General features: G+C 73.7%; 59 protein-coding genes and 1 riboswitch (1 of these 60 only partly in view). Of the genes, 39 read left to right on the top strand and 20 right to left on the bottom strand.

Going from position 1 to position 55608, the window contains the following annotated elements; genetic code table 11:
* From LQ51_RS30105 to LQ51_RS30095, 3 genes are all read left to right on the top strand, one after another.
* Positions 1-2192: the 3' portion of a ComEC/Rec2 family competence protein gene (locus tag LQ51_RS30105; RefSeq protein ID WP_369799914.1), read on the top strand. It extends 256 nt beyond the left edge of the window; 2192 of the gene's 2448 nt are visible here — the last part of the coding sequence; the start codon falls outside the window, past its left edge; it ends in the stop codon at positions 2190-2192.
* Between the two features lie 310 nt (positions 2193-2502).
* Positions 2503-3483, top strand: coding sequence for a DNA polymerase III subunit delta (gene holA, locus LQ51_RS30100; protein ID WP_046571585.1), 981 nt, complete (start codon positions 2503-2505; stop codon positions 3481-3483).
* Positions 3480-3941 (top strand): hypothetical protein, encoded by a 462-nt coding sequence (locus tag LQ51_RS30095; RefSeq protein WP_046571583.1) that lies wholly within the window; start codon positions 3480-3482, stop codon positions 3939-3941. The genes holA and LQ51_RS30095 overlap by 4 nt, the downstream gene beginning before the upstream one ends.
* Before the next feature lie 258 nt (positions 3942-4199).
* On the opposite strand, the gene rpsT is transcribed toward LQ51_RS30095, so the two are convergent.
* Positions 4200-4466: a 30S ribosomal protein S20 gene (gene rpsT / locus LQ51_RS30090; RefSeq protein ID WP_046571580.1), complete on the bottom strand. Its 267-nt coding sequence runs from the start codon at positions 4464-4466 to the stop codon at positions 4200-4202.
* A gap of 368 nt (positions 4467-4834) precedes the next feature.
* Positions 4835-5926 carry a phosphotransferase gene (locus LQ51_RS30085; protein ID WP_082159725.1) on the bottom strand — a complete coding sequence of 364 codons (1092 nt, stop codon included), beginning with the start codon at positions 5924-5926 and terminating at the stop codon, positions 4835-4837.
* Here LQ51_RS30085 and LQ51_RS30080 point away from each other — a divergent pair.
* From LQ51_RS30080 to LQ51_RS30045, 8 genes are all read left to right on the top strand, one after another.
* Positions 5925-6461 (top strand): DUF4240 domain-containing protein, encoded by a 537-nt coding sequence (locus tag LQ51_RS30080; protein ID WP_046571579.1) that lies wholly within the window; start codon positions 5925-5927, stop codon positions 6459-6461. The genes LQ51_RS30085 and LQ51_RS30080 overlap by 2 nt on opposite strands.
* Before the next feature lie 93 nt (positions 6462-6554).
* Positions 6555-8432, top strand: a complete 1878-nt coding sequence (gene lepA, locus LQ51_RS30075; RefSeq protein ID WP_046571578.1) for a translation elongation factor 4 — start codon at positions 6555-6557, stop codon at positions 8430-8432.
* A gap of 532 nt (positions 8433-8964) precedes the next feature.
* Positions 8965-9252 (top strand): GlsB/YeaQ/YmgE family stress response membrane protein, encoded by a 288-nt coding sequence (locus LQ51_RS30070; protein WP_046571576.1) that lies wholly within the window; start codon positions 8965-8967, stop codon positions 9250-9252.
* A 546-nt stretch (positions 9253-9798) separates the two neighbouring features.
* Complete coding sequence (locus LQ51_RS30065; protein WP_046571574.1) at positions 9799-10083, top strand: GlsB/YeaQ/YmgE family stress response membrane protein; 285 nt, start codon at positions 9799-9801, stop codon at positions 10081-10083.
* Positions 10084-10317: 234 nt separating this feature from the next.
* On the top strand, positions 10318-11610 hold the full coding sequence (locus tag LQ51_RS30060; RefSeq protein WP_046571573.1) for a sugar ABC transporter substrate-binding protein: 1293 nt from the start codon (positions 10318-10320) through the stop codon (positions 11608-11610).
* Entirely contained in the window at positions 11607-12593 is a 987-nt protein-coding gene (locus tag LQ51_RS30055) for a carbohydrate ABC transporter permease (RefSeq protein ID WP_046571572.1), read from the top strand. The genes LQ51_RS30060 and LQ51_RS30055 overlap by 4 nt, the downstream gene beginning before the upstream one ends.
* Positions 12590-13420, top strand: a complete 831-nt coding sequence (locus tag LQ51_RS30050) for a carbohydrate ABC transporter permease (protein WP_046571570.1) — start codon at positions 12590-12592, stop codon at positions 13418-13420. The genes LQ51_RS30055 and LQ51_RS30050 overlap by 4 nt, the downstream gene beginning before the upstream one ends.
* A 44-nt stretch (positions 13421-13464) precedes the next feature.
* A complete protein-coding gene (locus tag LQ51_RS30045; RefSeq protein ID WP_046571568.1) occupies positions 13465-14109 on the top strand; it encodes an MOSC domain-containing protein in 645 nt (214 codons plus the stop codon).
* 160 nt (positions 14110-14269) lie between these two features.
* Here the strand turns inward: LQ51_RS30045 and LQ51_RS30040 are convergent, their stop codons facing one another.
* Both LQ51_RS30040 and LQ51_RS30035 read right to left on the bottom strand, forming a co-directional pair.
* Positions 14270-15130, bottom strand: a complete 861-nt coding sequence (locus LQ51_RS30040; RefSeq protein ID WP_046571680.1) for a hypothetical protein — start codon at positions 15128-15130, stop codon at positions 14270-14272.
* A gap of 119 nt (positions 15131-15249) precedes the next feature.
* A complete protein-coding gene (locus tag LQ51_RS30035; RefSeq protein ID WP_046571678.1) occupies positions 15250-16035 on the bottom strand; it encodes an enoyl-CoA hydratase-related protein in 786 nt (261 codons plus the stop codon).
* 19 nt (positions 16036-16054) lie between these two features.
* Between LQ51_RS30035 and hemW the strand changes: the two genes are divergently transcribed.
* Positions 16055-17278 carry a radical SAM family heme chaperone HemW gene (hemW, locus tag LQ51_RS30030; protein ID WP_197087953.1) on the top strand — a complete coding sequence of 408 codons (1224 nt, stop codon included), beginning with the start codon at positions 16055-16057 and terminating at the stop codon, positions 17276-17278.
* 51 nt (positions 17279-17329) lie between these two features.
* On the opposite strand, the gene LQ51_RS34430 is transcribed toward hemW, so the two are convergent.
* Positions 17330-17974: a DUF4870 domain-containing protein gene (locus tag LQ51_RS34430; protein ID WP_082159724.1), complete on the bottom strand. Its 645-nt coding sequence runs from the start codon at positions 17972-17974 to the stop codon at positions 17330-17332.
* A 224-nt stretch (positions 17975-18198) separates the two neighbouring features.
* On the opposite strand from LQ51_RS34430, the gene hrcA reads away from it, so the two are divergent.
* The 3 genes from hrcA (at position 18199) to LQ51_RS30010 (ending at position 21173) form a co-directional block, all read left to right on the top strand.
* Positions 18199-19221, top strand: coding sequence for a heat-inducible transcriptional repressor HrcA (gene hrcA / locus LQ51_RS30020; RefSeq protein WP_046571674.1), 1023 nt, complete (start codon positions 18199-18201; stop codon positions 19219-19221).
* A gap of 73 nt (positions 19222-19294) precedes the next feature.
* On the top strand, positions 19295-20437 hold the full coding sequence (gene dnaJ / locus LQ51_RS30015; protein ID WP_046571565.1) for a molecular chaperone DnaJ: 1143 nt from the start codon (positions 19295-19297) through the stop codon (positions 20435-20437).
* Between the two features lies 1 nt (position 20438).
* Positions 20439-21173, top strand: coding sequence for a 16S rRNA (uracil(1498)-N(3))-methyltransferase (locus LQ51_RS30010; RefSeq protein WP_046571563.1), 735 nt, complete (start codon positions 20439-20441; stop codon positions 21171-21173).
* Between the two features lie 183 nt (positions 21174-21356).
* On the opposite strand, the gene LQ51_RS30005 is transcribed toward LQ51_RS30010, so the two are convergent.
* A complete protein-coding gene (locus LQ51_RS30005; protein WP_046571672.1) occupies positions 21357-22118 on the bottom strand; it encodes an SDR family NAD(P)-dependent oxidoreductase in 762 nt (253 codons plus the stop codon).
* Positions 22119-22210: 92 nt separating this feature from the next.
* On the opposite strand from LQ51_RS30005, the gene LQ51_RS30000 reads away from it, so the two are divergent.
* From LQ51_RS30000 to LQ51_RS29965, 8 genes are all read left to right on the top strand, one after another.
* Positions 22211-22561: a histidine triad nucleotide-binding protein gene (locus LQ51_RS30000; protein WP_046571561.1), complete on the top strand. Its 351-nt coding sequence runs from the start codon at positions 22211-22213 to the stop codon at positions 22559-22561.
* A gap of 21 nt (positions 22562-22582) precedes the next feature.
* On the top strand, positions 22583-23959 hold the full coding sequence (locus LQ51_RS29995) for a serine hydrolase domain-containing protein (protein WP_046571560.1): 1377 nt from the start codon (positions 22583-22585) through the stop codon (positions 23957-23959).
* Positions 23960-24090: 131 nt separating this feature from the next.
* Complete coding sequence (locus LQ51_RS29990; protein WP_046571557.1) at positions 24091-25149, top strand: PhoH family protein; 1059 nt, start codon at positions 24091-24093, stop codon at positions 25147-25149.
* 17 nt (positions 25150-25166) lie between these two features.
* A complete protein-coding gene (gene ybeY / locus LQ51_RS29985) occupies positions 25167-25640 on the top strand; it encodes an rRNA maturation RNase YbeY (protein WP_046571555.1) in 474 nt (157 codons plus the stop codon).
* The gene (locus tag LQ51_RS29980) at positions 25616-27028 is read left to right on the top strand and encodes a hemolysin family protein (RefSeq protein ID WP_197087957.1); all 1413 of its coding nucleotides are present in this window, start codon (positions 25616-25618) and stop codon (positions 27026-27028) included. Before ybeY ends, LQ51_RS29980 begins: the two co-directional genes overlap by 25 nt.
* Positions 27021-27407 carry a hypothetical protein gene (locus tag LQ51_RS29975; RefSeq protein WP_046571551.1) on the top strand — a complete coding sequence of 129 codons (387 nt, stop codon included), beginning with the start codon at positions 27021-27023 and terminating at the stop codon, positions 27405-27407. Before LQ51_RS29980 ends, LQ51_RS29975 begins: the two co-directional genes overlap by 8 nt.
* A 70-nt stretch (positions 27408-27477) precedes the next feature.
* On the top strand, positions 27478-28377 hold the full coding sequence (gene era, locus LQ51_RS29970) for a GTPase Era (protein WP_046571670.1): 900 nt from the start codon (positions 27478-27480) through the stop codon (positions 28375-28377).
* Between the two features lie 180 nt (positions 28378-28557).
* Positions 28558-29769, top strand: a complete 1212-nt coding sequence (locus tag LQ51_RS29965) for an acyltransferase family protein (RefSeq protein WP_046571548.1) — start codon at positions 28558-28560, stop codon at positions 29767-29769.
* Here the strand turns inward: LQ51_RS29965 and LQ51_RS29960 are convergent.
* On the bottom strand, positions 29756-30541 hold the full coding sequence (locus LQ51_RS29960; protein ID WP_046571545.1) for a DUF4097 family beta strand repeat-containing protein: 786 nt from the start codon (positions 30539-30541) through the stop codon (positions 29756-29758). The genes LQ51_RS29965 and LQ51_RS29960 overlap by 14 nt on opposite strands.
* A 102-nt stretch (positions 30542-30643) precedes the next feature.
* Between LQ51_RS29960 and recO the strand changes: the two genes are divergently transcribed.
* From recO to LQ51_RS29935, 5 genes are all read left to right on the top strand, one after another.
* The gene (recO, locus tag LQ51_RS29955) at positions 30644-31531 is read left to right on the top strand and encodes a DNA repair protein RecO (protein ID WP_046571543.1); all 888 of its coding nucleotides are present in this window, start codon (positions 30644-30646) and stop codon (positions 31529-31531) included.
* Between the two features lie 8 nt (positions 31532-31539).
* Positions 31540-32340, top strand: a complete 801-nt coding sequence (locus LQ51_RS29950) for an isoprenyl transferase (RefSeq protein ID WP_156313285.1) — start codon at positions 31540-31542, stop codon at positions 32338-32340.
* Positions 32341-32410: 70 nt separating this feature from the next.
* Complete coding sequence (locus LQ51_RS29945) at positions 32411-32596, top strand: hypothetical protein (protein ID WP_046571541.1); 186 nt, start codon at positions 32411-32413, stop codon at positions 32594-32596.
* Between the two features lie 140 nt (positions 32597-32736).
* Entirely contained in the window at positions 32737-32958 is a 222-nt protein-coding gene (locus tag LQ51_RS29940) for a hypothetical protein (protein WP_046571540.1), read from the top strand.
* Positions 32955-33722 carry a pirin family protein gene (locus LQ51_RS29935; protein ID WP_046571538.1) on the top strand — a complete coding sequence of 256 codons (768 nt, stop codon included), beginning with the start codon at positions 32955-32957 and terminating at the stop codon, positions 33720-33722. The genes LQ51_RS29940 and LQ51_RS29935 overlap by 4 nt, the downstream gene beginning before the upstream one ends.
* Positions 33723-33746: 24 nt before the next feature.
* Here LQ51_RS29935 and gndA read toward each other — a convergent pair whose 3' ends face one another.
* Entirely contained in the window at positions 33747-35189 is a 1443-nt protein-coding gene (gene gndA / locus LQ51_RS29930; RefSeq protein ID WP_046571536.1) for an NADP-dependent phosphogluconate dehydrogenase, read from the bottom strand.
* 411 nt (positions 35190-35600) lie between these two features.
* Between gndA and LQ51_RS29925 the strand changes: the two genes are divergently transcribed.
* Positions 35601-35843, top strand: coding sequence for a hypothetical protein (locus LQ51_RS29925; protein WP_046571534.1), 243 nt, complete (start codon positions 35601-35603; stop codon positions 35841-35843).
* 272 nt (positions 35844-36115) lie between these two features.
* On the opposite strand, the gene LQ51_RS29920 is transcribed toward LQ51_RS29925, so the two are convergent.
* From LQ51_RS29920 to LQ51_RS29910, 3 genes are all read right to left on the bottom strand, one after another.
* Positions 36116-36916 (bottom strand): energy-coupling factor transporter transmembrane component T family protein, encoded by an 801-nt coding sequence (locus LQ51_RS29920; protein ID WP_046571669.1) that lies wholly within the window; start codon positions 36914-36916, stop codon positions 36116-36118.
* An 8-nt stretch (positions 36917-36924) separates the two neighbouring features.
* Positions 36925-38340, bottom strand: a complete 1416-nt coding sequence (locus LQ51_RS29915; RefSeq protein WP_046571532.1) for an ABC transporter ATP-binding protein — start codon at positions 38338-38340, stop codon at positions 36925-36927.
* Between the two features lie 174 nt (positions 38341-38514).
* Positions 38515-39093, bottom strand: a complete 579-nt coding sequence (locus LQ51_RS29910) for an ECF transporter S component (RefSeq protein ID WP_046571531.1) — start codon at positions 39091-39093, stop codon at positions 38515-38517.
* A gap of 72 nt (positions 39094-39165) precedes the next feature.
* Positions 39166-39272, bottom strand: a riboswitch (TPP riboswitch).
* 89 nt (positions 39273-39361) lie between these two features.
* Between LQ51_RS29910 and LQ51_RS29905 the strand changes: the two genes are divergently transcribed.
* The 5 genes from LQ51_RS29905 (at position 39362) to LQ51_RS29885 (ending at position 44688) form a co-directional block, all read left to right on the top strand.
* Entirely contained in the window at positions 39362-40186 is an 825-nt protein-coding gene (locus LQ51_RS29905; protein WP_046571667.1) for an alpha/beta fold hydrolase, read from the top strand.
* The gene (locus LQ51_RS29900; protein WP_046571530.1) at positions 40183-40995 is read left to right on the top strand and encodes an AAC(3) family N-acetyltransferase; all 813 of its coding nucleotides are present in this window, start codon (positions 40183-40185) and stop codon (positions 40993-40995) included. Before LQ51_RS29905 ends, LQ51_RS29900 begins: the two co-directional genes overlap by 4 nt.
* Complete coding sequence (locus tag LQ51_RS29895; protein WP_046571528.1) at positions 40992-41741, top strand: sugar isomerase domain-containing protein; 750 nt, start codon at positions 40992-40994, stop codon at positions 41739-41741. Before LQ51_RS29900 ends, LQ51_RS29895 begins: the two co-directional genes overlap by 4 nt.
* 117 nt (positions 41742-41858) lie before the next feature.
* On the top strand, positions 41859-42362 hold the full coding sequence (locus tag LQ51_RS29890) for a DUF6328 family protein (RefSeq protein ID WP_046571527.1): 504 nt from the start codon (positions 41859-41861) through the stop codon (positions 42360-42362).
* Between the two features lie 268 nt (positions 42363-42630).
* Positions 42631-44688, top strand: coding sequence for an acyl-CoA dehydrogenase family protein (locus LQ51_RS29885; RefSeq protein ID WP_369799912.1), 2058 nt, complete (start codon positions 42631-42633; stop codon positions 44686-44688).
* 727 nt (positions 44689-45415) lie between these two features.
* On the opposite strand, the gene LQ51_RS33575 is transcribed toward LQ51_RS29885, so the two are convergent.
* From LQ51_RS33575 to LQ51_RS29850, 8 genes are all read right to left on the bottom strand, one after another.
* Positions 45416-45583: a hypothetical protein gene (locus tag LQ51_RS33575; protein ID WP_197087952.1), complete on the bottom strand. Its 168-nt coding sequence runs from the start codon at positions 45581-45583 to the stop codon at positions 45416-45418.
* A 9-nt stretch (positions 45584-45592) separates the two neighbouring features.
* Positions 45593-46198, bottom strand: coding sequence for a hypothetical protein (locus LQ51_RS29880; protein ID WP_046571663.1), 606 nt, complete (start codon positions 46196-46198; stop codon positions 45593-45595).
* 45 nt (positions 46199-46243) lie between these two features.
* Entirely contained in the window at positions 46244-46636 is a 393-nt protein-coding gene (locus tag LQ51_RS29875; RefSeq protein WP_046571525.1) for a Fur family transcriptional regulator, read from the bottom strand.
* Positions 46637-46676: 40 nt separating this feature from the next.
* On the bottom strand, positions 46677-46979 hold the full coding sequence (locus LQ51_RS29870; protein ID WP_046571524.1) for an ArsR/SmtB family transcription factor: 303 nt from the start codon (positions 46977-46979) through the stop codon (positions 46677-46679).
* Positions 46980-47022: 43 nt separating this feature from the next.
* Positions 47023-47907: a metal ABC transporter permease gene (locus LQ51_RS29865; RefSeq protein ID WP_046571661.1), complete on the bottom strand. Its 885-nt coding sequence runs from the start codon at positions 47905-47907 to the stop codon at positions 47023-47025.
* The gene (locus LQ51_RS29860; RefSeq protein WP_046571522.1) at positions 47907-48668 is read right to left on the bottom strand and encodes a metal ABC transporter ATP-binding protein; all 762 of its coding nucleotides are present in this window, start codon (positions 48666-48668) and stop codon (positions 47907-47909) included. Before LQ51_RS29860 ends, LQ51_RS29865 begins: the two co-directional genes overlap by 1 nt.
* Entirely contained in the window at positions 48665-49594 is a 930-nt protein-coding gene (locus tag LQ51_RS29855; protein WP_046571520.1) for a metal ABC transporter substrate-binding protein, read from the bottom strand. Before LQ51_RS29855 ends, LQ51_RS29860 begins: the two co-directional genes overlap by 4 nt.
* Before the next feature lie 72 nt (positions 49595-49666).
* Positions 49667-49924: a DUF6703 family protein gene (locus tag LQ51_RS29850; protein ID WP_046571519.1), complete on the bottom strand. Its 258-nt coding sequence runs from the start codon at positions 49922-49924 to the stop codon at positions 49667-49669.
* 27 nt (positions 49925-49951) lie between these two features.
* Here LQ51_RS29850 and LQ51_RS29845 point away from each other — a divergent pair, with 27 nt between their 5' ends.
* The 5 genes from LQ51_RS29845 to dusB all read left to right on the top strand — a co-directional run bounded on the left by LQ51_RS29845 (position 49952) and on the right by dusB (position 55156).
* A complete protein-coding gene (locus tag LQ51_RS29845; protein WP_046571517.1) occupies positions 49952-50293 on the top strand; it encodes an antibiotic biosynthesis monooxygenase family protein in 342 nt (113 codons plus the stop codon).
* 25 nt (positions 50294-50318) lie between these two features.
* Positions 50319-50879, top strand: a complete 561-nt coding sequence (locus LQ51_RS29840; RefSeq protein WP_231605937.1) for an Rv0361 family membrane protein — start codon at positions 50319-50321, stop codon at positions 50877-50879.
* A gap of 113 nt (positions 50880-50992) precedes the next feature.
* A complete protein-coding gene (locus tag LQ51_RS29835) occupies positions 50993-52372 on the top strand; it encodes a glycine--tRNA ligase (protein ID WP_046571516.1) in 1380 nt (459 codons plus the stop codon).
* A 155-nt stretch (positions 52373-52527) separates the two neighbouring features.
* Entirely contained in the window at positions 52528-53952 is a 1425-nt protein-coding gene (locus tag LQ51_RS29830; RefSeq protein ID WP_052745101.1) for an MFS transporter, read from the top strand.
* Between the two features lie 37 nt (positions 53953-53989).
* Positions 53990-55156, top strand: coding sequence for a tRNA dihydrouridine synthase DusB (dusB, locus tag LQ51_RS29825; RefSeq protein ID WP_046571515.1), 1167 nt, complete (start codon positions 53990-53992; stop codon positions 55154-55156).
* 58 nt (positions 55157-55214) lie between these two features.
* Here the strand turns inward: dusB and LQ51_RS29820 are convergent.
* The coding region (locus LQ51_RS29820) for a C39 family peptidase (protein WP_046571658.1) at positions 55215-55608 on the bottom strand (394 nt) is incomplete at its 5' end.

Raw genomic sequence — 55608 nt, 5'->3', positions numbered from 1 at the left:
CGCCCGGCCGACCAGCCACCCTGCTGGTCCGGGCCGACCTGCTCGTCCTCACCGAACCTGCAACCGGAACCGGAACCGGAAGCGGAGGCGGAACCGGAACCGGAAGCGGAGGCGGAAGCGGAACCGGAAGCGGAAGCGGAGGCGGAACCGGGAGCGGAGGCGGAACCGGACGCGGACGCGGAAGCGGAACCGCAACCGGAACCGGAACCGGAACCGGGGTCGGGACCGGGACGGGCAGCGCGGTCAGTGGCCGGCGGATCACCGGGTCGGTGCGCGGCCTGGTGCTGGCGACCGATCCAGCCTGGCGGAACCTGCTCCCCGGTCAGCGGGTGACCGCTCGGGGGCGGCTGGCCGCGCCGCGCGGCGGTGACCTGACCGCCGCGGTGCTCACCGCGACCGGTCCGCCCACCGTGCGCGGTCGGCCCCCGTGGGTGCAGCGGGCCGCCGGCGCGTTCCGGTCCGGCCTGCACCGCGCCTGCGACCCGCTGCCCGACGAGCCGGGTGGGTTGCTGCCCGGCCTCGTCGTCGGGGACACCAGCCGACTGCCCCCGGCCGTGGTGGAGGACTTCCGTACCACCGGCATGACCCATCTGAACGCCGTCTCCGGCTCGAACGTGGCCATCGTGGTGGGGGCGGTGCTGCTGCTGGCCCGGTGGGCCCGGGCCGGTCCCCGGACGGCCGCGGTGCTCTGCGTACTGGCCCTGGTCGGATTCGTCATCCTGGTCCGGCCATCCCCGAGCGTGGTACGCGCCGCGGCGATGGGCGCGATCGGGTTGGCCGCGCTCGCCGCCGGCCGGCCCCGGGCCGCGTTACCCGCGCTCGCCGCCGCGGTCACCGTGCTGCTGCTGGTCGATCCGGACCTGGCCGGCGATCCGGGCTTCACGCTCTCCGTCTGCGCCACCGGCGGGTTGCTGCTCTTCGCACCGGGATGGCGGGACGCCCTGCGCCGCCGGGGCGTACCGCCGGGGTTGGCCGAGGCCCTTGCGGTGCCGGCCGCCGCGCAACTCGCCTGCGGTCCGGTGATCGCCGGTCTCTCCGGGACGGTGAGCCTGGTCGCCGTGCCGGCGAACCTGCTGGCGGTGCCGGCCGTCGCGCCCGCCACGGTGCTGGGGGTGCTGGCCGCCGTGGTGTCACCGGTCTGGCCGGCGGGTGCCGAGTTCGCCGCCTGGCTGGCGAGCTGGCCGGCCCGGTGGCTACTGCTCATCGCCGAACAGGGCGCGCAGTTGCCCGCCGGGACGCTGCCCTGGCCGGGCGGGGCCGCCGGAGCCCTGCTGCTCGCCGGGCTCACCGTGGCCCTGCTGCTCGCCAGCCGGCGACCACTGCTCCGGCGGCTGGTGGCGGTCGGCACGGTCGCCGTGGTGCTCGGCGCGCTGCCGGTCCGGCTGCTCGCGCCCGGCTGGCCGCCGCCCGGGTGGGTGGTCGTGGCCTGCGCGGTCGGGCAGGGGGACGCGATCGTGTTGCCGGTCACCCCGGGCCGGGCGGTGGTGGTCGACGCCGGCCCGGACCCCTCAGGGGTGGACGGCTGCCTGCGCCGGCTCGGCGTACGCGAGGTGCCGCTCCTCGTGATCAGCCACTTCCACGCCGACCACGTGGGCGGGATCGCCGGGGTGTTCCGGGGCCGACGGGTACGGGAGGTGGTGACCCCGGAGTGGGCCGAGCCGCCCTACGGTGCCGCCCAGGTGCGCGCGGTGGCCCGAGCCGGTGCCGCCGGGCTGCGGGCCGTCCCGGTGGGCTGGAGCTGGCGGGCTCCGGGCGTGGCGCTGACCGCCCTCGGGCCGCCCTACCCGTTGCGCGGCAGCCGGTCGGACCCGAACAACAACTCGCTGGTGCTCGTGGCGACGGTGTCCGGGGTGCGGATCCTGCTGGCCGGGGACGCCGAGACGGAGGAGCAGCGGGCGTTGCTGGAACGTGGCCCCCCGGAGGCCGTCCGGGCCGACGTGCTCAAGGTCGCCCACCACGGCTCCGCGTACCAGGATCCGGAGTTCCTGGCCGCCGTCCGACCGGCCGTGGCGCTGGTGTCGGTTGGTGTCGGCAACGACTACGGGCACCCGAACGCGGGCCTGCTGGATCGGTTGCGCCGCGACGGCGCCCGCGTCCTGCGCACCGACACCGGGGGAGACCTGGCCGCGGTCCGCCATGGGAGCGGGCTGGCGGTGGTCGCCCGAGGGGTCGGTCCCGGCCGGCGCTCCTGAACCGCCGGCGCGGCGTACCGGCAGCGGGAACGCGGGGCGAGCCACCGCAGCAGCCTCCGTTCAGGGCTACCCGCCACAGCAGGCTCCGCGCAGGGGCTACCCGCCACAGGTGCCACCGCAGCAGGTCGGCCCGGGTTATCCCCCGCAGCAGTGGAAGGTGATCAAGACCGGCGGCACCCGGCACGGGCGGGCCGGGGGATTTCCGGGCAACCACGTGGATTGAATCAAATGTCTGGATTCGCGCGAAGTGCGGGTCCGGCCGTCACCGTCCCCAATGACCAGGCACGATCCGGCTCGGGGGCGTGCGAGTATGGGCGACGTGACCCCCGCCAGCCTGCCGCCTATTCTGCTCGTTCTCGGCGACGAGGAGCTGCTCGCCACGCGAGCCGTCACCGAAGCTGTCGCCCGGGCACGCAGCGTCGACCCCGAGGTGGACGTCCGGGAGTACCAGGCCAGCTCGTTGATGGTCGGCGAGATCGCCGAGATGCTCAGCCCTTCGCTCTTCGGTGGGCGCCGGGTGCTGGTGCTCCGCTCCGCCCAGGACGCGCGCAAGGACCTGGTCACCGCGCTGCTGGCGTACGCGAAGAATCCGGACCCCGAGGTGCAGCTCGTGGTGCTGCACCTCGGTGGGGCGAAGGGGAAGGCGTTCGCCGACGGGCTCCGCGCCGCGGGCGCCACCGTGGTGCCGGCGGCGAAGCTCAAGGGGCACCGCGAGCGGGTCGCCTTCGTCCGCGACGAGATCCGCCGCGCCGGCGGCACCTGCACCGAGGACGCGGCCGAGGCGCTGATCGCCGCCGTCGGCACCGACCTGCGGGAGCTGGCCGCGGCCTGCTCGCAGCTCGTCGCGGACACCGACGGGCGGATCGGGGCGGACACGGTGGCCCGGTACTACCGGGGGCGGGTCGAGGTGACCGGCTTCACGGTGGCCGACGCCACCATGGTCGGTGACGTGCCGGCCGCGCTGGAGGCGCTGCGCTGGGCGCTGCACGTCGGCGTCGACCCGGTGCCGATCGCCGACGCCATCGCCGACGGGGTACGGACCGTGGCCCGGGTCGCCTCCGCCGGCCGTGGCAGCCCTTATCAGCTCGCCAGCAGCCTGGGCATGCCGGCCTGGAAGATCGAGCGGGCCCAGCGGCAGGGGCGGGGCTGGACGCCGGAGGGCCTGGTCGAGGCGATGCGGGTGGCCGCCGAGTGCAATGCGGCCGTCAAGGGCGGTGCCGACGACCGGGCGTACGCGCTGGAGCGGGCGGTGTTCTCGGTCGCCGCTGCCCGGCAGGGCGGCGCCCGGTGACCCGAGCCCGGCGTTGGGCCACGGTCCCGACGGACGAGGAGCGGTACCGGCCGCTCTACGCCCGGGTGCTCGGACTGCGCTTCGTCAACCCGGGCGGCGTGCTCTGCTTCCTCTTCTTCGAGGGATCCGTGGCGCTGGCCGCGCTGCTCGCCCTCGCCGAGCTGGTCACCTGGTGGGCGGTGCTGGTGCTGCCGGCCGTGGTGGCGGCCATGGTGAAGCTCAACGACCTGGTCGCCGAGCAGGTCATCCACAGCGCCGCGCAGGTTCCGGAGCAGGAGCGGGAACGGTTCCGTCGGCAGATCGAGCCGGTCGTCGGGCGGGCCCGGGTGCCGTCCACGGCCTGGGCGCCGCGCGCCGGGCAACCGTCGACGGTCCCGGCGTTGCCGGCCGGGGACCCGGCGCCCGGGGTGGCCCGAGCGGGCGAAACTGTGTTCCGTCACGACGAGGGGCAGCGCTGAGCGGATCGGCGCCGACCGGTTCCGCCGACCGGACACCGACCGGTTCCGCTGACCGGACGCCGAGCGTTGACGGCCGGCGTCAGGGGCGTAGGCCCCGGGCAGCAGGGTGAGCACCGCACCCGACCGCGAGGCACTCGGCACGGGGCCGAGGCCGGTACCGACCGGCGAACCAGGTCCCCGATCAGGTTGGCCCGTAATGCAGACAGCCGGAAGCCCCGGGGCGTACACCCCGGGGCTTCCGGTCAGGTCTGAGGCGCGTCAGGCCGAGAACGTGGCGACGCGCTTGGCGATCGCCGACTTCCGGTTGGCCGCCTGGTTGGCGTGGATGACGCCCTTGCTGGCCGCCTTGTCCAGCTTGCGGGCGGCCTCGCGCATGAGAACGGTGGCCTTCTCGGTGTCGCCGGCCTCCGCAGCCTCGTTGAACTTCCGGATGGCGGTCTTCAGCGACGACTTGACCGACTTGTTACGCAGCCGGCGCTTCTCGTTCTGCCGGTTGCGCTTGATCTGGGACTTGATGTTCGCCACGCGACAGCCTCGTCTTGATAGCTCGGGTTGGTCAGCTTCCGCGCGCGACGAGCATGCGTCATCGCCGCGCGAAAAGCCAGGTTACCAGGTCCGGTCGCGACGAGCCAAAACGCCCCGGCGACCCCGGCCCGACCTGCCCGACGAACCCGCGCCCGTCCGCACGGACCGGGCCGACCGGGCCGGCCGGGCCGGGGCCGGTCGGGATGTGATCCACTCCGGTTGCGGCATGTCGTGGCATCCGTGCGGCTGGATGCGCCGGTTTGCGGCAGGTGGAGTGGATCGAGGTCAGGGCCAGCCTTGCGGCAGGTGGGGTGGATCGAGGTCGGGGTCAGCGCCAGCCCGGCAGGTGGAGTGGATCGAGGTCGGGGTCAGCGCCAGCCCTGCCGGTCGGCGAGCCAGCCGAGTGCCTGCTCGCCGCTCCACCGCTGGTGCGACCGGAGGTGCGGGGACGCCGTCGACGGGCCGGCGGCGGCGCCGGTGAGGAAGTAGCCCGCCAGGGCGGCGAGGGTCACGTCGAGCGCGTCGGGCGGGGCGCCGGCGGCGGCCGGGTGGCTGGCGAAGGCGGTGTCCACGTCGAGGCCGCTGGCGTACCCGGTGATCAGCAGGCCGACCAGGTCGAACCAGGCCGGCCCATGGCAGAGCCAGGTCCAGTCGCAGACCCAGACCCGGCCCGCCGGGTCGAGCAGCAGGTTGTCCACCCGCAGGTCACCGTGGGCCAGCCCGGCACCGGCGGCGGCGTACCCGGGCAGCCGGGACTCCAGCGCGACCAGCTCCGGCAGCGGGGCCCAGGCGGGCACCTCGGGCGGCGGCTCGCGGCCGGCGGCCACCTCGCCCCACCAGAGGATGTCGTCGCGGGCCAGGTCGGCGAGGCGGGGCAGCCCGAGCGCGACGAGGTCCGCCGGCGGGTCGGCCAGGGCGGCGGCCACCTCGGCGTACGCGGCGAGGGCGGCGTCCAGCTCGGCCGGGTCCCAGGGCAGCCGGGGGGTGCGGCCGTCGACGGCGGTCAGCCCGATCGCGTACCAGCCGGCCTCGGTCAGCGCCCAGCGCGGTCGGGGCACCGGCAGGCCGCCGGGAAGCCGGGCCAGCACGGCGGCCTCGTGCGCGTACCAGTCGACGAGGTGGCGCTGCCCGGCCAGCTCCGCCGCCTTCACGAAGACCCGGTCCCCGCCGGGGCCGGTGAGCAGCGCGGCGAAGCCGCGGGTGAAGCCCGCCCCGGCCACCCGTACCGCGGTGGGCGGCCCGCCGAGCCGGGCGGCGAGCGCGTCCCGCAGCCCGGCCGGCAGCGCGGCCCAGTCGGGGCGGACGGCGGTCGCCTCGTACGGCACCGGGGGCGGGCGGTTGTCGGGCACGGGACCATGCTGCCGGATCGGGGATGTCGTACGGCGCTGGCAGCATCCGGGGCGTGGCGACGAATGCGTGCGGGCCGTCGGTCGAGGGCGTCTGGGAGACTGCGGGGCCATGAGGACCGAGGAGTTCTGGCAGCTGATCGAGTCCGCCCGGGCCGGCGCCGGGGGAGCGCCCGACGCGGTGGCCGCGCGGGCGGTCGCCCTGCTCGCCGAGCGGGACCCGGCGGACATCGTCGGATACGCCGAGCACCAGCGTCGGGTGCTCGTCGCCTCCCACAAGGTCGACCTGTGGGGCGCGGCCTACCTGATCAACGGGGGCGCCTCGGACGACGGCTTCGAATACTTCCGTGGCTGGCTGATGACCCAGGGCCGGTCGGTGTTCGCCAGGGCGGTGGCCGACCCCGACTCCCTCGCCGAGCTGCCGCAGGTCCGGGCCGCCGCGCTCAGCGGCGAGGAGTTCGAGTGCGAGGACATGCTCGCGGTCGCCTGGGAGGCGTACGAGAAGGCCACCGCGGCCGAGCTGCCGGCGGTCCGTGAGCCGGCGGCGGTGCCCGACCTCAACGACTTCTGGGATTTCGACGACCCGGACGAGGCGCGGCGGCGGCTGCCCCGGCTCGCCGCCCTCTTCGTGGAGCCGCCCGAGGAGTGACGGGGGAGGACCGGCGTCCCGGACGACGTGGGAGCATAGAGGGGGCCGGCGTCGCGCCGGCCCGCTCACGTCAGCCGACCAGAACGGACCGCTGTGCCACCGACGCTCGATCCCGGCGCGAACGCTCCTGGTGCCACCGACCCGGGGCGCATCAGGAACTTCTGCATCATCGCCCACATCGACCACGGGAAGTCGACCCTGGCCGACCGGATGTTGCAGCTCACCGGTGTGGTCGACCCTCGGCAGATGCGCGCCCAGTACCTCGACCGGATGGACATCGAGCGCGAGCGTGGCATCACCATCAAGAGCCAGGCCGTCCGGATGCCGTGGACGATCCGGGAGGGTGACCGGGCCGGCGAGACGGCCGTGCTCAACATGATCGACACCCCGGGCCACGTCGACTTCACCTATGAGGTGTCCCGGTCGCTGGCGGCCTGCGAGGGCGCGATCCTGCTGGTCGACGCCGCGCAGGGGATCGAGGCGCAGACCCTGGCCAACCTCTACCTGGCCCTCGAGAACGACCTGCACATCATCCCGGTGCTCAACAAGATCGACCTGCCGGCCGCCCAGCCGGAGAAGTACGCCGAGGAGCTTGCCCACCTGATCGGCGGCGACCCGGCGGACTGCATCAGGGTCTCCGGCAAGACCGGCGAGGGGGTGGCGCACCTGCTCGACGAGATCGTCCGGCAGTTCGTGCCCCCGGTCGGCGACGCGGACGCCCCGGCCCGCGCGATGATCTTCGACTCGGTGTACGACGTCTACCGGGGCGTGGTCACCTACGTCCGGGTGATCGACGGGAAGATCAGCGCCCGGGACCGGATCAAGATGATGTCCACCGGCGCGGTGCACGAGCTGCTGGAGATCGGGGTCATCTCCCCGGAGATGGTCAAGGCCGACGCGCTCGGGGTCGGCGAGGTGGGCTACCTGATCACCGGGGTCAAGGACGTCCGGCAGTCCCGGGTCGGTGACACCGTCACCATCAACGGGAACCCGGCCAAGGAGGCGCTCGGCGGCTACAAGGACCCGAAGCCGATGGTCTACTCCGGCCTCTACCCGATCGACGGCTCCGACTACCCCAACCTGCGCGAGGCGCTCGACAAGCTCAAGCTCAACGACGCCGCCCTGGTGTACGAGCCGGAGACCTCCGGGGCGCTCGGCTTCGGCTTCCGCTGCGGCTTCCTCGGCCTGCTGCACCTGGAGATCATCCGCGAGCGGCTGGAGCGGGAGTTCAACCTCGACCTCATCTCCACCGCGCCGAACGTGGTCTACCGGGCGATCACCGAGGACGGTCAGGAGATCGTGGTGACGAACCCGAGCGAGTACCCGACCGGCAAGATCGCCGAGGTGTACGAGCCGGTGGTGCGGGCCACCGTGCTCACCCCGAACGACTACGTCGGCGCCGTGATGGAGCTGTGTCAGGGCCGCCGGGGCAGCCTGCTCGGCATGGACTACCTCTCGGCCGACCGGGTGGAGCTGCGCTACACGCTGCCGCTCGCCGAGATCATTTTCGACTTCTTCGACCAGCTCAAGAGCCGCACCAAGGGGTACGCCTCGCTGGACTACGAGCCCTCCGGCGAGCAGGCGTCCGACCTGGTCAAGGTCGACATCCTGCTGCACGGCGAGCCGGTGGACGCGTTCAGCGCCATCGTGCACAAGGACAAGGCGTACAACTACGGCACCACGATCGCGGCGAAGCTGCGCACGCTGATCCCGCGCCAGCAGTTCGAGGTGCCGATCCAGGCCGCCATCGGCAGCCGGGTGATCGCCCGGGAGACCATCCGCGCCATCCGCAAGGACGTGCTCGCCAAGTGCTACGGCGGTGACATCAGCCGTAAGCGCAAGCTGCTGGAGAAGCAGAAGGAAGGTAAGAAGCGGATGAAGATGGTGGGCCGGGTGGAGGTTCCGCAGGAGGCCTTCATCGCCGCGCTCTCCTCCGACTCCGGCGACGGCAAGCCCGCCGGCAAGAAGTAGGCGCTGGCAAGCCCGCCGGCAAGAAGTAGGCGACGCAAGCCCGCCGGCAGAAGGTAGGTGCTGGCAAGCCCGCCGGCAAGAAGTAGGCGACGCATGCCCGCCGGCAGAAGGTTGGTGCTGGCAAGCCCGCCGGCAGCGGGCGGTGGCAAGCCCGCCGGCAGGGGGCGGTGGCAAGCACACCGGCAGGACATAGCTGCCGGCGAGCCCGCCGGCGGGAAGTAGCGGTCGCCAGCCGCGGACGTGACGGCCGGCGCCCCGCTCGAGACGACCCGGAGCCGGGTCCGTCCGGGCCGGGGCGCCGGCCGTTTCCGCGTACCCGGGCAGATTTTTGCTGCCGCGACGGCCCGCCGCCGGGCCCGGGTGGGACCGCTCCCACCTGCGCATTCGCGGTCGGAGCGGAACCGATGCGGCGCTGGTCGGCGGTGCTGCGGCGATCGGTTGCGGGCTGAGTCGGTTTGGTTTTTCGATGCCTCGGGCATGTACCGGTCACGACAGGAAACACAACAGACCATATGAAACTTCTTAGAAGGAGCTGACAGTGACCGTCTGGGGCATCATCACCGCGCTCGTTGTTGGTCTGATCGTCGGCGCTCTGGGCCGCCTGATCGTTCCGGGCCGCCAGAACATGCCGATCTGGCTGCACATGGTGATCGGCGTCGGCGCCGCGCTGCTGGGCACCGTCCTGGCCCGCGCCGTGGGCATCGCCACCGAGACCGCCGGCATCGACTGGACTGAGCTGCTGGTCCAGGTCGTGCTGGCCGCCATCGCCGTGGCCCTGGTGGCCGGCGTGGGCGGTCGGCGCGGCGTCTCGCGCTACTGACGCCGCTCGCAAGCGCCTCAGCGGGCGCCCGACCGACCGGTCGGGCGCCCGCTGGCGTTCGTGTCGGCAGACACCGGAACGGGCCGGCGGGCACCGGAAGGGCCGGCGGCACCGGAAGGCCAGTGGGCACCCGGACGGCCAGTGGGCACCGGAAGGGCCAGTGGGCACCGGTGCGCGCGGGTGAGCCCTCGTCAGCCTCAACATTGCGTCGCGCGGTCACCCGATTGTCCGGGTGTCCGCGCTTTCGTGTTGCCACCTTGCCGGTTCCAATGGCCTGGCGCGACGGCCCGCGCTCCAGCGGCCCGAGGGGTCTGGCAAAGCCCGGCTGGTCGCCCGAGCCGGTCCGGGAAAGCGCCCGAGCCGGTCCGGGAAAGCGCCCGAGCCGGTACGGGAAAGCGCCCGAGCCGGTCCGGGAAAGCCCAGGTCGTGGCCGTCTCGAGCAATTCGTCACCGGAGTCGGTTTGGATTTTCGGCGGGTCGGGAACTTAGCGGTCACGACACGAAGCAGACGGCGACGTGTGACAAATTCGCAGAAGGAGGGCGACCGTGGAGCTCACCGTTTGGGGCATCATCACCGCGCTCATCGTTGGTCTGATCGTCGGCGCTCTGGGCCGCCTGGTCGTTCCGGGCCGCCAGAACATGCCGATGTGGCTGCACATGCTGATCGGTGTGGGTGCCGCGCTGCTGGGCACGATCGTGGCCCGCGCCGCGGGCTTCGCCGAGACCGCCGGCATCGACTGGCGCGAGCTGATGCTGCAGGTCCTGTTCGCCGCCATCGGCGTGGCCCTGGTGGCCGGGGTCGGCCGCCGGCGCGGCGTCTCGCGCTACTGACCCTCGCACCGAAGCGCTCCAGCGGGCGCCCGACCACCAGGTCGGGCGCCCGCTTTCCGCGTGCTGACCCGCTGACCTGCTGACCTGCCCGGATGTCACCCCTGCCGCGAGGGCGGGTGGCTGCGATACCGTCGCCACGGCCGCCGGCCGCGACTGCCCCCTGTTGTAAAGGAAATTTTCCTACTAAGGTGCGGCGGAGAAGGTTAGTGCCAACCGGCGCGAGGGAGATATGGCGTGAACAGGTGGAAGCGGCTGGCCCCGGTCACCGCCGTCGTGGCCTCGGCCGCGATGGTGCTCGCCGGCTGCGGTGGCTCCGGCGACGACGACAAGGCCGCGGACAACAGCAAGCTCACGGTCTGGATGATGGGTGAGGGCGGCGACGCCCAGACCAAGTTCCTCGACGGCGTCGAGGCGGAGTTCAAGAAGAAGCACCCCGAGACCGACGTCGTGGTGCAGTACATCCCCTGGCTCGAGGCGCCGAAGAAGTTCCAGGCCGCGCTCGCCGGTGGGGAGGGGCCCGACGTCACCGAGCTGGGCAACACCGAGACCCAGGGCTGGGCGGCCCAGGAGGCCCTCGCCGACGTCAGCGGCAAGTTCAACGGCTGGTCCGAGGGCAAGGACATCCTGCCCGACCTGGTCAAGAACGCCCAGCTCGACGGCAAGCAGTACGGCGTCCCGTGGTACGCCGGCGTGCGGGCCATCTACTACCGCACCGACTGGTTCGCCGAGGCCGGCGTGAAGCCGCCGACGACCTGGGACGAGCTGGTCAGCGTCGCCAAGACCGTCCAGGCCAAGAAGCCGAACACCTACGGCATCGCGCTGCCGGGCAACTCCGAGCTGCCGTTCTACTCGTTCCTCTGGGCGGCCGGCGGCGAGATCGCCACCAAGCAGGGGGACAGCTGGAAGTCCGGCTACAACACCCCGGAGGCGCAGAAGGCGGTCAAGTTCTGGACCGACCTGGTGACCGTGCACAAGGTCGCCCCGCCGGCCGCCGCCGGCTGGAACGAGGTCGACGCGCGGACCCAGTTCGCCACCGGCAAGGCCGCGATGGCGTTCGCCGGCAGCTGGCAGGGCGCCGCGATGAAGAAGGACAACCCGGACATCGAGAAGGTGTGGGGCACGTTCCCCATTCCCGGCCCGGACGGCAAGGCCGCCCCGGCGTTCGCCGGCGGGTCCGACATCGCCCTCTGGAAGGACAGCAAGCGCCAGGACCTGGCCTGGGACTACCTGACGGTGCTGCTGAGCAAGCAGAAGGACCAGGAGTTCGCCAGCAGCCTCGGCTTCTTCCCGGTCTACCAGGACCTGGTCGGTAGCGGTAACTACGCCAACGACAAGGTGATGGCCGCGTTCGCCACCGCCATGCAGAACACCAAGCTGACCCCGCTCACCCCCAAGTGGGTCGAGGTCAGCCGGACCAAGACGGTGACCCAGGCGATGAACAGCTCGGTCATCAAGGGTCAGAAGACGGTCGAGAAGGCCACCGCCGACGCGGCCGCCGAGATGGAAAGCATCCTCAACGCCAAGTGACGACGCTGACCGAGGCCACCGGCACGTCCGCCGCGCGGGAGACCCCCGCGCGGCGGCGTCGCCGTCCGGACCGCCTCCCGTACCTGTTGCTGTTGCCCTGCCTGGCGATCATCGCGGTGCTGCTGCTCTGGCCGCTCGGCCAGGTCGTGATGATGTCCTTCTACAAACTGGACAGCGTCCGGCAGTTGCGGGGGGACCGGGAGTGGCCCTGGGTCGGCCTGGCCAACTACACCCAGATCCTCGGTGACCCGTTCTTCCGTACGGTGCTGCGCAACACCGTGCTGTTCGCCCTGGCCAACGTGGCCCTCACCATGATCCTCGGCACCCTGGTCGGGCTGCTGCTCAACCGGCTCGGCCGGAAGATGGCCACCTTCGTGGCCAGTTGCGTGATGCTCGCCTGGGCCACCCCGGCGCTGACCGGCACCATCGTCTGGAAGTGGATCTTCGACGACACCAGCGGCCTGGTCACCTGGCTGTTCAACAAGCTGCCCGACGGGCTGTCGACCACCCTCTTCGGGCGCAGCGACTGGACCGGCTACGGCTGGTTCAACGACCCGCTGCTGTTCTTCGCGATCCTCACCCTGGTGGTGGTCTGGCACTCGTTCCCGTTCATCGCGGTGAGCGTGCTCGCCGGCCTGAAGAGCGTGCCGAGCGAGTTGCAGGAGGCCGCCCGGGTGGACGGGGCCGGCCCGTGGCGGGTCTTCTGGTCGGTGACCTTCCCGATGCTGCGCCCCGTCTTCGGCATCCTCGTGGTGCTCTCCACCATCTGGGACTTCAAGGTCTTCACCCAGCAGTTCGTGCTGGCCGGCGGCACCCAGGACCGGACCACCTTCATGCTCTCGATCTACTCGTACGCGGAGGCCTTCTCGCCGCCGCCCAAGTACGGTCTCGGCTCGGCGATCGCGGTCATCCTCACCCTGATCCTGCTGGTGGTGACCGCCGTGTACGTCCGCATGGTGCTGCGGCAGGAGGACCAGGCGTGAAGAAGATCGCCCTCAACGGCGCCGGCCTGCTGGTCGCCCTCTTCGCGGCCTTCCCGGTCTACTGGATGGTCGCCACCTCGCTGAAGCCGAACAAGGAGATCTTCTCGGCCACGCCGCGCCCGGTGCCGGCCGAGCCGACCCTGGACCACTACCGGGAGATCCTCACCGGCAACCTCATCCCGGGCGTCACCTTCACCGACTTCTTCCTCAACAGCGCGCTGGTCGCGGTGGCCACCGTGCTGCTCAGCGGGCTGGTCGCGCTGCTCGCCGCGACCGCGGTGGCCCGGTTCCGGTTCCGGCTGCGCACCACCTTCCTGATCCTGCTGCTGGTGGTGCAGATGATCCCGCTGGAGGCGCTGGTCATCCCGCTGTTCCTGATGATCCAGCGGCTCGGGCTCTACAACACCCTGCCCAGCCTGATCCTGACCTACCTCGGCTTCTCGCTGCCGTTCGCGGTCTGGATGCTGCGCGGCTTCGTGGCCGCGGTGCCCAAGGAGCTGGAGGAGGCCGCGGCGATCGACGGCGCCAGCCGCGCCCAGACCTTCCGCAAGGTGCTCTTCCCGCTGGTCGCCCCCGGCCTGGTCGCCACCAGCATCTTCTCCTTCATCACCGCCTGGAACGAGCTGATCTTCGCGTTGACCTTCATCAACGACCAGCACCGGTACACCCTGCCGGTGGCGATGACGTTCTTCTTCGGCCGCGACGACACGGCCTGGGGCTCGGTGATGGCCGCCTCGACGCTGTTCACCCTCCCGGTGATCGTCTTCTTCCTGCTGGTGCAGCGCCGGATGGTCTCCGGTCTGGTCGCCGGGGCGGTCAAGGGCTGACCGGCGGGCGGACCCGGTACGGCCCCACCACTAGGCTGGCCGCCATGACGGGCAGGTTGGCGGCGGTGAACCTCGGCGTGATCACCGAGGCGGAGTGGGCGGGCGACCCGAGCGGGCGCAGCGGCATCGACAAGCGGCCGGCCGACGGGCCGGTGACCGTCCGGCTCGGCGGGCTGGCCGGCGACTTCATCGGCGAGCGCGCCCACCACGGCGGCCCGGACCAGGCCGTCTACGCGTACGCGGAGGAGGACGCGGCCTGGTGGTCGGCCGAGCTGGGCCGGGCGCTGCGGCCGGGCGCCTTCGGCGAGAACCTCACCACGTACGCCGTGGACGTGACCGGCGCCGTGATCGGCGAGCGGTGGGCGGTCGGCTCCGCCCTGCTCGAGGTGACCAAGCCGCGCACCCCGTGCGCCACGTTCGCCGGCTTCTGGGGCATGCCCGACCTGATCAAGCGGTTCACCGCGCGGGCCGCGCCCGGGGCGTACCTGCGGGTGTTGCAGGAGGGCGCGGTGGGCGCGGGCGACCCCGTCGAGGTGGTCGATCGGCCGGCGCACGGGGTCACCATCGGCCAGGTGTTCCGGGCCACCACCCTGGAGCCCGACCTGCTGCCCGCCCTGCTCGACGTGCCGGAGTTGCCCGCGGCGCTCCAGGAGAAGGTCCGCCGCCGGCTCGGCGTCACCCCCGCCTGACCGTCGACCGGCCCGCGGGCCCTGGCCCTACGCGGGCCTCGGTCTTCCGCGGGCCTCGGTCTTCCGCGGGCCTCGGTCTTCCGCGGGCCCGTCCTTTCGTGGGCGCCGGTTTCTCTCAAACACCGGCGGTCCGCTCGGGCCGCGGTGTCACGGGCGGCGCTCAGGTGGCCGCGAAGACCTCCGCGAGCACCTGGGTCGGCGCCGAACGGCCCGACTTCACCTTGCTCCAGGTGCCGTGCTGGGCGGTCCACTCCAGGTCACCGAAGCGGACCCGTTTCACGCCGTGGTCGTCGGCGTGCGAGACCAGCCAGTGCGCGTACCGCCAGCCGTTGCGGCTGTCCGTGGCGGGCACCGCGAAGTCGGTCAGGTCGGTCGGCGTGGCCAGCCCGGCCAGCCCCCAGTCCAACGCCAGGTTCTGCGCCAGCGCCGCCGCCGCGGCCGGACCGCGCATCGTCGGTGTCGAGCCGACCGTGCAGGCCACCGCGCCGGTGGCGTGGCCGAGCAGGGCCCGGCTGAGCACCTCGGACTTGGCCGCCCACTTCTGGTACGCCTCGGGGTAGGCCGACCGCTGCACCTTCTGGGCGGCCTCGGTGACCCGCAGCTTCTCCCAGCCCTTGACCTTCTTCAGCGCGGCGTAGAACTTCTCCGCGGCGTAGCGCGGGTCGCGGATCTGGGCCGGCGTGCCCCAACCCTGGCTCGGGCGCTGCTGGAACAGGCCCAGCGAGTCCCGGTCGCCGTGGGCGATGTTGCGTAGGTGCGACTCCTGGTACGCGGTCGCCAGCGCCACCACCACGGCCCGCTCCGGCATCCGCCGCTGCACGCCGATCGCCGCGATGGTGGCCGCGTTCGCCATCTGCTCGGCGCTGAGCACCACCTCGCCGTCGGCCTCGACGGTGCAGGTGCGGCTCGCCGTCGGCAGTCCGATCTGGTGGCCGAACTGCTTGGCGACGAACCAGACCCCGAGCAGCGCCAGCACGCACACGGCCACTCCTGCTGCCACGATCGCCGCTCGAGTTCGCACCCGCACCTCCTGTCCCGACAGTCCGCAAGCGTACGTGTCCGGATGGGTGGATCGGGTCGTCCGACCGGTTGCCTCCCGGTCGGTCACGCCGTGGCCACCCACCGCAGCCGCGGGCGCCCTCAGTCTCCCGTCGGCACCCAGGCGGCGGGGCGCTTCTCGCGGAACGCCAGCACGCCCTCCAGGCCCTCGTCGGAGAGGAAGTACCCGGTGGAGAGCGCGGCCAACTCGGCGATCTCCGCGCGCAGGTCGTCGGGGGCCGGGCGGCGCAGCAGCTGCTTCGCGCCGGCCAGGGCGGTCGGCGCACCCCGGACCAGCGAGGCGCAGTAGCGCTGCACCGCCGCGTCCAGCCCGTCGGCCGGCACCGCGGCGGTGACCAGGCCGATCTCGGCGGCCCGCCGGCCGTCGAAGGTGTCGCCGGTCAGGTAGAGCTCGGCGGCCGCCCGGGGCAGCAGCCGGGGCAGCACGGTCGCCGAGATCACCGCCGGGATCACCCCGATCCGGACCTCGGTGAACGCGAACGTCGCCTCCTCGGCGCAGACCGCCAGGTCCGCCGCCGCGATCAGCCCCAGCCCGCCGGCCCGCGCCGGCCCGGCCACCTTCGCCAGCACCGGCTTCGGGCTCTCCCGGACCGCGACCAGCACGTCGCCCAGCATGCCGGCGGGCACGCTCCCGCTGGCGTACGCGGCGGCGGTCTCCTTCAGGTCCGCGCCCGAGCAGAAGACCGGGCCGGTGTGGTCCAGCACGATCGCCCGGACCGCGTCGTCGGCGACCGCGGCGGCCAGCCCGGCCAGCAGCTCGGTCATCAGCGGTGTGGAGAGCGCGTTGCGGTTGTGCGGGCTGTCCAGGGTGAGGGTGGTCACCCCACGGGCCGTGGCGACCCGCACGAGAGCGTCCGGAGAGGTCATGCCGGGCACACTAGTGGCCATGCCCGGCGCTCTTCCAGAAGGCGAGTCCGTCCCGCGCGACGGATCGCTGCCCGCTGCCGCCCGCCGCGCCGTCGGCGCGCGGGGTTTCGGCGTGTACCTGCACGTGCCCTTCTGCGCCAGCCGCTGCGGCTACTGCGACTTCAACACGTACACCGCCGCCGAGCTGGGCGGCGGGGTCAGCCGGGAGACGTACGCCGACTCGGTGCTGGCCGAGCTGGCGCTCGCCCGGCGGGTGTTGGGCGACACCCCGCCGCCGCGGGTGGACACGGTCTTCGTCGGCGGCGGCACCCCGACCCTGCTGCCCGCCGACGACCTCGCCCGGATCCTCGACGGCATCGACCGGACCTGGGGGTTGGCCGCCGACGCCGAGGTGACCACCGAGGCCAATCCGGAATCGGTCAACCCGGCGTCGCTCAAGGCGCTGCGGGCGGCCGGCTACACCCGGATCTCGCTGGGCATGCAGTCCGCCGCGCCCGGCGTGCTGGCGATCCTGGACCGGACGCACAGCGCCGGCCGGGCCACCGCCGCCGCCCTGGAGGCACGGGACGCCGGGTTCGACCACGTGAACCTGGACCTCATCTACGGCACCCCGGGGGAGACCGCCGAGGACTTCGCCGCCTCGCTGGACCAGGTGGTGGCGGCCGGCGTGGACCACGTCAGCGCGTACGCCCTGATCGTGGAGGACGGCACCCGGCTGGCCGCCCGGATGCGCCGCGGCGAGCTGCCGTACCCCTCCGACGACGTGGCGGCGGACCGCTACCTGGCCGCGGAGGCGGCCCTCGACGCGGCCGGCTTCTCCTGGTACGAGGTCTCCAACTGGGCCCGCACCGAGGCCGCCCGGTGCCGGCACAACCTGCTCTACTGGACCGGCGCCGACTGGTGGGGCCTCGGGCCGGGGGCGCACAGCCACGTCGGCGGGGTGCGCTGGTGGAACGTCAAGCACCCGGCCACGTACGCGCAGCGGCTGGCGGCGGGGGAGTCGCCGGGCCTGGCCCGGGAGGTGCTCACCCCCGGTGAGGCGCACATGGAGGACGTGATGCTGCGGCTGCGGCTCGCCTCCGGCCTGCCGCTGGAGGTGCTGGACGAGGCGGGCCGGGCGGCGGCCCGCCGCGCCCTGGCCGACGGCCTGCTGGACGCCGACCGCCACGCGGCCGGCCGGGCGGTGCTCACCCTGCGGGGCCGGCTGCTGGCCGACGCGGTGGTCCGCGATCTGCTGCCCTGAGCATGATCCCGGCCGGCCCACCGGCCGACCGGGATCACCTCGTTGCCCGGGTCACTTGGTGAAGCTGTAGCTCATCGGGTAGCGGTAGAGCACCCCTTCGTTGGCCTTGACCCCGGCGATGATTCCGAAGATCAACGGCACGATCCAGACCAGCATCGGGATGAAGAACAGGATCCCGCAGGTGATCAGGGTGAGCACCCAGCTGAGCACGCCGACGATCGCCCAGGTGATCTGGAAGTTCAGCGCCGCGACGGCGTGCGCGCGGACCGTGGGCGACTGCTGCCCCCGGGTCATCAGCGCGATGAGCGGCGCCACCCAGCCGAGCAGGCCGGCGCCGACGACCACCCCGACCGGACCGCCGAAGTGCGCGATCAGGGCCCAGGTCTTCTCGTCGTTGTTGGCGTAGCCCGGCGGCGGGCCGTATGCGCCGCCGGTCGGGTAGCCGACACCCGGCGGAGGTTGGCCGCCCGGCGGAGGGTAGCCACCTGGGGGTGGGTAGCCGCCCGGCGGGGGCTGGCCGCCCGGCGGCGGATAGCCACCGGGCGGGGGATAGCCGCCCCCGGCCGGCGGCCCGGACAGTGGTGCGGTGGGGGGCTCGTCCGCTGGCGGCGAGCCGTATGGGGCCGACGGCGGGGTCGCCTCCGGCGGCTGGGCGCCGGGGTCCCCCGCTCCGGGAGGGCGAGGTGGTTCAGTCATGGGGGTCACGGTAGGTCCGGCAGGCAAGGCCACACCAGAGCGGTAACGACCGGGATGTCCGGCTGATCGGCCCTGGCGCAGTGTGCCCGGGGCCGCACGGGGGGTCCGTAGCTGATCATCGCGTCAACGGGCCGGCCGACGTAGACTGGCACTCGCTACAGTCGAGTGCCAGGCCGCCTGGCCGGTGCGCCGGCGGATCGAGGTGCGTCAGGGAGGTGGAGGAGATGGGTCTCGACGACCGCAAGCTCGCCGTGCTGCGCGCGATCGTCGAGGACTATGTCGCCACGCAGGAGCCGGTCGGCAGCAAGGCCCTGGTGGAGCGCCACCAGCTGGGCGTCTCCCCGGCCACCGTGCGCAACGACATGGCGGTGCTGGAGGAGGAGGGCTACATCCGGCAGCCGCACACCAGCGCCGGCCGGGTGCCCACCGACCGCGGCTACCGGCTCTTCGTCGACCGGCTCTCCCGGGTCAAGCCGCTCAGCCCGGCCGAGCGCCGGGCGATCGAGCGGTTCCTGGTCGGCGCGGTCGACCTGGACGACGTGGTGCACCGGACGGTCCGGCTGCTGGCCCAGCTCACCCGCCAGGTCGCCGTCGTGCAGTACCCGAGCCTGGCCCGCTCCAAGGTGCGCCACCTGGAGCTGGTGCCGATCTCCACCACCCGGCTGATGGTCGTCATGATCGCCGACACCGGCCGGGTCGAGCAGCGGCTGGTGGAGATGCCCGGCCCGATCCCCACCGAGGACGTCACCGACCTGCGCCGGCTGGTCAACGAGAAGCTGGTCGGCAGCCGGCTCTCGGAGACCCCGCCGCTGGTCCAGGCGCTGGTCGACGAGTCCACCCCGCGGCTGCGCCCGGCCATGGCCACGCTCTCCACCGTGCTGCTGGAGACGCTGGTCGAGCGGCACGAGGAACGCATCGCGCTGGCCGGCCAGGCCAACCTCACCCGGGGTGGTCTGCTCGACTTCCAGGGCTCGCTGCGGCCCATCCTGGAGGCGCTCGAAGAAGAGGTCGTGCTGCTCAAGCTGATCGGCGAGACGGAGCCGAGCACCACCCGGGTGCTCATCGGCGACGAGAACGAATTCGACAACCTGCGGGCCGCCTCGGTGGTCAGCACCGGCTACGGACCGGGCAGCACCATCGTCGGTGGGCTCGGTGTGCTCGGGCCGACCCGGATGGACTACCCCGGCAACATCGCCATGGTGCGGGCCGTGGCACGCTACGTGGGCGAACTGCTGGCCCAGAACTGACCAGTCAGGGCCGACGGCCGACCTGCGGCCGACGCGGCGCAACGCGAGACGAAACACGAGGACACCGAACGCAGTGGCCAGGGACTACTACGGCATTCTCGGCGTGAGCCGGGACGCCTCCGACGACGAGATCAAGCGCGCCTACCGCAAGCTGGCGCGGCAGTTCCACCCGGACGTGAATCCGGACCCGGAGGCACAGGAGAAGTTCAAGGACATCAACGCCGCGTACGAGGTCCTCTCGGACGACCGGAAACGGCAGATCGTCGACCTGGGCGGCGACCCGCTCGCGCCGGGTGGCGGGGGCGGCGGTCCGGGCGGCCCGGGCGGCGCCGGCCCGTTCGTCGGGTTCCAGGACATCATGGACGCGTTCTTCGGCGGCGCGGCCGGCGGCGCCCGCGGCCCGCGGCCGCGTACCCGGCCAGGCGCCGACGCGATCCTGCGGCTGGAGCTGGACCTCAACGAGACCGCCTTCGGCGTCGAGGCCCCGATCACGGTGGACACGGCGGTGCTCTGCACCACCTGCTCCGGCGCGGGCACGGCGGCCGGCACCCACCTGGCGACCTGCGAGGCGTGCGGCGGCCGGGGCGAGGTGCAGTCGGTCCAGCGGACCTTCCTCGGCCAGGTGGTCTCCGCCCGGCCGTGCACCGTCTGCCAGGGCTACGGCACCACCATCCCGCACCCCTGCCCGACCTGCGCGGGCGACGGCCGGGTGCGGACCCGGCGCTCGCTGACCGTCAAGATCCCGGCCGGGGTCGAGGACGGCATGCGGATCCGGCTGGCCCAGCAGGGCGAGGTGGGCCCGGGCGGCGGCACCGCCGGCGACCTCTACGTGGAGATCCACGAGCGGCCGCACGACGTCTACTCCCGCAAGGGCGACGACCTGCACTGCCGGGTCACCGTGCCGATGACCGCCGCCGCGCTCGGCACCCGGCTGACCATCAAGACGCTGGACAGCGAGGAGACCGTCGACGTCAAGCCGGGCACCCAGCCGGGCAGCACGCTGCGGCTGCGCGCCCGGGGCGTACCGCACCTGCGCGGCACCGGCCGGGGCGACCTCTACGTCCACCTGGACGTGCGGACCCCGACCAAGCTCGACGCCGACCAGGAGCGGATGCTGCGCGACTTCGCCAAGACCCGGGGCGAGGAGGTCGCCGAGCTGACCAAGCAGGGCGGCTTCTTCTCCCGGATGCGCGACGCCTTCAACGGGCACGCCTGACGTGTCCGCCCCGCTGTTCCTGGTCGAGGCGCTGCCCACCGGGGACACGCTGACCCTGGACGGTCCGGAGGGGCACCACGCCGCGACCGTGCAGCGGCTGCGCGCCGGCGAGGAACTGCTGCTCGCCGACGGGCGGGGCGGCACGGCCGCCGCGGTGGTCACCGCCGTCGGCCGGGGCACCCTCGACCTCGCCGTCACCTCCCGGGGGTACGTCGACGCCGCCGTACCCCGGCTCGTGGTGGTGCAGGGCATCGCCAAGGGTGACCGGGGTGAGTTGGCCGTGCAGGCGATGACCGAGGTCGGCGTGGACGAGATCGTTCCCTGGGCGGCGTCCCGCTCGGTGGTGCAGTGGCGCGGCGAGCGGGGCGTACGGGCCCGGGAGAAGTGGGCGGCCACCGCCCGGGAGGCGGCCAAGCAGGCCCGCCGGGCGTGGCTGCCCGTGGTGGCCGGTACGCCGGACGAGTCGACCGGCACGGTGACCCGGCGGATCGCCGGCGCGGCCGCCGCGTTCGTCCTGCACGAGGAGGCCACGGACCGGCTGACCACCGCGGCACTCCCGTCGACCGGCGAGATCGTGCTGGTGGTGGGCCCCGAGGGCGGCATCGCCGACCCGGAGCTCTCCGCCTTCCGCGAGGCCGGCGCCCGCCCCGTCCGCCTCGGCCCCTCGGTCCTGCGCACCTCCACCGCCGGCGTCGCCGCCCTCAGCGTCCTCTCCACCCGCCTCCCCCGCTGGTAACCCCCCACCCCCGCACCCCCCGGCCCCCTGGCCCCCCTCCCCCCCCGCCCTCCCACGTTGATCAAGGAGTTTGCGTCCGGGAAACCCGGCTCGGCCGACGCAAAGTCCTTGATCAACGCGCCTGGTGGGTGGGGGTGGTAGGGGCGGGTGGGGGTGGGCCCCAGGAGGTGGGGAGGGGTGGGGTCAGGTGCGGAGGTAGGAGGCGCCGTTGAGGTCGATGATGGTGCCGGAGGCCCATTCGGCCTCGGGGCTGGCGAGCCAGTGCACGGCGGCGGCGATCTCGTCGGGTCGGGCGACCCGGTTGAACGGGCTCTGGGCCCGGATCGCGGCACCCCGCTCGCCGCTGAGATGCGTGGTGGTCATGTCCGTCTCGACGAAGCCGGGCGCCACCGTCGCGACCGCGATGCCGTAGGGCGCCAGGGCCAGCGCCAGGGACTGCCCGAGCGCGTTCAGCCCGGCCTTGCTGGCACCGTACGCGGGCTGCTCCGGCTCGCCCCGGAACGCGCCCCGCGACGAGACGTTGACGATCCGGCCACCCCGCCCGCGCATGTGCTGCGCGGCGCACCAGGTGACGTTGGCGGCGCCGGTCAGGTTGGTCTCCAGCACCAGCCGCCACTGTTCGCGCCACTGCTCGTAGGTGTTGCCGAAGACCGGGTGCGGCAGGTCCCGGGGTCCGTATACGCCGGCGTTGTTGACCAGCACGTCCAGCCCACCGAGTTGCCGGGCCGCGTCGTCGACCATGGCCCGGACGGCCTCCGGGTCGGCGAGGTCGGCGCGGACCACCACGTGCCCGTCCCCGGGCAGCTCGGCGCGGAGCGCCTCGGCCAGCTCCGCTGAGTCGCGGTGGTGGATCGCCACCCGGTCCCCACCCGCCGCGAACGCCCGCGCCACCGCCCGGCCGATGCCGCGCGAGGCCCCCGTCACCAGTACCGCCCGTCCCGCCATGCCGGCCATCCTGCCCCACCCCGCCGGCCTTTCCGGCACGGGCCCTTGCCTGCGTACACCGCGTCGACCGGGTCCTTCCCTACACTGCCCGGATGGGAACCGACTGCCTGTTCTGCCGGATCGTCGCCGGGGAGATCCCGGCCACCATCGTGCGGGAGACCGCCACCACCCTCGCCTTCCGGGACATCGACCCCAAGGCCCCCACCCACGTGCTGGTCATCCCCAAGGAGCACTACGCGGACGTGGCGACGCTGGCCGAGGGCGATCCGGCGCTCGCCGCCGACGTGCTGGCCACGGCCGCCGTGGTGGCCGAGGAGGAGGGGCTCACCGCGGACGGCTTCCGGCTGATGTTCAACACCGGCCCGTACGGTGGCCAGGAGGTCTTCCACGTGCATGCGCACCTGCTCGGCGGCGCCCCGCTCGGCCCGATGCTCTGCCGCTGAGCGGCTGCCTAGACTGCCCTCATGATCACGGTGCGGGACCGGCTCGGCCGGATGGTGCGGCAGGCCCAGGCGCAGGGGCGGATCCCGGCGGTGTCGGTGGCCCTGCACCGGGCCGACCGGCCGCTCTGGACGTGCACGGTCGGCGCGACCGGCAACGACACCCCGCTCGACCCGGAGACGGTGTTCCGGATCGGCTCGGTCACCAAGACCTTCACCGCGACGCTGGTCATGCAGTGCCGCGACGACGGGCTGCTCGACCTCGACGACCCGATCGGCCGGCACCTCGACCTGCCGGCGCACGGCGAGCTGACCGTACGCCGGCTGTTGTCGCACACCGCGGGCCTGCAGCGCGAGCCGCACGGCGACGTGTGGGACACCCTGCGCGCCCCCGACGTCGACCGGCTCCTCGCCGACCTGACCCGGGTGGAGCGGGTGCTGCCCACCGGGCGGCGTTACCACTACTCCAACCTGGGGATGGCGCTGCTCGGCGAGATGGTCGCCCGGCTGCGCGGCGGGACCTGGGCCGAGGTGCTGGCCGACCGGGTGCTGGGCCCGCTCGGGCTGACCGCCACCGGCCCGGAGCCGGGGCCCCGGGCGGCGACCGGCCACCTGGTCGACGCGTACTCCGACGAGGCCCGGCCGGAGCCGCCCACCGACTTCGGCGCGGTGGCCCCCGCCGCGCAGCTCTGGAGCACCGCGGTGGACATGGCCCGCTGGGCCGCCTTCCTGGCCGACCCGGCGGCGCTGGACCCGGCCGGCGCGGTGCTCGCCCCGGCCACCCTCGACGAGATGCGCTGGCCGCTGACCAGCACCGACGAGACGGTCTGGGCGGCCGGCTTCGGCCTCGGCCTGATCCTGGTGCCGCAGCCGGGGCGGGTGATGCACGTGGGGCACGACGGGGCCATGCCCGGGTTCCTGGCCGCCGTCTACGGCCGGCGGGGCGGGGACGGCACGGCCGGCGCGATGGGCTGCGCGGTGCTGGGCTCGTCCGGCACCGGCGTGGCGGTGTTCGACCTGCCGCACCGGCTGCTCGCCGCCGCGGCCGAGCACGACCCGGCCGACGTCGAGCCGTGGGCGCCCGGGCCGCCCGCCCCGGAGCACCTGCGCGGCATGCTGGGCCGGTGGTGGGGTGAGGGCTTCGAGTACGTCTTCTCCTGGCACGACGGGACGCTGCGGGCGCGGGGCGCGGACGACCCGGCCGGCAAGCCGCCCGCCGTGTTCGCCCCGCTGCCGGACCGGCCGGACGTGTTCCGGACCGTCGCCGGCCGGGAGGTGGGCGAACTGCTCCGGCTCACCCGCGACGAGCGCGGCGCGGTGGTCCGGATGCACTGGGCCACCTACCGCTTCACCCGGGCCCAGGAGACCTTCGACGGGTACGACTTCCGCGCCGGGCACTGACCGTCGACCACGGGAAATGGGCGCGGTGCGTGCGGTGTTGACCCGATACGATGGATGAGTCGTCCGCCGCGCCAGCAGGGGCCCGGCGCCGAGATCGAGAGCAGGTGGCGCAGGGCCCGACGGCCCGAGCTATGACGGACACCCCACCTCCCGCCCCGCCCCGGGTGCAGACCAGGATCACGGTCCCCGACCAGAAGATCATGGTGAACCTGCTCGGTGCGGGCGACGAGATCCTCCGGCTCGTCGAACGCTCCGTCAACAGTGACGTCCACGTGCGGGGCAACGAGATCACCATCACCGGCGCCCCCGGGGACAACGCCCTCGCCGAGCGCCTCTTCAGTGAGCTGCTCGAACTGATCGAGAAAGGCGAGACCCTGACCACAGACGCGGTCCGGCGTACCGTCGGCATGCTCGAGCAGGGCAGCGCCGAGCGGCCCGCCGAGGTTCTGACGCTCAACATCCTCTCCCGGCGCGGCCGCACCATCCGTCCCAAGACGCTGGGCCAGAAGAAGTACGTCGACGCGATCGACGCGCACACCATCGTCTTCGGCATCGGCCCCGCCGGCACCGGCAAGACCTACCTGGCCATGGCCAAGGCGGTCCAGGCGCTGCAGGCCAAGCAGGTCAACCGGATCATCCTGACCCGGCCGGCGGTCGAGGCGGGGGAGCGGCTGGGCTTCCTGCCCGGCACCCTGAACGAGAAGATCGACCCCTACCTGCGCCCGCTCTACGACGCGCTGCACGACATGCTCGACCCGGAGTCCATCCCGAAGCTGATGGCCGCCGGCACCATCGAGGTGGCCCCGCTGGCATACATGAGGGGTAGGACCCTTAATGACGCGTTCATCATCCTGGACGAGGCGCAGAACACCACGCCCGAGCAGATGAAGATGTTCCTCACCCGGCTCGGCTTCGGTTCCAAGATCGTGGTCACCGGTGACGTCACCCAGGTGGACCTTCCCGGCGGGACGACCAGCGGCCTGCGGGTGGTCCGGGACATCCTGAACAACGTCGAGGACGTCCACTTCGCCCAGCTCTCCAGTGCCGACGTGGTCCGGCACAAGCTGGTGGGCGAGATCGTCGACGCGTACGCCCGCTGGGACGCCGAGCGGGAGAACCAGCAGGCGCAGAGCGTGCACGCCGTGCCCGGGCGACCCGCCCAGGGCGGCCGGGCCGGCCGGCGCCGCTAACCACCAGAGGAAGACAGTTGTCCATCGAGATCGCCAACGAGTCGGGTGTCGAGGTCGACACCGACGCCGTGCTCGCCGTCGCCCGGCACGCCCTCGACGAGATGGGGGTGAACCCCCTCGCCGAGCTCTCCGTGCTGCTGGTCGACATCGACTACATGTCCGAGCTGAACCATCGCTGGATGGGCGGCGACGGCCCCACCGACGTGCTCGCCTTCCCCATGGACGAGGGCAGCGTCGACCACGGCCCGGGCGAGAGCGGCCCGGCCGGCGGTGAGCCGGCCCTGCTCGGCGACATCGTGCTCTGTCCGGAGGTGGCGGCCAAGCAGGCGGCCACCGCGGGGCACGCCACCGCCGACGAGTTGCACCTGCTCACCGTGCACGGCGTGCTGCACCTGCTCGGCTACGACCACGCCGAGCCGGAGGAGGAGCGGGAGATGTTCGGTCTCCAGGCCCGGCTGCTGGACAGCTGGCGGTCGACCCGGTCCCGGTGATGACCACCCTGGCGGCCGTCGCCGCTCCCACCGACCTCCCCGATCTCCAGCTCATCGCCGTCGCGGCCGCGCTGGTGGTGCTGGCCGGGCTCATCGCGATGACCGAGGCCGCGCTGGCCGCCGTGTCGCCGGCCCGGGCCGCCGAGCTGGCCCGGGACGGGGCGCGCGGCGCGCGTACCCTCCAGGCGGTCGCCGGTGACGTGGTCCGGCACCTCAACCTGCTGCTGCTGGTCCGGCTGCTGGCCGAGCTGACCGCCACCACGCTGGTGGCGCTGGTGGCGGTGGACAGCTTCGGCGCCGGCTGGCGGGCCGCCCTGGTCACCGCCGGGGCGATGACCGTGGTCAGCTTCGTGGTGGTCGGGGTGGCGCCGCGCACCCTCGGCCGGCAGCACGCGTACGCGGTGGGGCGCGCGGTCGCCCCGCTGGTGCGCTGGCTGGGTCGGGCGCTCAACCCGCTGGCGTCGCTGCTGATCCTCATCGGCAACGCGGTCACCCCCGGCAAGGGCTTCCGTGAGGGCCCGTTCGCCAGCCAGGTGGAGCTGCGTGAGCTGGTCGACCTGGCCGAGCAGCGCGGCGTGGTGGAGCACGGCGAACGCCAGATGATCCACTCGGTCTTCGCGCTCGGCGACACCATCGCCCGGGAGGTGATGGTGCCGCGTACCGAGATGGTGTGGATCGAGGAGCACAAGACACTCAACCAGGCGCTGGTCCTCTTCCTGCGCTCCGGCTTCTCCCGCATCCCGGTGATCGGGGAGAGCGTCGACGACGTGCTCGGCGTGCTCTACCTGAAGGACCTGATCCGGCGTACCCAGGGCGGTGACCCGCGCAGCGGGCGGCTGGCCGTGTCGGAGCTGATGCGCCCGGCGACGTTCGTGCCGGAGTCCAAGCCGGTCGACGACCTGCTCTCCGAGATGCAGGCCGCCCGCAACCACCTGGTCATCGTGGTCGACGAGTACGGCGGCACCGGCGGCCTGGTCACCATCGAGGACATCCTGGAGGAGATCGTCGGTGAGATCACCGACGAGTACGATGTCGAGCGCCCGCCGGTCGAGCGCCTGCCGGACGGCTCGGTGCGGGTGACCGCCCGGCTGCCCGTGGAGACGCTGGGCGAGTTGTTCGACACCGACCTGCCCACCGACGAGGTGGAGACCGTCGGCGGCCTGCTCGCCCAGTCGCTCGGCCGGGTGCCGATCCCCGGCGCGGAGGCCGAGGTGGCCGGGCTCCGGCTGCTCGCCGAGGGCACCACCGGCCGGCGTAACCGGATCGACACCGTGCTGGTGAGTCGGGTCGAGCCGGGCGACGCGCCGGACAGCGCCGGGCGCGGCGAGCACGCCGAGCCCCGCGGCAACCCCAACCGTTCCGAGGAGAGGCAACCCGCCGATGCCTGAGTCTTCCGCCGTGCCGGCGGCCCGCCCCACCCCGTCCGATCCGGCCGAGCTGAGCGCCGAGGACGGCAAGCTGGTCGTGCTGGCCCGCGGCGCGCGGGGCCGGGTCGGTGCCGTGGAGGGCGCCGCGGTCCGGGACCAGGACGGCCGGACGTACGCGGCGGCCAGCGTGGCGTTGCCGTCGCTGACGCTGACCGCGCTCCAGCTCGCGGTCGCCTCGGCGGTGGCGGCCGGGGCCAGCCGGCTGGAGGCGGCGGTGGTGGTGACCGAGGCCTCGACGCTGGACGGCGCCGGGCACGCCGCCGTCCGGGACCTCGCCGCCGACGCGCCGATCCACGTGGCCGCGCCGGACGGCACCGTCCTCGGCACGGTGGTCGAGTGACCGGGCACGTTTCCTGGCCGGCGCGCGCCGGCGCGGGGCGAAGCGGAGCGGCGGCGTGAGCGCGACGGGGCTGCCGGATCCGGAGGCGCCCCGCCCGTACCGGGCCGGGTTCGCGTGTTTCGTCGGCCGGCCGAACGCCGGCAAGTCGACGCTGACCAACGCGATCGTCGGCACCAAGATCGCGATCACCTCGAACAAGCCGCAGACCACCCGGCACGTCATCCGGGCGGTGCTGCACCGGCCGGACTCCCAGCTCGTGCTGGTCGACACCCCGGGTCTGCACCGGCCCCGGACGCTGCTCGGCGAGCGCCTCAACGACCTGGTCCGGGAGACCTGGAGCGAGGTCGACGTGATCGGCCTCTGCATCCCGGCGAACGAGCCGATCGGCCGGGGCGACCGGTTCATCACCGGCGAACTGGCCAGCCTCAAGGCCACCGTGCTGGCCGTGGTCACCAAGACCGACCTGGTGGACAAGCGGCGGCTGGCCGAGCAGTTGCTCGCGGTCAGCGAGCTGGGCGAGTTCGCCGACGTGGTGCCGGTCAGCGCGGTCTCCGGGCACCAGGTGGGCACGCTGGTCGACGTGATGACCGGCTACCTGCCGGAGTCGCCGCAGCTCTACCCGGACGACATGCTCACCGACGACCCCGAGCAGGTGCTGGTCGCCGAGCTGATCCGCGAGGCGGCGCTGGAGGGGGTCCGGGACGAGCTGCCGCACTCCATCGCCGTGGTGGTGGAGGAGATGATCCCGGAGGGCAACCTCACGAAGATCTACGCGGACCTGTACGTCGAGCGGCCGAGCCAGAAGGCGATCGTCATCGGACACCGGGGCAGCCGACTCAAGGAGGTCGGCACCACCGCCCGCCGGCACATCGAGGAGTTGCTCGGTGGCCGCATCTACCTGGACCTGCATGTCCGGGTCGCGAAGGACTGGCAGCGGGACCCGAAGCAGCTGCGCAAGCTCGGCTTCTGACGGCGTCCGCGCTCCGCCGGTCCCGGGCCGGCGGGGCGCGCTTCATGCCGTACGGGCCTGGTCGAATTCAGTCTGCTCTATGGGAAGTCTCACTTTTGGCTCGGCCTGCGTGTCGGTTCGCCGGGCCGGAGCGGAGGGTAGGGGAAACCTGTCCCCGCCCCCGGACCCAGATGCAGGCTGATGCGAAACCGATACCTTGACCTGCTCCGCTCCCTGGCCATCGTCCGAGTCGTCGTCTACCACGTGACCGGCTATGCCACGCTCACCCTGGTGTTCCCGGCCATGTCGGTGATGTTCGCGCTCGCCGGTTCGCTGATGGCCGCCTCGTTGGACCGGACCGGCGTGCCGGCCGTGGCGCGCCGGCTGCGTCGCCTGCTGCCGTCACTCTGGGTGCTCGCCGCGGTCTTCGTCCCGGCCATGCTGCTCACCGGGCTGCCGTTCACCCCGAAGGTGCTGCTCTGGCTCTTCCCGGTGAGCGACCCGCCGGCCAACTACTGGGGTGGGCTGGCGCTGAGCCCGATCTGGTACCTGCGGGACTACCTGTGGTTCGTGCTCGCCTCACCGCTGGTGCTCTGGCTGTTCCGCCGGGCGCCGCTGCCCGTGCTGCTCGCCCCGTACGCGCTGCTCGCGGTGATCGAGTTCGGCATCTTCCCGGACGCCCCGACCGTGCTGCGCGAGTTCGGCCTCTACTTCGGCGCCTGGCTGCTCGGCTTCGCCCACCACGACGGGCTGGTGCGCCGGATGCGCAACCGGGTGCTCGTGCCCACCGCGCTCGCCCTCGGCGCGGCCGGCCTGGCCTGGATCGCCACCCACCCCGGCCCGCGCGGCCACGACCTGAACGACATCCACCTCGGCAACGCGCTCTGGTCGGCGGCGTTCATCCTGGTGGCGATCGGCCGGGCGCCCGACGGGGCGGCCTGGGTGGACCGCAACCCGGTGGTGAGCCGGGTGGTGACCGTGCTGAACCGGCGCGCCCTCACCTGCTACCTCTGGCACATGCCCTTCGTGGTGGCGCTCACCCCGCTGGTCGGCCTGGTCGGCTGGACCCCGCGCGACCCGCTCGGGCTGGCCGTCCGGGTGGTGCTGGTGTTCGCCCTGGTCGGCGTGGTCACCCTGCTGGTCGGCTGGGTGGAGGACCTGGCGGCCCGGCGTACCCCGGAGCTGTTTCCCGGCCGGCCCCGGTGGACCGGGGCCGAGCGGGCGGCGACCGCGCCGGCCAGCCCGGCGCCGGCCGGCGCGGCGGCCGAACTGGTCGGCGCCGGCCGGGTTCCCGCCCCGCGCCGCGCCGCCGAGCCGGCCGCTGCGCGCGCCGACCGGGTTCCCGGCCCGCGCCGCGCCGCCGAGCCGGCCGCCGCGGGCGCCGACCGGGCGGACCGGCTCAGCGCCGGTTGATCCGGACGTTGCCGCTGGTGGCCGCGACGTCCAGCAGCAGCGACGCCGCCGGGTCGTCGGGCACGCCCAGGTCGGTGTCGCCGGACCGGGCGCTGGCCCGCACCCGGTAGCGGTCGTCGGGCACGGTGAGGTCGATGTCGCCGCTGGACGCCCGCAGCCGGACCGGGGCCGGCCGGTCCAGCTCGACGGTGACGTTGCCGGAGGTGGCCTCCGCGTCCACCCCGGCGCCCAGCCGGCGCGCCTCGATGTCGCCGGACGACGCGCGCAGCCGGACCGCGCCGGCCGCGTCGACCACCCGGATGTTGCCCGACGTGGTCTCGGCGCGGACATCGCCGCGTGCCCCGCTCACGCTGAGGTCCCCCGAGCGCAGGGTGAACTCGACGGTGCCGACCTGGGCCAGCTCGACGTTGCCGGAGCCGGTCTCGCCGCGCACCGCCACGCCCGCCGGGGCGATCACCTCCCAGGCGACGGTGCACCGGGCACCGCAGTCGGTCGGCAGCACCAGTTCGTCGCCCTTGATCTGGTACCGGGTGTCGGGCTGCTGCCCGCCCTGGTAGCGGACCACCCGCTTGATCCGCACCTGGCCGGCGGGCCCGGTGGCGCGGACGGCCACGTCACCGGCGCCCCCGGACGGCACGGTGATCCGGCTGATCCCGGTCGCCTCGGTGTTGTCGTAGTCCAGCCGCCGGAACGACAGGTTGTCGCACCCGGCGAGGAGGATGAGCGAGGCCGTGGCGGCGGTGACGGCGACGGCGGTCCGGTGCAGAGCCATGGCGAGCACGCTACGGCGCACCGCGGGGGTGGCACATCCGGGATCCACCGCCGATCCACCCCGAGCCGACCCTGAGATCGCACCCCGAGGGAGAATGGCCCGATGGCCGGGTACCGCCGACAGCTCTACCGCGACGACGCGGTGGTGCTGCGCGTGCAGAAGCTGGGCGAGTCCGACCGGATCATCACGCTGCTCACCCGCCGGCACGGCCGGCTGCGCGCGGTGGCCCGCGGGGTGCGGCGCACCACCAGCAGGTTCGGCGCCCGGCTGGAGCCGTTCGGGCACGTCGACCTCCAGCTCGCCGGCGACCCCAAGGGCAATCAGGGCAGCTCGCTGCAGAGCATCAGCCAGGTCGAGGGGATCGACCTGTACGGCAAGCGGTTCCTCGGCGACTACCCCCGCTACACGGCGGCCAGCGCGATCGCCGAGACGGCGGAGCGGCTCACCCCGATCGAGCGGGAGCCGTCGCTGCGGCTGTTCCAGCTCACCCTGGGCGCGCTGCGGTCGCTGGCCACCGGCGAGCACGCCACCACCCTGGTGCTCGACGCGTACTTGCTGCGCGGCATGTCCTTCGCGGGCTGGGCGCCGGCGCTGACCGCCTGCGCGGTCTGCGGCACCCCGGGGCGGCACCGGGCGTTCTCCGTGCCGGCCGGCGGCGCGGTCTGCCCGGACTGCCGGCCCCCCGGCGCCGCCCATCCGGCCCCGGCCACCATCGAGCTGATGTCCGCGCTGACCACCGGCGACTGGGCGTACGCCGACGCCACCGAGACCGGCGTGCGCCGGGAGTGCAGCGGCCTGGTCGCGGCGCACCTCCAGTGGCATCTGGAGCGCGCGCTACGCTCGCTGCCGCTGGTCGACCGGGGCGCCCCGGCGGCCGGCGCGGGGCCGGGTGTGGTCCCGCCGCGTGCCGGCGCGGGGCCGGATGTGGTCCCGCCGCGTGCCGGCGCCGGACCGGCCAACGCCGGCGTGAACAGGGAGATTAGCGAGTGATCCGATCGATGAGGGCCGGCCGGCGCGAGCCGGTGCCACCGACTCCGCACCCGTCGGGCGCCCGGCCCCCGGCCCTGCCGGCCGACGCGCTGCCGCGGCACATCGCCGTGGTGATGGACGGCAACGGGCGCTGGGCCAAGGAGCGCGGCCTGCCCCGCACCAAGGGACACGAGCAGGGCGAGCACAGCCTCTTCGACACCATCGAGGGCGCCATCGAGCTGGGCATCCCCTACCTGTCGGCGTACGCCTTCTCGACCGAGAACTGGCGGCGCTCGCCGGAGGAGGTCCGCTTCCTGATGGGCTTCAACCGGGACGTGATCCGCCGCCGCCGCGACCAGCTCGTCGACCTGGGCGTCCGGGTGGTCTGGTCCGGCCGGGCCGGACGGCTGTGGAAGAGCGTCATCTCGGAGTTGCAGACCGCCGAGGAGATGTCCCGCGGCAACTCGACGCTGACCCTGCAGTTCTGCGTCAACTACGGCGGCCAGGCGGAGATCGCCGACGCGACCGCCGCGATCGCCCGGGACGTCGCCGCGGGCCGGCTGCATCCGGACCGGATCACCGAGAAGACCATCGGGAAGTACCTGTACCACCCGGAGGTCCCCGAGGTGGACCTCTTCCTGCGCCCCTCCGGCGAGCAGCGCACCTCCAACTTCCTGCTCTGGCAGAGCGCGTACGCCGAGCTGGTCTTCCTGGACACCCTCTGGCCGGACTTCGACCGCCGCCACCTGTGGTACGCGTGCGAGCTGTACGCGCAGCGGGACCGCCGCTTCGGCGGCGCGCTGCCCAATCCGGTGGCGCCGACCGGCTGAGGCGAGGCTTACCGACGCGACGCGCTGGGTACCAGAACGGGCAGCAGACGATCGCGGAGGTGAACCGACAATGATTCAGAAGCGGATCGCGCAGTGGGCGGTCATGGCGGTCGCCGTGCCGCTGGCGGCGGCCGGCGCGCGCCGGCTCAGCCACTCGCTGGAGACCCGTCGTGGGCCGAGCGGGGTGAGCCGGCTGCTCACCAAGGGCGCCGACATGCTCCGGCCGCAGAAGGCCAAGCGGCGCCGGTTCTTCTGACGCCGTCGGCCCGGCGCAGCGTCGCGGCGGGCCGTACGAGGGTGCCCCGCATCCGGCTTTCCGGCCGGGGGCGGGGCGCTCGCGCGTACGATCGGCGCAGGGCGCGCCGCCGGGACGCGCCCGCCACGCGGGGGTGGGGGATGAGTGATCTCCGGTTCAAGATGATCATGGCGTTGAACGCCGCCGACCTGGGCGATCCCCTCTGCGAGCAGGTGGCCGAGATCTGCGCGGAGATCGCCGAGCAGCACTGCGCCGAACTGGGCCACACGCCCGCCCTGCGCGCCGGCGAGATCGGTGAGCTGGCCACCGGCGAGCCGGCACTGACCTGGGCGCCCACCGAGACCGGGCAGCGTGCCTGGTGACCGCGGTCGCCCCCGTCCCGGCGGTGGACGTGCGGCGGGCCGCCGACCGGTTCGCCACCCGGCTGTCCTGGCTGGACTCGAAGCACTCGTTCTCGTTCTCCCGGCACTACGACCCGGCGAACACCCACCACGGCCTGCTGCTGGTCAACAACGATGACGTGGTGCGCCCGGGCAGCGGCTTCGAGACCCATCCGCACCAGGACATGGAGATCGTCACCTGGGTGCTGCGGGGTTCCCTGGTGCACCAGGACTCCACCGGCCACTCCGGCGTCATCTACCCGGGCCTGGCGCAGCGGATGAGCGCCGGCACCGGCATCCTGCACTCGGAGAAGAACGACTCCTGGCGGTTGGACAACACCGCCCCGCACCGGGACCCGGTCCACTTCGTGCAGATGTGGGTGCTGCCCGACGAGGAGGGCGTCGACCCCGGCTACGAGCAGTTGGAGATCGGCGACGAGCTGCTCCGCGGCGGGCTGGTCCCGGTCGCCTCCGGGATGGACCGGTACGACGGCGCGTCCGCCATCCGGATCCGCAACCGCTACGCGACCCTGCACGCCGCCCGGCTCGCCCCCGGCGACGAGGTCGACCTCCCCGACGCGCCGTTCCTGCACCTCTACGTGCCCAGCGGCGCGGTCACCCTGGAGGGCGCCGGGCGGCTGGACGAGGGGGACGCGGCGCGGATCACGATGACCGGTGGACAGCGGGTGGTCGCCGCCGAGCCGGCGGAGATCCTGGTCTGGGAGATGCACGCCACCCTCGCCTGATCCGGCCGCCGGGCCGGGCCGGGTTCACCCCGACACTTCGGAACGGTCGCCGGCCCAGAGCGTGTGGAACGCACCCTCCCGGTCCACCCGGTGGTAGGTGTGCGCTCCGAAGTTGTCCCGCAGGCCCTGGATCAGCGCGGCCGGCAGCCGCTCGGCGCGCAGCGCGTCGAACCAGGCCAGCGACGAGGAGAAGGCCGGCGCCGGCACGCCCGCCCGGGCCGCGTCGGCCACCACCCGCCGCCAGGCCGGCACCCCGGCGCTGACCTGCTCGGCGAACCACGGGGCGACCAGCAGCGTGGACAGCTCCGGCTCCGCGTCGTACGCGGCCCGGATGCGGTCCAGGAAGCGGGCCCGGATGATGCAGCCGCCCCGCCAGATGGTGGCGGTGCCGCCCAGGTCGATGCCCCAGTCGTACTCCCGGCTGCCGGCCCGGATCTGGTCGAAGCCCTGCGCGTACGCGACGATCTTGCTGGCCAGCAGCGCGCGCCGGACGTCCTCGACGAAGCTCTCCCGGTCGTCGACCTGCCACTTCTCGCCGGCGTCGGGGAACGCGCGGCGGGCGGCCGCCCGCTGGTCGGCGTGCCCGGACAGCGACCGGGCGAAGGTGGCCTCGGCGATGCCGGTGATCGGGACGCCAAGGTCGAGGGCGCTCTGCACGGTCCACCGGCCGGTGCCCTTCTGCTCGGCCTGGTCCAGCACGATGTCCACGAACGGGCGGCCGGTCGCGGCGTCGGTGTGCGCCAGCACGTCGGCGGTGATCTCGATGAGGAAGGACTCCAACTCGCCGCCGTTCCACTGCCGGAAGATCTCCGCGAGCTCCGCCGGGCTCGCCGACAGGCCGGCCCGCAACAGGTCGTACGCCTCGGCGATGAGCTGCATGTCGGCGTACTCGATGCCGTTGTGCACCATCTTGACGAAGTGGCCGGCCCCGTCCGGGCCGATGTGCCGGCAGCACGGCGTGCCGTCGACCTGCGCGGCGATCTTCTCGAAGATCGGGCCGAGCGTCCGGTACGACTCGTCCGAGCCGCCCGGCATGATGCTGGGCCCGTGCAACGCGCCCTCCTCACCGCCGGAGACGCCGGTGCCGACGAAGTGCAGGCCGTGCCCGCGCAGCGCCTCCTCCCGCCGGCGGGTGTCGGCGAAGTGTGCGTTGCCGCAGTCGACCACGATGTCCCCCGCCTCGAGCAGGGGGACCAGTTCGTCGATCACCGCGTCCGTAGGGGCGCCCGCCTTCACCATGACGATCACCGCGCGGGGGCGTCGCAGCGCGGCGACGAAGTCGGCCATGGACTCCGCCGGCACGAAGGCGCCCTCGGTCCCGTGCTCGGCGACGAGGCTGCGGGTGCGCTCGGGCGAGCGGTTGTGCACCGCCACGGTGAATCCGTTCCGGGCCAGGTTCCGGGCCAGGTTGCGGCCCATGACCGCGAGGCCGGTGACCCCGATCTGCGCCGTCGCCCGCTCTGTCATGCGTACCGCCACCCTTCGGTCCGACCTGCACGTGCTGCGACCGTATCGCGGCCCGCGCGGGCCCGGGCCGGGACGTCGACGGTCGGTGACCGTGCCGTCACGCCCGCCCTCCGGGTAGGGCCGGTGCCCGTGCTGCCGTCCCCGCTCCCGGCGAGGTGCGGCGGGCGATCGCGCGGCGGACGGTAATTCGGGTGCGGGCCGGCGGTGCGGCCGGTTAGCCTGCTGGCATGCGTAACTGACGCCCTTTCGTCGAGCCCGGTCCACCGCCGTACGCCGTGGACCCGTCCTGCTCCGGGCGTCCGCATCCTCCCCACCGCTGTCCATCGCGGTGCCTGCCATGGTCGGACCCGCCGGAGCGCACCCGCTCGCCGCGCCGCGACCCGGCGCGCCCGAGAGTCAGGAGGTTCGGGTATGCCCGCCAAGCGCAGTCCGAAGAAGTCCCGCAAGCCGTCGCCGTCCCTGAAGGACGTGACCCCGACGGATCTCGACGCCCTCGCCGTGATGCCCGCCGACCCGGTGACGCTGCCGGCACCGGCCGGCGGCACACCGCCCGCACCGCCGAAGGCCGGCCCGCCGGCCGGGCGGGACACCCGCGTCGTCGGCCGCAGCCAGCGCGCCGGCCAGACCCGGTTCTACGCCTTCCGGCGCAGCTGATCGGACCCTCGCCGCCCGGACCGGTCCGCCCGCCACGCGGTCCGGTCCGGGCCGGCCGAGCAAGCCGGGCGCGCGGACGCTCGCAGCTCGTCGCGACGGCCCGGTGCCGGGCGCGGAGGCGCAGCTTGCGACGGCACGGTGCCGCGCCGGGCGCGGAGGCGCAGCTTGCGACGGCACGGTGCCGCGCCGGGCGCGGAGGCGCAGCTTGCGACGGCACGGTGCCGCGCCGTGCGCGGAGGCGCAGTGCTGTTCGGCGATATGACGCAGCGGCATCAGCCGAGCAGCGGGCGGAAGGTGCCCAGCAGCACGCTGACCGCCAGCGCCGCGGCGCCCAGCGCCCCGGCGGCCACCACCAGCAGGGTGTCCGCCCGGGTGAAGTGCTGCCGCCGGGCGACCGTGCGCGGGATGCCCGCGTCGAAGCCGCGCGCGTCCATCGCCACCGCCAGCCGGGTACCGCGCCGGATCGCCCCGACCAGCAGAGCGAACACCGTCGACGCGAAAAGCCGCAGCTTGGCCACCGGGTTGCGGCCGGCGTCCACGCCGCGGGCCCGGCGCGCCATGCTGATCATCCGCCATTCCTCTTCGAGGAGCGGCACCAACCGGAACGCGGCCAGCGCGCCGAGCGCGAACCGGGCCGGCGCCTTCGCGTTCTGGATCAGCGCGTCGGCCAAATCGGTGGCGTCGGTGGTGGCGAACACGATGATCCCGGGCAGCGCCACCGCGAGCATGCGCAGCACCAGGCCCAGCGCGGTGACCAGTACCCCCTGGGTGACCAGCACCGGGCCGGCCGCGAGCAGCACCGGGCCGGACCGGTCGGCGGCGAAGAGCACCAGGGTGACCAGGATGCCGCCCGCCCCGGCGAGCAGCGGCCAGGCGCGCCGGGCGAGCACCCGGTGGCGGATGCCGAACAACGGCAGCACCGCCAGCTCGATCGCGATGGCGATCGCCGGGGCGACCGGGTCCAGGGTGGCGATCAGCAGGAGGGAGAAGAGCAGCGCGGCGGCCAGCTTCGCCACCGGGTTGCGCCGGGCCAGCGGCGCTCCGGCCGCCGCGATCGGCCCAGCACTGATCATCGCCGGGCTCATCGGCGCTCCAGGGTGACGGTCCGGTCGGCCAGCGCGGCCACGAAGTCCGGGTCGTGGGTGACCGTCACGACGCCGTGGCCGGCGTCGCGCAGCTCGGCGAGGAGGTCGACCAGCTCCCGCCAGGTGCGCCGGTCCTGGCCGAAGGTCGGCTCGTCGCAGATCAGCAGGCGGGGCGCGGTGGCCAGGGCGGTCGCCACGCTCAGCCGCCGCGCCTCGCCGCCGGAGAGGGTGTACGGGTTCGCCCCGGCCAGCCGGTCCAGGCGCAGCCGGGCCAGCAGGGCGTCCACGGTCGCCGCCACGACCGGCTCGGGCTGGCCGGTGCGGCGCGGCCCGAGCGCCAGCTCGTCGCGGACGCTGCCGGTGACGAACTGGTGCTCCGGATCCTGGAAGACCGAGCCGATCCGCCGGACCAGGGCGGGCGCCCGCCAGCGGTGCGGGGGAGCGTCGGCGTCCCGACCGGCCAGCGCCTCGCTCGCGGTGACCGCGCCGCCGCCCGGGCGGAGCAGCCCGCCGAGCAGCAGGGCCAGGGTGGACTTGCCGGCACCGTTGGGGCCGAGGACGGCGAGCGCCTCGCCGGCGCGTACCTCGAGGTCGGTGGGGGCCAGCCGGGGCGGCAGGCCGAGCCGGTCGGCGGTGAGCAGCACCGCGCCGGGCGTCGCGGTGGCCCGCCGGGGCGGCACGGTGCGGCCGGGCACCCAGACGCCAGCGTCGGCCAGCGCGTCGCCGTGCGCGGCGAAGACCGCGTCGGGTGCGCCGTCGGCGCGCACCCCGCCGCCGGGTTCCAGCACCACCACCCGGTCGACCAGGGGCAGCGCCTCGGCGACCCGGTGCTCGACCAGGATCAGCGTGGTGTCGGCGTCGACGGCGTCCGCGACGGCCCGCCGGACCAGCGCGGCGCCGGCCGGGTCCAGGTTGGCGGTCGGCTCGTCGAGCAGCAGCAGGCCCGGCCGCAGCGCCAGCGCGCCGGCCAGGGCGAGCCGCTGCTGTTCGCCGCCGGAGAGCGCCGCGGTGGGCCGGTCCCGGTGGTACGGGAAGCCAATTCGGCGCAGCGCCTCGTCGACCCGGGGCCAGATCTCGTCGGCGGGCACCCCGCGGTTCTCCAGCCCGAACGCGACGTCGTCGCCGCAGCGGGCCATCACGAGCTGGCTCTCCGGGTCCTGGAAGACGATGCCGACCCGTTCCCGGGCCTTGCGCGGGTCGAGTCCGTCGATCTCGACGGTGCCCTCCTGCTCGCCGGAGTCCTCCGGCAGCAGCCCGGCCAGCGCCCCCAGCAGCGTGCTCTTGCCCGCCCCCGACGCCCCCAGCAGCAGCACCCGCTCGCCACCCTCAATGCGCAGGTCCACCCCCCGCACCGCCCACTGCCGCCGCCCAGCGTGCCGCCACCCAAACCCCCGCAGGCTCACCGCCCCCACCTGACACCCCCTCCGGCCCTCCGGCCCTCCGGCCCTCCGGCCCTCGGCTTGTTGATCAAGGAGTTTGCGTCTGGGAAACCGCTCGGGCGCGACGCAAACTCCTTGATCAACGCGGCCGGGGCGGGGGTGGGGGGAGTGGGGGTGGGGTGGGGGTGGGGTGGGGTGGGGTGGGGGTTAGACGGTGGCGCGTTCGCGGCCGGCGGGGAAGCGGTCCAGGACGCCGGTGTTGGCCAGGGCCCGGGTGAGGGCGATGCCGCCGAGGCCGGCCACCACCAGCGAGCTGGCCGCGGTCAGCAGGATGTACGGCAGACGGAAGCTGCCCCACGCGGTGCCCGGGTACCAGACGAAGACGTCGTAGATCGCCGCGGCCAGGCCGGCGAAGGTCGCGGCCAGCAGCGCCACCGGCAGCCGGTAGCTGCGGTACGCGAACAGCGCGAAGGCCAGCTCGGCGGCGGCCGCCTCCAGCGGGCCCTGCACCACGATCGTCCAGCCCCAGCTCGTGCCGAACGCCACCGACACCAGCGCGGCCAGGGTGAGCGTGAAGAGCGCCGCGCCCGGCTTCCGGACGACCAGCGCGCCCAGCACGGCCGGCACCAGCCAGACGCCGTACAGGACGGCGCGGCCGGGCAGCGGAATGGCGTCCGCCGGCCCGTTCCAGAGCAGGCCCCAGGCCCAGAAGATGATGCCGAAGGCCACCCCGAGCACGGAGGCCACGACGATGTCGATGGTGCGCCACCGGTTGGTGCTGTCCATGATTGCTCCCAGTTCCGTCAGGCGAACCAGGAGAAGACGCACGCCGCGCCCGGATCACCGGACGGCGGCGCGGCTGGAGGTCGACCGAACTCCCTGCGCTGGCATTACCCAGATCAGGTTCGAGGGTCTGCGGGCACCGGCCCGCACTCTCAGCGCTGTGCGCTCCCCTGTCGGATGTGAAGTTGTCTCGTCGCAGACGCTAGCACCGACCCCCACCCGCAGCCCAGCAGGGCGAGCACCGGGTGGACCGGTGGGTAGGGTGGCGATCATGCGGGTCGAGGCGCGAGGTCTGACGTTCGAGGTACGCACCGGCGGCCCCGAGGACGGCGAACCCGTCCTGCTGCTGCACGGCTTCCCGCAGCACGCCGGCGAGTGGGACGACGTGGTGCCCACCCTGCACGCCGCCGGGCTGCGCACGTACGCCCTCGACCAGCGGGGCTACGCCCCGGGGGCGCGGCCGGCGGCGGTCGAGGCGTACCGGATCCCGGAGCTGGTGGCGGACGCGGCCGCCGTGCTCGACGCGCTCGGGGTGACCCGCGCGCACCTGGTCGGCCACGACTGGGGCGCGATCGTGGCGTGGGGGCTGGCCGCGGCCCACCCGGAGCGGGTCCGCACCCTCACCGCGGTCTCGGTGCCGCACCCGGCCGCGATGGGACACGCGCTCGCCACCGACCCGCGGCAGAAGGCCCGCTCCGCCTACATCGCCCTGTTCCGGCGGCCCGGCAAGGCGGAGACGGTGCTGCTGGCGCTCCGCGCCACCGCCCTGCGCCGGATGCTGTCCGGGGTCGGCGACGCCGCCCGGGTGGCCCGCTACGCCGACCCGATGCGGGAGCCGGGCGCGCTGACCGCCGCGCTGAACTGGTACCGGGCCATGTCGGGGGCGGACATGAAGGCCGTCGGGCCGGTGGACGTGCCGACCACCTTCGTCTGGAGCGACCGGGACATCGCGATCGGCCGGACCGCCGCCGAAGCCTGCGCCGGCCACGTGACCGGCGACTACCGCTTCGTGACGCTGACCGGCGTGACGCACTGGATCCCCGACGAGGCCCCGGCCCCGCTCGCCGCGGCGATCCTCGCCCGCGTCGGGCGGTGAGCGCCACCGCCGGGCCGGCCCGCCCGCACACCCGCGCGTCGCTCGCCGCCCAGCTCCGCGCCCTCGGCGTACGCCCCGGCGGTACGGTCCTGGTGCACGCCGCCCTGCGCCCGCTGGGTTTCCTCTGCGGTGGCCCGGAGGCCGTGCTGGCCGCCCTGCGCGACGTGCTCGGCCCGGACGGGACGGTCGTGGTGCCCACCCACACCCCGGAGAACAGCGACCCGGCCGGCTGGACCAACCCGCCGGTGCCGCCCGACTGGTGGCCGGTGATCCGGGCGGAGCTGCCCGGCTTCGATCCCGCGGTCACCCCGAGCCGGTTCATGGGCGCCCTCGCGGAGCTGGTCCGTACCTGGCCGGGCGCCCGGCGCAGCGACCACCCGTACGTCTCGTTCGCCGCGCTCGGGCCGGCCGCCGAGCGGATCGTCGCCGATCACCCGCTGACCGACATGCTCGGCGAGCGTTCCCCGCTGGCCCGGCTGTACGAACTCGACGCCGACGTGCTGCTGCTCGGCGTGGACCACGGCAGCAACACCTCGCTGCATCTGGCCGAGTACCGGCAGCCCGCGCCGCCCCGGGAGCGGTGCGGCGCGGCCGTACTCACCGCCGACGGCGGCCGGGACTGGGTGTGGTGGGAGGACGTACGCCTCGACGAGGAGGACTTCGACCGGCTCGGCGTCGAACTGGAGGCCACCGGCGCGGTGCGGCTCGGACCGGTCGGCGACGGCACGGGACGGTTGATGAGGCAGCGGGCGGCGGTCGACTTCGCGGTGGACTGGCTGGCCCGGAACCGACGGACGGAGGAAGCATGAGCGTGAGCGCCGAGGCGTACCTGGCGGTGGTGACCGAGACGATCGGGCGGGTGGCCGCCGGGCAGCGGGAGAACGTGGCCCGGGCGGCCGAGCTGATCAGCGGATCGTTGCGCGCCGACGGGGTGGTGCACGCGTTCGGCACCGGGCACTCCGAGGCCCTCGCCATGGAGATCGCCGGCCGGGCCGGTGGGCTGGTCCCGACCAACCGGATCGCCCTGCGTGACCTGGTCCTGTACGGCGGGGAGCCGGCCGACGTGCTCGGCCCGAAACTGGAGCGCGAGCCCGCGGTGGCGCACCGCCTCTACGAGCTGGCCCCGGTCCGGCAACAGGACGTGTTCGTGCTCGCCTCCAACTCCGGCGTCAACGGGGCGATGGTGGAGTTCGCGGCCATCGTCAAGGAGCGCGGGCACCCGCTGGTCGCGATCACCTCGGCCGCGCACTCGGCCCGGATGACCTCCCGGCACCCGAGCGGCCGCAAGCTCGCCGACTTCGCCGACGTGGTGCTCGACAACGGTGCCCCGTACGGCGACGCCACCCTGCCGCTGCCCGGCGGCGGCGCGGTCGGCGCGGTCTCCTCGATCACCGCCGCGCTGCTGGCACAGCAGATCGTGGCGGAGGTGGTGGCCCGGCTGCTGGCCGCGGGGGAGCAGCCGCCGGTCTACCTGTCGGCCAACATCACCGGTGGCGACGAGCACAACGCCGAGCTGGAGGCCCGGTACGCCGGGCGGATCCGCCGGGGGGCGTGAGCGATCCGGCGGAGCGCGAGGAAGCCCCGCGTTTCGCCGCGAGCGGTAACGGGCACACCGTGGGCTGCCGGTGGGATTCCCCCCACCGGCAACAGGTGTCCAGCCCGGAGGTGATGGGTGTCCAAGGAGACCGAGAGGCAGCGCTGGCAGCGCAACTTCGCCGACCTGCTCCAGGAGCTGCGGGTGGCGCAGACCGGCGTGCAGATTCTCTTCGCGTTCCTGCTCACCCTGCCGTTCAGCAACGGCTTCACGAGGACGACACCGTTCCAGAAGGACGTCTACGTCGTCGCTCTGCTGGCCGCCGCCGGGGCCACCGCCATGATCATCTCACCGGTCGCCTTCCACCGGGCGCTGTTCCGGCAGGGCCGCAAGCCGGAACTTGTCCGCTTCGCCCACCTCATGGCCACCGGCGGCCTCGGGCTCATGCTCGTCTCGATGGTCAGCGCGGTCCTGCTGATCACCGACTTCGTGCTCGACCGGCCGATCGCCTTTCTGCTCAGCGGGATCACCGGTGCCTGGTTCCTGCTCTTCTGGGTGATCCTGCCGTTCGCCCGGCGCAACTGGGGCGAGGACGACATCGACGACGAGGAGGACGATCCGCGGGTGCTGGTCGGCGACTGAGCCGCCCGGCACGGCCGCGCCCGCGCTGCCCGGCACGGCCGCGCCCGCGCTGCCTGGTCCGGTGGTCGGTCGTCGTGCCGGCGCTGCCTGGTCCGGTGGTCGGTCGTCGTGCCGGCGCTGGCCAGCTCGCGGTGCCTCTGGCGTGCGGGGCGTGCCCGGCCCCGCCAAATCGGACCTGCCGCTGACGCTACCCCTGGGTAACACCCGGGAGTAGCGTCAATGTCGTCGCACGTCGACGCAGCCGGACCGAGGTCTCCAGGAGGCAGCCGTGACCACGACACAGAACAGTCGACCCGACCCCGCCGGGCACGGTGGCCCCACCGGGCGGGTGGCGCCCATCGACGATCCCGGACCGCCGGCCGGCAGCGCCGCGGCCGTCGCCGCCGCGGGCGGGGCCGGCCCGCTGCCCACCGAGGCCGGACAGGTTTCCGAGAAGGAGGCCCGCCAGGTCGCCGAGGCGGCCCGGGAGGCAGCCTGGGACCGGCCCAGCTTCGGCAAGGAACTCTTCCTCGGCCGGTTCCAGCTCGACCTGATCAACCCGTGGCCGCGCGCCGACCCGGACGACACCGCCCGGGCCGAGGAGTTCCTCGCCGCGTTCGGGGCGTACCTGGACGCCGAGGTGGACGGTGCCGCCATCGAACGGGACGCGCGGATCCCCGACGAGGTGTTCCACGGGCTGGCCCGGCTCGGCGCGTTCGGCATGAAGATCGACCGCAAGTACGGCGGCCTCGGGCTGAGCAACCTGCACTACTGCCGGGCGCTGATGCGGGCCGGCTCGGTCAACCCGGCGATCGGCGCGCTGCTCTCGGCACACCAGTCCATCGGCGTGCCACAGCCGCTGAAGATGTTCGGCACACCCGAGCAGAAACAGCGCTTCCTGCCCCGACTGGCCGCCGGTGAGGTCTCGGCGTTCCTGCTCACCGAGCCCGACGTCGGCTCCGACCCGGCCCGGCTGGCCACCACGGCCGAGCCGACCGAGGACGGCACCGGCTACCGGCTCAACGGGGTGAAGCTCTGGGCCACCAACGGCACGGTCGCCACCCTCCTCGTGGTGATGGCCCGGGTGCCGGCGGCCGAGGGGCGGCGCGGCGGCATCACCGCCTTCGTCGTGGAGGGCGACAGCGAGGGCATCACCGTGGAACGGCGCAACGAGTTCGTCGGGCTGCGCGGCCTGGAGAACAGCCTCACCCGGTTCCACGACGTCTTCGTACCCCGGGAGAACGTCATCGGCGGCGAGGGCAAGGGCCTGAAGATCGCCCTGACCACGCTGAACACCGGCCGGCTGTCGCTGCCGGCGATGTGCGTCGGGGCCGGCAAGTGGGCGTTGAACGTGGCCCGCGAGTGGGCCGCCGACCGGGTCCAGTGGGGACGGCCGGTCGGCGAGCACGAGGCGGTCGCCAAGAAGCTGGCCTTCATCGCCGCCACCACGTACGGCATGGAGAGCATGCTCGACCTCAGTTGCCTGCTCGCCGACGACGACCGCAACGACATCCGGATCGAGGCCGCGCTGGTCAAGCTGTACGCCAGTGAGATGGCCTGGAAGATCGCCGACGAGCTGATCCAGATCCGGGGCGGACGCGGTTACGAGACCGCCGGATCGCTGGCCGCCCGGGGCGAGCGGCCGGCCGCGGTCGAGCAACTCCTGCGTGACCTGCGGATCAACCGGATCTTCGAGGGCTCCACCGAGATCATGCACCTGCTGATCGCCCGGGAGGCGGTCGACGCGCACCTCTCCGTGGCCGGCGACATCATCGACCCGGACGCGGGGCTGGGCCGTAAGGCGAAGGCCGGTGCCCGGGCCGGCGCCTTCTACGCCAAGTGGCTACCCACCCTCGCCGTCGGCCGGGGCCAGGCGCCCGGGGCGTACCACGAGTTCGGCCCGCTCGCCGGGCACCTGCGGCACGTCGAGCGGACCTCCCGCAAGCTGGCCCGGTCCACCTTCTACGCGATGTCCCGCTGGCAGGGCAAGTTGGAGCGCAAGCAGGCGTTCCTCGGCCGGGTGGTGGACATCGGCGCGGAGCTGTTCGCGATGTCGGCGGTCTGCGTCCGCGCCACCGCCGAGCGGGCCGAGCACCCCGAGAACGTGGAGCTGGCCGACCTGTTCTGCCGGCAGGCCCGGCTCCGGATCGACGAGCTCTTCACCGGTCTGTGGTCCAACACCGACGCGGTCGACGTGGCGGCCGCGAAGCGGATCCTCGCCGGCCGGTACGCCGCCCTGGAGGAGGGGGTGGTGACCCTGTCCGCGGAGCAGCCCTGGGTGGCCCGCTGGCAGCCCGGCCCGTCGACCGCCGAGGACGTCCGCCGCCGCATCCCACCCGCCAACTGACCTTGCCCCGCCCCACCCGCCCGGCCCACCCCGCCGGCCGGGTGGGGTGGTCTTCGCGTCGACCGGCCGGGGTGGGTCTGGGTGTCGGCCGGCCGGGGCGGGTCCACGGGATGCGGGATGTGGTGGCTTCCGGGGCGTCGGTAGGCCCGAGATGCCGCATCCTGCCCCACCGGGCGGGGCTGGGCTGGGCGCGCGCCGATGGAGGGCAGGGGCCCAGCGGATGGCGTTGGGGTGGGGCGGGTCCACGGGATGCGGGATGTGGTGGCTTCCGGGGCGTCGGTAGGCCCGAGATGCCGCATCCTGCCCCACCGGGCGGGGCTGGGCTGGGCGCGCGCCGATGGAGGGCAGGGGTCCAGCGGATGGCGTTGGGGTGGGGCGGGTCCACGGGATGCGGCATGTGGTGGCTTCCGGGGGCGTCGGTAGGCCCGAGATGCCGCATCCTGCCCCACCGGGCGGGGCCGGGCTGGGCGCGCGCCGATGGAGGGCACGAGTCCAGCGGATGGCGTTGGGGTGGGGCGGGTCCACGCGATGCGGCATGTGGTGGCTTCCGGGGCGCGGGAAGCGCTGACATGCCGCATTCTGCGCTGCCATGCGTCGCCTCGCGCCGCCGTGCGCGTCTCGCGCCGGCCGTGCGGCGGGCGCGGCCAGGGCGTCGCCGGGCCGTCGGGACGGCCTCGCGTCGGGCGGGGGTCGACGGGGGCGTGGGGGAGTGGGGGAGTGGAGTGGGTCAGCGGGCGACGGCCCAGGCGATCACCCCGGCCAGGATCAGCCCGTTCAGGCCGGCCAGCACCAGGTAGGCGACGGGCGGGATGCGGCGACCCTTGCGGACAAAGCTCACCAGGACGCCCGCGTAGATCAGCAGCAGCACCGCGACGACGATCAGGAAGTACAGCACCGGCACACCTTAGCGGCCCGCCTTCAGGCCGAGGCTGCGCAGCTCCAACTCGGCGAGCGCGTCGACGGTCGGGTCGTCGCCGCGCCGCCACGCCTCGGCCACGTCCGGGTCGATCCGGGTCAGCCGGCCCAGCGGTTGCCCGGCGAGCGCGCGCAGCGCCAGCAGGTCGCGTCCGGCGGGTGCGGCGGCCAGCCGCTTCGCCGCGCCGGCCCGGCGCATCCAGCGCAGCCGCAGCGGCAGCCAGCCGACGAGCACCAGGCCGAGCGGGACGACCAGCACCGCCAGGCTCAGCCCCAGGGCGAGTTGCCCAACGAGTTGCTGCTGGTCGTGGCCCGCCTCGGCGACCGACCGGGCGGCGTCGGCGGCCCGGTTGAAGGGGGCGGTCAGCTCGTCGCCGACCAGCGGCACCCGGCCGACCTTGCCGCCCGCCTCGGCCAGGTTGTCGGCGAGGCTGCCGCCGGCCCCCTCCAGCTTCTGTCCGGGTACGGCGAGTTTCTCGATGAGGTCGTGCAGCCAGAGCGCGAAGCGGATCGAGGCGTACACCCAGGCGACCACGAGCAGGTCGGTGAGGAGCTGACGGAGGGCGATCGGAAAGCGATCAGCGTAGATCTTCACGCCGGACAGCGTGCCACGCTCCGGCGCGGCCGGCACGATCCAGCTTCAGCCGGCGCAGGCCGGGCAGGTGCCGAAGATCTCCAGGGTGTGGCTGACCTCGGCGTACCCGTGTTCGGCGGCGACCCGCTCGGCCCAGCTCTCCACCGCCGGGCCGGCCACCTCGACGGTCCGCCCGCAGCGCCGGCAGACCAGGTGGTGGTGGTGGCCCTCGCTGCACCGCCGGTAGAGGTGCTCGCCACCGGGCGGGCGCATCACGTCGATCTCGCCGGCGTCGGCGAGCCCCTGCAACGTCCGGTAGACCGTGGTGAGGCCGACCCGCTCGCCGCGCTGGCGGAGCATCGCGTGCAGATCCTGGGCGCTGTGGAAGCCTTCCACCTGGGCCAGCAGGGTGCTCACCGCCGTCCGCTGCCGGGTGTTGCGCAGCGCTCCGTCGGTCACGCCGACACCTCCCTCCGGCCGCCCCGGGTGGGCCGCCCGGTCATCGCGGCCCCTCCCCGGCGTGGCTGACCGCGTCCGCCACGATGTGCGCGACGTGCTCGTCGACCAGCGCGTACGCGATCTCCCGGCCGCGGCGGGAACCTCGCACCACGCCGGCGCCGCGCAGCACGCGCAGGTGCTGGGAGACCAGTGGTTGGGGCGCGCCCAGCTTCTCCACCAGCTCGTGCACGCAGCGTTCACCCTCGGCCAGCTCGCTGACGATGGCCAGCCGGATCGGCGCCGACAAGGCGCGCAGCAGCTCCCCCGCGCCCTCGAAGGCGTCGTACCCGTTGGTGGCCGTCACTCTGTAACGGTAACCAATGCCAGCAGGGCCGGCCCGCGGCGGCTCACGGGAGCGCCACCTCGTGCTCCGGCGGCTCGGCGAACGCCTCGGTGACCGGCGTGGCGGCCGGCCGGGACCGCCGGCGTACCGCCCGCCAGCCCGCCGCGACCAGCGCGACCACCAGGAACGAGGCGATGGCCAGCAGCACCACCGAGGCGCCGGGCGGGGTGTCCGCGCCGGCGGCGACCGCGACACCCGCGCCGGCGGCGAAGAGCCCCAGCGTCATGGCCGCCGCCATGGTGCTGGCGAACCCCCGGGTGACCTGCTGCGCGGTCGCCACCGGCACCACCATCAGCGCGCTGATCAGCAGCACCCCGACCGAGCGCATGGCGATCGTCACGGTCACCGCGGTGGTCACCGCGAGCAGCAGGTTGAGCGCCCGGACGGGCAGCCCGGAGACCCGCGCGTACTCCTCGTCGTGGCAGACCGCGAAGAGCGCCGGGCGCAGGGCCACCATCGCCACCAGCACGGCCAGGCCGAGCAGCAGGATGGTGACCAGGTCGCCCCGGGAGGTCGTGATCAGCGACCCGAACAGGTACGCGTTGAGCGAGGCGCTGCTGGCGTCGGAGAGCCCGACCAGCAGCACGCCGCCGGCGATGCCGCCGTAGAAGAGCAGCGCCAGGGCCAGGTCGCCGGAGGTACGCCCGCGGGCGCGGACCAGCTCGATCACGATCGCCCCGGCCGTCGCGGCGAGCACGGCCACCAGCACGGGGGAGCGGTTGAGCAGCAGCCCCGCGCCGACGCCGGTGAGCGCAACGTGCCCGATGCCGTCACCGATCAGCGCCAGCCGCCGCTGCACCAGATAGATGCCGAGCGCCGGCGCGGCCAGCCCGATGACCAGCGCGCCGACCAGGGCGCGCAGCATGAAGTCGTACTGGAAGAGATCCATCAGCTGCTCCACAGCCCGGCGGGCTCCTCGTCGCAGTGCGGGTGCACGTGGTCGTGGCCCGGTTCGGCGTGGTGCCCGGCCGGCTCGGGCACCGCACCGTCATGGCAGATGCCGCCCTGGTGCACGACGACGGCGCGGCTGATCAGCGGCCGCAGCGGCCCCAGCTCGTGGGCGACCAGCAGCACGGTGCCGCCGTGGTCGACGAAGCCGTGCAGCGCGCGGGCGAACGCCTCCTGGCTGGCCATGTCGACCCCGGCGGTCGGCTCGTCCAGCACCAGCAGTTCCGGGCGGCCGGCCAGGGCCCGGGCGATCAGGGTGCGTTGCTGCTGGCCGCCGGAGAGGGTGGCGACCGGGTCGGCGGCCCGGTCGGCGAGGCCGACGGCGTCCAGGGCCGCGGCGACCGCCTCCCGGTCGGCCCGCCCGGCCGGGCGCAGCACGCCCCGGCGGGCCAGCCGGCCGGAGGCCACCACCTCGCTGACCGTGGCCGGTACGCCGCTGCCCGCGCCGAGCCGCTGCGGGACGTACCCGATGCGGTGCCACTGCCGGAAGCGGCGCTGCGGTGCGCCGAAGAGGGTGACCGATCCGGCGCCGAGCGGGACCAGGCCCAGCACGGCGCGGATCAGGGTGGACTTGCCGGAGCCGTTGGCGCCGAGCACGGCGACCACCTCGCCGGCGGTGACGGTGAGCGAGACGTCCCGCAGCACCGTCCGGCTGTCGTAGCCGACGGCGGCGTGCGTGACCTGGATCACGGGTGTGGTCATGAGCAGTCCAAGGCGGTCCGCAGGGTCTGGAGGTTGGTGCGCATCGCGGTCAGGTAGTCGCCCTCGGCGGGCGGGCCCTCGATCGGGTCGAGCACGGCGGTGCGCGCGCCGACCTCCCGGGCCACGGTCTCGGCGACCTTCGGGCTGACCAGGGTCTCGAAGAAGATGGTGGTGGCCCGGTGGGCCCGGGCCTCGGCGGCCACCGCGGCGAGGCGCTTCGGGGAGGGCTCGGCCTCCGGGCTGAGGCCGGTGACGCCGACCTGGTCGAGGTGGTAGCGGTCGGCCAGGTAGCCGAACGCGGTGTGGCTGGTCACGATCTCCCGGCGCTGGCAGTTCCGCAGGCCCTCGGCGTACTCGCTGTCGAGCCGGGCCAGGTCGGTGCGGAGCGCCTCCGCCCGGTCGGTGTAGTCGGCGGTGTGGTCGGGGTCGGCCCGGCCCAGCCGCTCGGCGAGCCGGTCGCCGATGGTGGCCAACCGGGTCGGATCGAGCCAGACGTGCGGGTCCAGGCCGCCGCTGTCGGCCTCGTGCTCGGTGCCGTCCGCGTGCCGGTGGCCGGCGTCGGCCCGCAGCGGCTGCACGCCGGCGACGTCGAAGGCCCGGTCACCGCCGTTCTGCGCGACGGCCTCGTCCACGGCCGGCTGGAAGCCGCCCAGGTAGACGATGAGTTCCGCGTCGACGACCTGGCCGACCTGGCGGGGGTTGAGCTCCAGGTCGTGCGGCTCGGCGCCGGGCTTGACCAGGTTGGTGACGGTGACCGTGGGTCCGCCGATCCGCTCGGCGAGGAACTGCAGCGGGTAGAACGCGGCCACCACGTCCACCCGGCCCGGGTCGTGTCCGCCGCCGCCCTCGGCCGAGCAGGCCGCGGCGCCACCCAGGGTGAGCAGGGCGGTCGCGGCGGCCAGGGCGCGGGCGATGCGGACGGTCATGCCGTCAACTGTCCGCGATAACGAAATTGATTGTCAAAAACGCATGATTGCATGTCCGCCCGCGCGGGCGGCTCACAGCAGCTTGGCCAGCGCCACCGCGAGCAGCAGCGTCAGCATCACCAGGCGCAGCACGCGCGTGCCCACCGCCTGCACCGGCCAGGTGACCACCATCAGCCACACCAGCACCGCGGCCAACGCCAGCAGCACCCCACCGCCGAAGGCGCCGGGAGCGAAGAGCCCCACCAGCACCACGACCAGAGTGGCCAGGAACACCACCGTCGGGTTGAGCCGGGACAACCGGGCCAGCAGGGGAGTCTGCGTACGCTCCATCCCACAGACTCTACGAGGAGGAAGCCGGTGCTGGTCACCAACCGGTTCGTGGTCGCCCCCGAAGGCGCGTCCGAGTTCACCGAACGGGCGCACGCCGCCCTCACCGCGCTCGCCGCCCGCCCCGGCTACCGGCGCGGCGAGCTGCTGCGCGCGTTCGACGACCCCGCCCACTGGTGCCTGCTCACCGAATGGGAGTCGGTCGGGGCGTACCGGCGGGCGCTGGGCGGCTTCGACGTCAAGGTCACCGCCGTGCCGCTGCTGGCCCAGTCCGTCGACGAGCCGTCGGCGTACGAGACCCTCGCCAGCGCCGCGCCGGACGGCGAGATCGTCATCGTCGCCAGTGATCGGGCCGCAGGTCCTTACCGGTGACGCGGAGGGCACTACCCTCTGGCGTATGACCGCACCCGGCCCGGCCGCCCCACCCCCGCATCCCGTGCCGTCCGACGCGCCCGCGGCACCGGACTCGCCGGCGGACCCCGGCGTTCCCGCACCCCCGCCCGGTCCCGGGGTCGCCCCGCCCTTCGCCGCCCCGCCCACCGAGGGCCGGCGGGCCCGCCTCTGGCTCGGCCTCGGCGTCGGCGCGCTCGCCGTGCTGCTCTGCTGCGGCGGCGGCGGCGCCGCGGTGGTCGGGCTGGCGGTGAGCAACGTCCAGGCCGTCGAGGAACAGGGCCGGGCGGTCACCGACGACTACTACCAGGCCCTCGTCGAGAAGGACTGGTCCAAGGCGTACGACCAGCTCTGCGACGACGCCCGGCGGCGCGAGTCCCGCACGGAGTTCGAGCAGCGGGTGGCCACCGAACCGCAGATCTCCGGCTACCGGGTCGGCGAGGTGGACCCGCAGACGTTGACCGTGCCGGTCGACGTGACCCTCGCCGGCGGCAAGCGGGAGGCCCAGACGGTGACCCTCGCGCCGGACCAGCAGACGGGCGGCATGGAGGTGTGTGGGGTGAGCTGACCGGGCCCCGGTATTCTGCTGGGCTCGGGACTCGGGCGGTCGTACCGTTGTCCCGAACCGTCCGGTTCCACTCACATCGCCCCCGCCGACCGCCAGCCGGCGTAGGAGGAAACATGCCAGCCGACCGTATCGACGCCGTCGTCAGCCTCGCCAAGCGCCGAGGCTTCGTCTTCCCCTCCAGCGAGATCTACGGGGGCACCCGGTCGGCGTGGGACTACGGTCCGCTCGGCGTGGAGCTCAAGGAGAACGTCCGCCGGCAGTGGTGGCGGACCATGGTCCAGCAGCGCGACGACGTCGTCGGCCTGGACTCGGCGGTCATCCTGGCCCGCCAGGTCTGGGAGGCCAGCGGCCACATCGCCGAGTTCGTCGACCCGCTGACCGAGTGCCAGTCCTGCCACAAGCGGTTCCGCGCCGACCACCTCGAAGAGGCGTACGCCGAGAAGCACGGCAAGCCGCTCACCTCGCTGTCCGAGCTGAACTGCCCGAACTGCGGCAACAAGGGCACCTTCACCGAGCCGAAGATGTTCAACGGCCTGATGAAGACCTACCTGGGCCCGGTGGAGAGCGACGAGGGCATGCACTACCTGCGTCCGGAGACCGCCCAGGGCATCTTCGTCAACTACAAGAACGTGGAGACGGTCGCCCGCAAGAAGCCGCCGTTCGGCATCGCGCAGACCGGCAAGTCGTTCCGCAACGAGATCACCCCGGGCAACTTCATCTTCCGGACCCGCGAGTTCGAGCAGATGGAGATGGAGTTCTTCGTCGAGCCGGGCACCGACGAGCAGTGGCACGAGTACTGGCTCCAGGAGCGCTGGAACTGGTACCTCGACCTGGGCCTGTCCGAGGAGAACCTGCGCTTCTACGAGCACCCCAAGGAGAAGCTCTCCCACTACTCGAAGCGCACCGTCGACATCGAGTACCGGTTCCAGTTCGGCGGCTCCGAGTTCGCCGAGCTGGAGGGCATCGCCAACCGCACCGACTTCGACCTCTCCACGCACAGCAAGCACTCCGGGGTCGACCTGTCGTACTTCGACCAGACCAGGAGCGAGCGCTGGATCCCGTACGTGATCGAGCCGGCCGCCGGCCTGACCCGCGCGGTGCTCGCGTTCCTGCTCGAGGCGTACGACGAGGACGAGGCGCCGAACACCAAGGGCGGCGTGGACAAGCGCACCGTCATGCGCTTCGACCCGCGGCTGGCCCCGGTCAAGGTGGCGGTGCTGCCGCTGTCCCGCAACGAGGCGCTCTCGCCGAAGGCCAAGCAGCTCGCCACCGACCTGCGTAAGCGCTGGGTGGTCGAGTTCGACGACTCGCAGGCCATCGGCCGCCGCTACCGCCGGCAGGACGAGATCGGCACGCCGTTCTGCGTCACCGTCGACTTCGACACGCTGGACGACAACGCGGTGACCGTGCGGAACCGGGACACCATGGGCCAGGAGCGCATCTCCCTGGACCAGGTCGAGCGTTACCTGATCGAGCGCCTGCCCGGCTGCTGACCTCGTACCCGGAAGGGCGCCGTCGCCGACGGCGCCCTTCCGCGTACCTGCCGGGCGGGGCGACGGGTTGACGTGTCTGGATTCCGCGCGCCGGTGGCCGTTAGCCGCCGGGAGTACCCGGGTAGCAGGTCCCCACGGACAGCGGAGGGGGCGGGATGCGGCAGGCGACCACCGAACCGTCCGTCGCCCCGGCACCCGCGGTGGCGGTGCACCGCTGGCCCACCGCCCTGGTCCTGGCCAGCGCCATGTTCCTGGTGCTCTTCGACAGCCTGGCGGTGGCCACCGCGCTGCCGCGCATCGGCGCGGAGTTCCACCTCGACGCGGCCCGCCTGCAGTGGGTCGTGACGTTGTACTCGCTGAGCATCGGTGGCCTGCTGCTGCTCGGGGGCCGGCTCTGCGACCTGTGGGGGCGCCGCCCGCTGATCGTCGGCAGCCTCGCCCTGGCGACTCTCGGCTCGGTCCTGGCCGGGTTGGCCACCGCGCTGCTCCCGCTGCTGCTCGGCCGGGTCCTGCAGGGCGCCGGCGCGGCCCTCGCCATCCCGGCGACCCTGGCGTCGGCGGCGACGTTCTTCCCGGACGAGCCGTGGCGCAGCCGGGTGTTCGCGGTCGTCGCCGCCGCCGCGAACACGGCCGGTCTGGCCGGCGCGATCGTCGGCGGCCTGCTCACCTCGCACCTGGGCTGGCGCTGGGTCTTCCTGGCCACCGTGCCGGTCGGGCTGATGGCGGTGGTGGCGGCCCGGCTGCTGCTCCCGGCGGGCCGGCCCGACCCGGGCGACCGACAGCGGCTGGACCTCGCCGGCGCGGTCCTGGCCACCGGCGCGCTGCTCGCGTTGATCTTCGGTGCCAACCGGATCGCCGAGTCGGGTCCGGACCCGGTCGCGCTCGGCGCGGTGGCCGCCTCCCCGGTGCTGCTGTTCCTCCTGGTACGCGTCGAGCGGCGGGTGGCTGACCCGCTGGTCCGGCCGGCCCTGCTCCGGTCGCGCCGGCTGGTGGCCGGCTGCCTCGCCTTCGCCGCGCACTCGGCCGCGTACGCGGTGGTGGTGGTCGTGGGCAGCCTCTACCTCCAGGAGGTCCACGGCCTGTCCCCGGCGGGCGCCGGGCTGGTGCTGGCCCCGGTGCTGCTCGGCGCGCTGGTCAGCGCCGCTCCGGCCGGCGCGCTGATCCGCCGGTTCGGGGCGCGGCGGGTGGTGACCGTCGCCCTGGTCCTGTGCGCGGTCACGCTCGCGCTGGTCGCGGTCAACGCGGGCGGGCCGCTGGTGCTCGTGGTGGGCATCCTCGTCGCCTGGGGGCTCAGCGCCGGCCCGATCTACGTCGGGTTGACCCGGGTGTGTGTCGGTCACGCGCCGCCGGCCGACCAGGGGACGGCCTCGGCGGTGTTCGAGTCGACCACGCACGTGGCCGGGGCGATCTCGGTGGCGGTCTTCCTCACGCTGCTGGCCGCCGGGGTCGGCTACGGCGTCGTGCAGTTCGTCGGTGCCGTCGCGGGCGGGCTGGGCGCCCTCGCGCTGCTGCTGATCATGCCGGCGGGGGAGCCCGGCAGCGCGCCGTCGTCCGCGCCGCAGGGGGCGGCGGCCCGGTAGGCGGCGGTACCCGAGAACCGCTCCCTACACTGGTCAGGTGACCGCTCCGACCATCACCGCACCGCTGACTGTCGGGCCGCACCAGGTGTGGCCGCCGGTGGTGCTCGCGCCGATGGCCGGGATCACCAACGTCGGCTTCCGCCGGCTCTGCCGGGAGCAGGGCGGCGGCATCTACGTCTGCGAGATGATCACCACCCGGGCGTTGGTCGAGCGGAACCCGAAGACCCTCCGCATGATCGCCTTCGGTGCCGAGGAGCAGCCGCGCAGCCTCCAGCTCTACGGCACCGACCCGGAGATCACCGCCGCCGCCGTGCGGATCGTGGTCGAGCAGGACCTCGCCGACCACATCGACCTCAACTTCGGCTGCCCGGTCCCGAAGGTCACCCGCCGCGGCGGTGGCTCGGCCCTGCCGTGGCGCCGGCGGCTCTTCGCCCGGCTGGTGCGGGCCGCGGTGGACGCCGCGTCACCCGCCGGGGTGCCGGTCACGGTGAAGATGCGCAAGGGCATCGACGACGACCACCTGACGTACGTCGAGGCGGGGCTGGCCGCCCAGGACGCCGGCGTCGCCGCGGTCGCCCTGCACGGGCGTACGGCCGCGCAGCGCTACTCGGGCACCGCCGACTGGGACGCCATCGCCACCCTCAAGCAGGCGCTGGACGTGCCCGTGCTGGGCAACGGCGACATCTGGGAGGCCGACGACGCGCTGCGGATGGTCGACCACACCGGGGTGGACGGCGTGGTGATCGGGCGCGGCTGCCTGGGCCGGCCGTGGCTCTTCGCCGACCTGGAGGCAGCCTTCAACGGTCGTGGCGAGCGGCGGCTGCCGAGCCTCGGCGAGGTGGCGGTGACCATGCGCCGGCACGCCGAGTTGCTGGTCGACCAGTTCGTGGCGGGTGCCCGCAACCCGGCGCGGGGTGAGCGGGACGGCTGCACCGACTTCCGTAAGCACGTCGCCTGGTATCTCAAGGGGTTCCCGATCGGCAGCGAGCTGCGCCGTTCCCTCGCCATGATCGAGAGCCTGGCGCAGCTCGACGACCTGCTCGGCAAGCTCGACCCGGCCGTGCCGTTCCCGGTGGAGACCCTGGGGCAGCCGCGCGGGCGGACCAACTCCCCCGGCAAGGTGTTCCTGCCCGACGGCTGGCTGGCCAGCCGCGACGACGACACCCCGCCCGACGGGGCCGAGCTGGACGACTCCGGCGGCTGATGCGCCGAAAGGGCCCGACCCCGTACGGGGTCGGGCCCTTTCGCTGGTGCTTGGATCGTCAGGAGGCGCTGTAGCCGCGGGTGGCGATCCAGTCGGCGAGGTTGTCGACGCTCATGCGGTAGGAGGCGGTGTTCGGGTTGGCGCTGTCGGCGATCGTGACGGTGTGGCCGTTGTCGCGGTAGCCGACGACGCTGATGTAGTGGCCGCCTTCGAAGGAGTGGGTGTTGCCGTCGGTGTCGGTGGCGGTGCCCGCGATGTTGGCGACCACGGCACGGCCGGCGTCGACGGTCTTGACCACGTCAGCCCGAAGCTTGTCGGTCTGCTTGTCGTCGGCCTTGGGGGTGCTGATCTCGACCGACTTGTAGGCGTCCTTGGCGCCGGTCTCCTTGTTCAGCACCGGGGTGATGTCGTTGATGGAGTTGGTGCCGGCCTCGGTGGTGCCCATTTCCTTG

Origin of the sequence: Micromonospora sp. HK10 (assembly GCF_000982955.1) — a bacterium.
Classification (GTDB): Bacteria; Actinomycetota; Actinomycetes; order Mycobacteriales; family Micromonosporaceae; genus Micromonospora.
This window is presented reverse-complemented; position numbering and strand designations above follow the sequence as displayed.

What these genes read in the sequence shown, in the direction of transcription:
- holA (WP_046571585.1), top strand. Translation starts at nt 2,503, where the DNA reads ATGGGCGACGTGACCCCCGCCAGCCTGCCGCCTATTCTGCTCGTTCTC.
- LQ51_RS30080 (WP_046571579.1), top strand. Translation starts at nt 5,925, where the DNA reads ATGAGGACCGAGGAGTTCTGGCAGCTGATCGAGTCCGCCCGGGCCGGC.
- LQ51_RS30085 (WP_082159725.1), bottom strand. Translation starts at nt 5,926, where the DNA reads ATGGCCCCGCAGTCTCCCAGACGCCCTCGACCGACGGCCCGCACGCAT.
- LQ51_RS30045 (WP_046571568.1), top strand. Translation starts at nt 13,465, where the DNA reads ATGACGGGCAGGTTGGCGGCGGTGAACCTCGGCGTGATCACCGAGGCG.
- LQ51_RS30035 (WP_046571678.1), bottom strand. Translation starts at nt 16,035, where the DNA reads ATGACCTCTCCGGACGCTCTCGTGCGGGTCGCCACGGCCCGTGGGGTG.
- hemW (WP_197087953.1), top strand. Translation starts at nt 16,055, where the DNA reads ATGCCCGGCGCTCTTCCAGAAGGCGAGTCCGTCCCGCGCGACGGATCG.
- LQ51_RS34430 (WP_082159724.1), bottom strand. Translation starts at nt 17,974, where the DNA reads ATGACTGAACCACCTCGCCCTCCCGGAGCGGGGGACCCCGGCGCCCAG.
- hrcA (WP_046571674.1), top strand. Translation starts at nt 18,199, where the DNA reads ATGGGTCTCGACGACCGCAAGCTCGCCGTGCTGCGCGCGATCGTCGAG.
- LQ51_RS30005 (WP_046571672.1), bottom strand. Translation starts at nt 22,118, where the DNA reads ATGGCGGGACGGGCGGTACTGGTGACGGGGGCCTCGCGCGGCATCGGC.
- LQ51_RS30000 (WP_046571561.1), top strand. Translation starts at nt 22,211, where the DNA reads ATGGGAACCGACTGCCTGTTCTGCCGGATCGTCGCCGGGGAGATCCCG.
- LQ51_RS29995 (WP_046571560.1), top strand. Translation starts at nt 22,583, where the DNA reads ATGATCACGGTGCGGGACCGGCTCGGCCGGATGGTGCGGCAGGCCCAG.
- LQ51_RS29990 (WP_046571557.1), top strand. Translation starts at nt 24,091, where the DNA reads ATGACGGACACCCCACCTCCCGCCCCGCCCCGGGTGCAGACCAGGATC.
- LQ51_RS29975 (WP_046571551.1), top strand. Translation starts at nt 27,021, where the DNA reads ATGCCTGAGTCTTCCGCCGTGCCGGCGGCCCGCCCCACCCCGTCCGAT.
- LQ51_RS29965 (WP_046571548.1), top strand. Translation starts at nt 28,558, where the DNA reads ATGCGAAACCGATACCTTGACCTGCTCCGCTCCCTGGCCATCGTCCGA.
- LQ51_RS29960 (WP_046571545.1), bottom strand. Translation starts at nt 30,541, where the DNA reads ATGGCTCTGCACCGGACCGCCGTCGCCGTCACCGCCGCCACGGCCTCG.
- recO (WP_046571543.1), top strand. Translation starts at nt 30,644, where the DNA reads ATGGCCGGGTACCGCCGACAGCTCTACCGCGACGACGCGGTGGTGCTG.
- LQ51_RS29950 (WP_156313285.1), top strand. Translation starts at nt 31,540, where the DNA reads ATGAGGGCCGGCCGGCGCGAGCCGGTGCCACCGACTCCGCACCCGTCG.
- LQ51_RS29945 (WP_046571541.1), top strand. Translation starts at nt 32,411, where the DNA reads ATGATTCAGAAGCGGATCGCGCAGTGGGCGGTCATGGCGGTCGCCGTG.
- LQ51_RS29940 (WP_046571540.1), top strand. Translation starts at nt 32,737, where the DNA reads ATGAGTGATCTCCGGTTCAAGATGATCATGGCGTTGAACGCCGCCGAC.
- gndA (WP_046571536.1), bottom strand. Translation starts at nt 35,189, where the DNA reads ATGACAGAGCGGGCGACGGCGCAGATCGGGGTCACCGGCCTCGCGGTC.
- LQ51_RS29925 (WP_046571534.1), top strand. Translation starts at nt 35,601, where the DNA reads ATGCCCGCCAAGCGCAGTCCGAAGAAGTCCCGCAAGCCGTCGCCGTCC.
- LQ51_RS29920 (WP_046571669.1), bottom strand. Translation starts at nt 36,916, where the DNA reads ATGATCAGTGCTGGGCCGATCGCGGCGGCCGGAGCGCCGCTGGCCCGG.
- LQ51_RS29910 (WP_046571531.1), bottom strand. Translation starts at nt 39,093, where the DNA reads ATGGACAGCACCAACCGGTGGCGCACCATCGACATCGTCGTGGCCTCC.
- LQ51_RS29905 (WP_046571667.1), top strand. Translation starts at nt 39,362, where the DNA reads ATGCGGGTCGAGGCGCGAGGTCTGACGTTCGAGGTACGCACCGGCGGC.
- LQ51_RS29895 (WP_046571528.1), top strand. Translation starts at nt 40,992, where the DNA reads ATGAGCGTGAGCGCCGAGGCGTACCTGGCGGTGGTGACCGAGACGATC.
- LQ51_RS29865 (WP_046571661.1), bottom strand. Translation starts at nt 47,907, where the DNA reads ATGGATCTCTTCCAGTACGACTTCATGCTGCGCGCCCTGGTCGGCGCG.
- LQ51_RS29860 (WP_046571522.1), bottom strand. Translation starts at nt 48,668, where the DNA reads ATGACCACACCCGTGATCCAGGTCACGCACGCCGCCGTCGGCTACGAC.
- LQ51_RS29855 (WP_046571520.1), bottom strand. Translation starts at nt 49,594, where the DNA reads ATGACCGTCCGCATCGCCCGCGCCCTGGCCGCCGCGACCGCCCTGCTC.
- LQ51_RS29850 (WP_046571519.1), bottom strand. Translation starts at nt 49,924, where the DNA reads ATGGAGCGTACGCAGACTCCCCTGCTGGCCCGGTTGTCCCGGCTCAAC.
- LQ51_RS29840 (WP_231605937.1), top strand. Translation starts at nt 50,319, where the DNA reads ATGACCGCACCCGGCCCGGCCGCCCCACCCCCGCATCCCGTGCCGTCC.
- LQ51_RS29835 (WP_046571516.1), top strand. Translation starts at nt 50,993, where the DNA reads ATGCCAGCCGACCGTATCGACGCCGTCGTCAGCCTCGCCAAGCGCCGA.
- LQ51_RS29830 (WP_052745101.1), top strand. Translation starts at nt 52,528, where the DNA reads ATGCGGCAGGCGACCACCGAACCGTCCGTCGCCCCGGCACCCGCGGTG.